The sequence below is a fragment of the Variovorax sp. 10L426 genome (genome assembly GCF_056395305.1).
Genome location: NZ_JBFTJF010000015.1, coordinates 53377 through 108118, shown reverse-complemented (window position 1 = coordinate 108118; position 54742 = coordinate 53377). Strand labels below are relative to the sequence as shown.

At 66.2% G+C, this 54742-nt stretch carries 54 protein-coding genes and 3 riboswitches (2 of these 57 running past the window's edge); of the genes, 30 read left to right on the top strand and 24 right to left on the bottom strand.

The window, feature by feature from the left end:
• Window positions 1-620 carry the 5' portion of a WS/DGAT/MGAT family O-acyltransferase gene (locus tag AC1DHL_RS21630; protein ID WP_478163316.1) on the bottom strand. Its footprint begins 883 nt before the window's first position, so the window shows 620 of its 1503 coding nt (coding positions 1-620); its start codon is at window positions 618-620; its stop codon lies beyond the left edge, outside the window.
• A gap of 268 nt (window positions 621-888) precedes the next feature.
• On the opposite strand from AC1DHL_RS21630, the gene AC1DHL_RS21625 reads away from it, so the two are divergent.
• The 4 genes from AC1DHL_RS21625 to AC1DHL_RS21610 are packed head-to-tail and all read left to right on the top strand — an operon-like array spanning window position 889 to window position 3446.
• Window positions 889-1437, top strand: a complete 549-nt coding sequence (locus tag AC1DHL_RS21625) for a hypothetical protein (protein ID WP_478163315.1) — start codon at window positions 889-891, stop codon at window positions 1435-1437.
• A 51-nt stretch (window positions 1438-1488) separates the two neighbouring features.
• Window positions 1489-1965, top strand: coding sequence for a phasin family protein (locus AC1DHL_RS21620; protein WP_478163314.1), 477 nt, complete (start codon window positions 1489-1491; stop codon window positions 1963-1965).
• A gap of 29 nt (window positions 1966-1994) precedes the next feature.
• Complete coding sequence (locus tag AC1DHL_RS21615) at window positions 1995-2627, top strand: TetR/AcrR family transcriptional regulator (protein WP_478098990.1); 633 nt, start codon at window positions 1995-1997, stop codon at window positions 2625-2627.
• Window positions 2628-2672: 45 nt separating this feature from the next.
• Window positions 2673-3446, top strand: a complete 774-nt coding sequence (locus AC1DHL_RS21610; protein WP_478098989.1) for an esterase/lipase family protein — start codon at window positions 2673-2675, stop codon at window positions 3444-3446.
• Between the two features lies 1 nt (window position 3447).
• On the opposite strand, the gene AC1DHL_RS21605 is transcribed toward AC1DHL_RS21610, so the two are convergent.
• From AC1DHL_RS21605 to AC1DHL_RS21585, 5 genes are read right to left on the bottom strand one after another with little or no spacing between them, the layout of a single operon-like run.
• Window positions 3448-4470, bottom strand: coding sequence for a 2Fe-2S iron-sulfur cluster-binding protein (locus tag AC1DHL_RS21605; protein WP_478163313.1), 1023 nt, complete (start codon window positions 4468-4470; stop codon window positions 3448-3450).
• 4 nt (window positions 4471-4474) lie between these two features.
• A complete protein-coding gene (locus AC1DHL_RS21600; protein ID WP_478163312.1) occupies window positions 4475-5461 on the bottom strand; it encodes a PdxA family dehydrogenase in 987 nt (328 codons plus the stop codon).
• Window positions 5458-5922, bottom strand: coding sequence for an aromatic-ring-hydroxylating dioxygenase subunit beta (locus AC1DHL_RS21595; RefSeq protein WP_478098984.1), 465 nt, complete (start codon window positions 5920-5922; stop codon window positions 5458-5460). The genes AC1DHL_RS21600 and AC1DHL_RS21595 overlap by 4 nt, the downstream gene beginning before the upstream one ends.
• 15 nt (window positions 5923-5937) lie before the next feature.
• Window positions 5938-7182, bottom strand: a complete 1245-nt coding sequence (locus AC1DHL_RS21590; protein WP_478163311.1) for a Rieske 2Fe-2S domain-containing protein — start codon at window positions 7180-7182, stop codon at window positions 5938-5940.
• A gap of 4 nt (window positions 7183-7186) precedes the next feature.
• Window positions 7187-8155 carry a Bug family tripartite tricarboxylate transporter substrate binding protein gene (locus AC1DHL_RS21585; RefSeq protein ID WP_478163310.1) on the bottom strand — a complete coding sequence of 323 codons (969 nt, stop codon included), beginning with the start codon at window positions 8153-8155 and terminating at the stop codon, window positions 7187-7189.
• 84 nt (window positions 8156-8239) lie between these two features.
• On the opposite strand from AC1DHL_RS21585, the gene AC1DHL_RS21580 reads away from it, so the two are divergent.
• Entirely contained in the window at window positions 8240-9052 is an 813-nt protein-coding gene (locus AC1DHL_RS21580) for an IclR family transcriptional regulator domain-containing protein (RefSeq protein ID WP_478163309.1), read from the top strand.
• Between the two features lie 13 nt (window positions 9053-9065).
• Here AC1DHL_RS21580 and AC1DHL_RS21575 read toward each other — a convergent pair whose 3' ends face one another.
• Window positions 9066-9770 (bottom strand): TetR/AcrR family transcriptional regulator, encoded by a 705-nt coding sequence (locus AC1DHL_RS21575; protein WP_478163308.1) that lies wholly within the window; start codon window positions 9768-9770, stop codon window positions 9066-9068.
• Window positions 9771-9845: 75 nt separating this feature from the next.
• On the opposite strand from AC1DHL_RS21575, the gene AC1DHL_RS21570 reads away from it, so the two are divergent.
• From AC1DHL_RS21570 to AC1DHL_RS21550, 5 genes are all read left to right on the top strand, one after another.
• On the top strand, window positions 9846-11459 hold the full coding sequence (locus AC1DHL_RS21570; protein WP_478163307.1) for an AMP-binding protein: 1614 nt from the start codon (window positions 9846-9848) through the stop codon (window positions 11457-11459).
• 3 nt (window positions 11460-11462) lie between these two features.
• Entirely contained in the window at window positions 11463-14762 is a 3300-nt protein-coding gene (locus tag AC1DHL_RS21565) for a carboxyl transferase domain-containing protein (protein WP_478163306.1), read from the top strand.
• A 31-nt stretch (window positions 14763-14793) separates the two neighbouring features.
• Window positions 14794-16056, top strand: a complete 1263-nt coding sequence (locus AC1DHL_RS21560; protein WP_478163305.1) for an SGNH/GDSL hydrolase family protein — start codon at window positions 14794-14796, stop codon at window positions 16054-16056.
• A gap of 114 nt (window positions 16057-16170) precedes the next feature.
• On the top strand, window positions 16171-16548 hold the full coding sequence (locus AC1DHL_RS21555) for a YXWGXW repeat-containing protein (RefSeq protein ID WP_478163304.1): 378 nt from the start codon (window positions 16171-16173) through the stop codon (window positions 16546-16548).
• Between the two features lie 275 nt (window positions 16549-16823).
• Entirely contained in the window at window positions 16824-17201 is a 378-nt protein-coding gene (locus AC1DHL_RS21550; RefSeq protein WP_478163303.1) for a helicase SNF2, read from the top strand.
• Between the two features lie 72 nt (window positions 17202-17273).
• Here the strand turns inward: AC1DHL_RS21550 and AC1DHL_RS21545 are convergent, their stop codons facing one another.
• From AC1DHL_RS21545 to AC1DHL_RS21530, 4 genes are read right to left on the bottom strand one after another with little or no spacing between them, the layout of a single operon-like run.
• The gene (locus AC1DHL_RS21545) at window positions 17274-17999 is read right to left on the bottom strand and encodes an LrgB family protein (RefSeq protein ID WP_478163302.1); all 726 of its coding nucleotides are present in this window, start codon (window positions 17997-17999) and stop codon (window positions 17274-17276) included.
• A gap of 13 nt (window positions 18000-18012) precedes the next feature.
• Window positions 18013-18360 carry a CidA/LrgA family protein gene (locus AC1DHL_RS21540; protein ID WP_478098967.1) on the bottom strand — a complete coding sequence of 116 codons (348 nt, stop codon included), beginning with the start codon at window positions 18358-18360 and terminating at the stop codon, window positions 18013-18015.
• 1 nt (window position 18361) lies between these two features.
• Window positions 18362-19867, bottom strand: coding sequence for an FAD-linked oxidase C-terminal domain-containing protein (locus AC1DHL_RS21535; protein ID WP_478163301.1), 1506 nt, complete (start codon window positions 19865-19867; stop codon window positions 18362-18364).
• Window positions 19864-20802: a LysR family transcriptional regulator gene (locus AC1DHL_RS21530; RefSeq protein ID WP_478163300.1), complete on the bottom strand. Its 939-nt coding sequence runs from the start codon at window positions 20800-20802 to the stop codon at window positions 19864-19866. Before AC1DHL_RS21530 ends, AC1DHL_RS21535 begins: the two co-directional genes overlap by 4 nt.
• Before the next feature lie 99 nt (window positions 20803-20901).
• Here AC1DHL_RS21530 and AC1DHL_RS21525 point away from each other — a divergent pair, with 99 nt between their 5' ends.
• Both AC1DHL_RS21525 and AC1DHL_RS21520 read left to right on the top strand, forming a co-directional pair.
• Window positions 20902-21966 (top strand): Ldh family oxidoreductase, encoded by a 1065-nt coding sequence (locus AC1DHL_RS21525; protein ID WP_478163299.1) that lies wholly within the window; start codon window positions 20902-20904, stop codon window positions 21964-21966.
• Window positions 21967-22008: 42 nt separating this feature from the next.
• The gene (locus AC1DHL_RS21520; RefSeq protein ID WP_478163298.1) at window positions 22009-22980 is read left to right on the top strand and encodes a Bug family tripartite tricarboxylate transporter substrate binding protein; all 972 of its coding nucleotides are present in this window, start codon (window positions 22009-22011) and stop codon (window positions 22978-22980) included.
• A 1-nt stretch (window position 22981) separates the two neighbouring features.
• On the opposite strand, the gene purU is transcribed toward AC1DHL_RS21520, so the two are convergent.
• Window positions 22982-23827 (bottom strand): formyltetrahydrofolate deformylase, encoded by an 846-nt coding sequence (gene purU, locus AC1DHL_RS21515; RefSeq protein ID WP_478163297.1) that lies wholly within the window; start codon window positions 23825-23827, stop codon window positions 22982-22984.
• Between the two features lie 91 nt (window positions 23828-23918).
• On the opposite strand from purU, the gene aptA reads away from it, so the two are divergent.
• Complete coding sequence (aptA, locus tag AC1DHL_RS21510; protein WP_478163296.1) at window positions 23919-25253, top strand: omega-aminotransferase AptA; 1335 nt, start codon at window positions 23919-23921, stop codon at window positions 25251-25253.
• A 10-nt stretch (window positions 25254-25263) separates the two neighbouring features.
• On the opposite strand, the gene AC1DHL_RS21505 is transcribed toward aptA, so the two are convergent.
• The 4 genes from AC1DHL_RS21505 to AC1DHL_RS21490 all read right to left on the bottom strand — a co-directional run bounded on the left by AC1DHL_RS21505 (window position 25264) and on the right by AC1DHL_RS21490 (window position 28826).
• A complete protein-coding gene (locus tag AC1DHL_RS21505) occupies window positions 25264-26094 on the bottom strand; it encodes a ChaN family lipoprotein (protein WP_478098956.1) in 831 nt (276 codons plus the stop codon).
• Window positions 26095-26152: 58 nt separating this feature from the next.
• A complete protein-coding gene (locus AC1DHL_RS21500) occupies window positions 26153-26464 on the bottom strand; it encodes a BTH_I0359 family protein (RefSeq protein WP_478098954.1) in 312 nt (103 codons plus the stop codon).
• Window positions 26465-26547: 83 nt separating this feature from the next.
• Window positions 26548-27621, bottom strand: coding sequence for an AI-2E family transporter YdiK (gene ydiK / locus AC1DHL_RS21495; protein WP_478098953.1), 1074 nt, complete (start codon window positions 27619-27621; stop codon window positions 26548-26550).
• 77 nt (window positions 27622-27698) lie between these two features.
• Entirely contained in the window at window positions 27699-28826 is a 1128-nt protein-coding gene (locus AC1DHL_RS21490; RefSeq protein WP_478163295.1) for a DUF3108 domain-containing protein, read from the bottom strand.
• Window positions 28827-28931: 105 nt separating this feature from the next.
• Between AC1DHL_RS21490 and AC1DHL_RS21485 the strand changes: the two genes are divergently transcribed.
• Window positions 28932-29948, top strand: coding sequence for a fumarylacetoacetate hydrolase family protein (locus tag AC1DHL_RS21485; RefSeq protein WP_478163294.1), 1017 nt, complete (start codon window positions 28932-28934; stop codon window positions 29946-29948).
• A gap of 154 nt (window positions 29949-30102) precedes the next feature.
• On the opposite strand, the gene AC1DHL_RS21480 is transcribed toward AC1DHL_RS21485, so the two are convergent.
• Window positions 30103-30879: a LuxR C-terminal-related transcriptional regulator gene (locus AC1DHL_RS21480; protein ID WP_478163293.1), complete on the bottom strand. Its 777-nt coding sequence runs from the start codon at window positions 30877-30879 to the stop codon at window positions 30103-30105.
• A 74-nt stretch (window positions 30880-30953) separates the two neighbouring features.
• Between AC1DHL_RS21480 and AC1DHL_RS21475 the strand changes: the two genes are divergently transcribed.
• Genes AC1DHL_RS21475 through AC1DHL_RS21465 form a run of 3 tightly spaced genes read left to right on the top strand, consistent with a single transcriptional unit; the run spans window position 30954 to window position 33923 of the window.
• A complete protein-coding gene (locus AC1DHL_RS21475; protein ID WP_478163292.1) occupies window positions 30954-32699 on the top strand; it encodes an FAD-dependent monooxygenase in 1746 nt (581 codons plus the stop codon).
• Window positions 32696-32908, top strand: a complete 213-nt coding sequence (locus tag AC1DHL_RS21470) for a hypothetical protein (protein ID WP_478163291.1) — start codon at window positions 32696-32698, stop codon at window positions 32906-32908. The genes AC1DHL_RS21475 and AC1DHL_RS21470 overlap by 4 nt, the downstream gene beginning before the upstream one ends.
• 40 nt (window positions 32909-32948) lie before the next feature.
• Window positions 32949-33923 carry a Bug family tripartite tricarboxylate transporter substrate binding protein gene (locus AC1DHL_RS21465; protein WP_478163290.1) on the top strand — a complete coding sequence of 325 codons (975 nt, stop codon included), beginning with the start codon at window positions 32949-32951 and terminating at the stop codon, window positions 33921-33923.
• Window positions 33924-33929: 6 nt separating this feature from the next.
• Here AC1DHL_RS21465 and AC1DHL_RS21460 read toward each other — a convergent pair whose 3' ends face one another.
• Together AC1DHL_RS21460 and AC1DHL_RS21455 are read right to left on the bottom strand one after the other, a co-directional pair.
• Window positions 33930-35123, bottom strand: a complete 1194-nt coding sequence (locus tag AC1DHL_RS21460; RefSeq protein ID WP_478163289.1) for a toxin-antitoxin system YwqK family antitoxin — start codon at window positions 35121-35123, stop codon at window positions 33930-33932.
• Window positions 35120-35524 (bottom strand): VOC family protein, encoded by a 405-nt coding sequence (locus AC1DHL_RS21455; RefSeq protein ID WP_478163288.1) that lies wholly within the window; start codon window positions 35522-35524, stop codon window positions 35120-35122. The genes AC1DHL_RS21460 and AC1DHL_RS21455 overlap by 4 nt, the downstream gene beginning before the upstream one ends.
• A gap of 77 nt (window positions 35525-35601) precedes the next feature.
• On the opposite strand from AC1DHL_RS21455, the gene AC1DHL_RS21450 reads away from it, so the two are divergent.
• The 5 genes from AC1DHL_RS21450 (at window position 35602) to AC1DHL_RS21430 (ending at window position 41445) form a co-directional block, all read left to right on the top strand.
• On the top strand, window positions 35602-35958 hold the full coding sequence (locus tag AC1DHL_RS21450) for a DUF2946 family protein (RefSeq protein ID WP_478098930.1): 357 nt from the start codon (window positions 35602-35604) through the stop codon (window positions 35956-35958).
• Between the two features lie 101 nt (window positions 35959-36059).
• Window positions 36060-38375, top strand: coding sequence for a TonB-dependent receptor (locus tag AC1DHL_RS21445; RefSeq protein WP_478163287.1), 2316 nt, complete (start codon window positions 36060-36062; stop codon window positions 38373-38375).
• A 25-nt stretch (window positions 38376-38400) separates the two neighbouring features.
• Complete coding sequence (locus AC1DHL_RS21440; RefSeq protein WP_478163286.1) at window positions 38401-39300, top strand: copper chaperone PCu(A)C domain-containing protein; 900 nt, start codon at window positions 38401-38403, stop codon at window positions 39298-39300.
• Between the two features lie 65 nt (window positions 39301-39365).
• The gene (locus AC1DHL_RS21435) at window positions 39366-40133 is read left to right on the top strand and encodes a PhaM family polyhydroxyalkanoate granule multifunctional regulatory protein (protein ID WP_478163285.1); all 768 of its coding nucleotides are present in this window, start codon (window positions 39366-39368) and stop codon (window positions 40131-40133) included.
• Window positions 40134-40176: 43 nt separating this feature from the next.
• The gene (locus AC1DHL_RS21430; RefSeq protein ID WP_478098922.1) at window positions 40177-41445 is read left to right on the top strand and encodes an FIST signal transduction protein; all 1269 of its coding nucleotides are present in this window, start codon (window positions 40177-40179) and stop codon (window positions 41443-41445) included.
• Here AC1DHL_RS21430 and AC1DHL_RS21425 read toward each other — a convergent pair.
• The 3 genes from AC1DHL_RS21425 to AC1DHL_RS21415 all read right to left on the bottom strand — a co-directional run bounded on the left by AC1DHL_RS21425 (window position 41406) and on the right by AC1DHL_RS21415 (window position 45359).
• The gene (locus tag AC1DHL_RS21425) at window positions 41406-42728 is read right to left on the bottom strand and encodes a D-amino acid dehydrogenase (RefSeq protein WP_478163284.1); all 1323 of its coding nucleotides are present in this window, start codon (window positions 42726-42728) and stop codon (window positions 41406-41408) included. The genes AC1DHL_RS21430 and AC1DHL_RS21425 overlap by 40 nt on opposite strands.
• 88 nt (window positions 42729-42816) lie before the next feature.
• Window positions 42817-42922, bottom strand: a riboswitch (glycine riboswitch).
• Between the two features lie 4 nt (window positions 42923-42926).
• Window positions 42927-43027, bottom strand: a riboswitch (glycine riboswitch).
• 26 nt (window positions 43028-43053) lie between these two features.
• Window positions 43054-44301: an FAD-dependent oxidoreductase gene (locus AC1DHL_RS21420; RefSeq protein WP_478163283.1), complete on the bottom strand. Its 1248-nt coding sequence runs from the start codon at window positions 44299-44301 to the stop codon at window positions 43054-43056.
• A gap of 79 nt (window positions 44302-44380) precedes the next feature.
• A riboswitch (glycine riboswitch) is annotated at window positions 44381-44487 on the bottom strand.
• Between the two features lie 137 nt (window positions 44488-44624).
• The gene (locus AC1DHL_RS21415; RefSeq protein ID WP_478163282.1) at window positions 44625-45359 is read right to left on the bottom strand and encodes a helix-turn-helix domain-containing protein; all 735 of its coding nucleotides are present in this window, start codon (window positions 45357-45359) and stop codon (window positions 44625-44627) included.
• Between the two features lie 123 nt (window positions 45360-45482).
• Here AC1DHL_RS21415 and AC1DHL_RS21410 point away from each other — a divergent pair, with 123 nt between their 5' ends.
• The 7 genes from AC1DHL_RS21410 (at window position 45483) to AC1DHL_RS21380 (ending at window position 52082) form a co-directional block, all read left to right on the top strand.
• Complete coding sequence (locus AC1DHL_RS21410; RefSeq protein WP_478163281.1) at window positions 45483-46325, top strand: hypothetical protein; 843 nt, start codon at window positions 45483-45485, stop codon at window positions 46323-46325.
• A gap of 25 nt (window positions 46326-46350) precedes the next feature.
• Entirely contained in the window at window positions 46351-48303 is a 1953-nt protein-coding gene (locus AC1DHL_RS21405) for an MFS transporter (protein WP_478163280.1), read from the top strand.
• 10 nt (window positions 48304-48313) lie between these two features.
• Window positions 48314-48976, top strand: a complete 663-nt coding sequence (locus AC1DHL_RS21400; protein WP_478163279.1) for a phosphatase PAP2 family protein — start codon at window positions 48314-48316, stop codon at window positions 48974-48976.
• A 103-nt stretch (window positions 48977-49079) separates the two neighbouring features.
• Window positions 49080-49565: a YiaA/YiaB family inner membrane protein gene (locus tag AC1DHL_RS21395; RefSeq protein ID WP_478098911.1), complete on the top strand. Its 486-nt coding sequence runs from the start codon at window positions 49080-49082 to the stop codon at window positions 49563-49565.
• A gap of 59 nt (window positions 49566-49624) precedes the next feature.
• Entirely contained in the window at window positions 49625-50062 is a 438-nt protein-coding gene (locus AC1DHL_RS21390; RefSeq protein WP_478163364.1) for a hypothetical protein, read from the top strand.
• 92 nt (window positions 50063-50154) lie between these two features.
• Window positions 50155-50943: a DUF2145 domain-containing protein gene (locus tag AC1DHL_RS21385; RefSeq protein ID WP_478099164.1), complete on the top strand. Its 789-nt coding sequence runs from the start codon at window positions 50155-50157 to the stop codon at window positions 50941-50943.
• A gap of 50 nt (window positions 50944-50993) precedes the next feature.
• Window positions 50994-52082 (top strand): serine endopeptidase, encoded by a 1089-nt coding sequence (locus tag AC1DHL_RS21380; RefSeq protein ID WP_478163278.1) that lies wholly within the window; start codon window positions 50994-50996, stop codon window positions 52080-52082.
• On the opposite strand, the gene AC1DHL_RS21375 is transcribed toward AC1DHL_RS21380, so the two are convergent.
• Window positions 52055-52834 (bottom strand): SDR family NAD(P)-dependent oxidoreductase, encoded by a 780-nt coding sequence (locus AC1DHL_RS21375; protein ID WP_478163277.1) that lies wholly within the window; start codon window positions 52832-52834, stop codon window positions 52055-52057. The two genes, AC1DHL_RS21380 and AC1DHL_RS21375, sit on opposite strands and share 28 nt — an antisense overlap.
• Window positions 52835-52920: 86 nt before the next feature.
• Between AC1DHL_RS21375 and AC1DHL_RS21370 the strand changes: the two genes are divergently transcribed.
• Entirely contained in the window at window positions 52921-53859 is a 939-nt protein-coding gene (locus tag AC1DHL_RS21370) for an aldose 1-epimerase (RefSeq protein WP_478163276.1), read from the top strand.
• Here the strand turns inward: AC1DHL_RS21370 and tgt are convergent.
• Window positions 53856-54742, bottom strand: partial view of a tRNA guanosine(34) transglycosylase Tgt gene (tgt, locus tag AC1DHL_RS21365; RefSeq protein WP_478098905.1) — the 3' portion only. The gene runs 286 nt beyond the window's last position; only the last 887 of its 1173 coding nucleotides appear in the window; its start codon lies beyond the right edge, outside the window; its stop codon occupies window positions 53856-53858. The genes AC1DHL_RS21370 and tgt overlap by 4 nt on opposite strands.

Here is a 54742-nt window from a genome sequence, read left to right as displayed (position 1 = left end):
CGCGCCATGTCGGGGAAGGTCTTCACCAGCTTCAGGTACTGCTGCAGCGTGTTGGTCAGCGCGGCGCCTGCGAGTTCGGCCACGCCCAGCTGGTAGCGGTTGCGTCGCGCGATGCTGCGGGGCGCCTTGACGGGGCGCGGCGTCGGCGTCAGGTCCATGATCGCTTCCGCGAAGGCGGCACCGGCCTGGCCATCGATGCCGGCGTGGTGGAGCTTCGAATAGAGCGCGACGCCGCCGCCCTGCAGCCCATCGATCACGAAGAACTCCCACAGCGGCCGGCTGCGGTCCAGCAGCGTCGAATGCAGGCGTGCCACGTACTGCTCGAGCTGCTTCATCGTCCCCGGTCGAGGCAAGGTCACGCGTCGCACGTGGTAGTCGAGGTCGACGTCGTCATCGTCCACCCACACCGGATTGGACAGCTCGAAGGGCATGAGCGCGAGCTTGCGCGTGAATACCTCCGACAGATGCATCCGGCTTGCCACATGCGCCTTCACGTCTTCGTAGAAGTCGCCCTTGTAGCCGGCCGGAAGCTCCAGCAGATGCAGTCCGCCGACGTGCATCGGCGTCTCGGGCGTTTCGGTGTGCAGGAAGGTCGCGTCGAGGCCGCTGAGGTGTTTCATCGGGCATTCCGGTTGGATTCGAGGCGGCGACAGGCGCAGCGCGAGGGAAAATGATCCGCAATGTCCAGAGGGCCGGATAGCGGGTAAGCCCGCACATGCCAGGGGCCTGCAGGGCCAGCCGCCCGTCGTAGCATCGTGCTGGCGCGAAATTGGGGCAAATGGACTAACTATCGAACCGTTCTAGTTTTTCAGGCCTAGGGCTTTACGGAGAAGATGACCCCATCGCGTCGGATCCATGGCGCGTTCATCAACCTCAAAGGAAACCACCATGTCCACGCAAAACATCTCCACCGCCGCCATCCACGTCGTCGGCCAGTACAACGACGCAGGCAAGACCCTCGTCAGCGCCTACCGTGCCGGTGCGCATCGCCTGCTGGGCGGCGCCGCTTCGCGCTACAGCGCGTTCCTGGACGCTCGCGAACTGCCGATGGTGAGCGACGACGTCAAGGCCCGCCTGCTGAGCGCGCAAGAAAAGGTGACCGGCTTCCTCGCGAGCCGTCTCGACATCGACACCAGCCGCGTCGTCTCGCTGATGGACCGCGTTGCCACCGGCGCGACCAGCGGCATCGAATCGATCGCCAACATCGCCGCCCGCGTCGAAGCGCCCCTGGGTGCCTCGGTCGTGAACGCCTTCAACCGCGTTCACCAGCCGATCGCCGACGTTTCGGTGAAGATCGCCGACACGATCGCCGCTGGCGCCAAGAAGATCGAAAGCCGCGTGGCCGGCGAAGCAGCTATTGCGGAAGAAACCGTGAAGGCCGCCAAGCCCGCAACCCGTCGTGCAACCCGCACGAGCCGCGCCGTCAGCAAGGTCTGATTCCGGAGGCGGGCGGCCGCCTCACTTCCGTAACGTTCCCTGGAGCAACGCATGGCGACTCGCCGCGATGAAACTGACAGCGTGAAGAAGAAGGCGGCATCGCCGGCCAGGAAGACGGTGTCCGCCAAGAAGGCGGCACCGCGCAAGACACCCGCGGCGAAGAAAGCCGCAGGCACTGATTCCACAGCGGCCCAACCCAAGGAAGAAGCCGGTCAAGCAGGCCCCAAAGGCCTGCTGCGAGCCGGCCTCAAGGCGTTGGGCACGGTGCGCGACGATGTCGTCAAGCACCAGACCAATGTGATCGAAAGCCTCCTCGGCATCGGCAAGACCGACCCGGCGGGCGGCAAGTTTCCCGGCCTCGATACCTTCGGCATCCGCAAGTTCGAGGACGTGTTCGACCAGCGCGTCGCGACGTCGCTGCAACGCCTCGGCATGCCGAGCGCCCAGGAATTCCAGGAACTGCGCGAGCAGATACGACTGCTGCTCGAACACGTCGAGCGGATCGAATCCGGTCGACGCAAGCGCTGAGGTCCGGCGGACAGAGCTATCTTCAGCCCGTGGCCAGTTCCAACACGCGAGAACGCATCCTGCAGACCAGCCTTGCGCTGTTCAATGCGCAGGGGCTCGCGGCGGTGTCGACGCACCGCATTGCAGCCGAGCTCGAAATCAGCCCCGGCAACCTCCATTACCACTTCAAGGCCAAGCAGCTCATCGTCGAGCGGCTTTTCCGGCGTTTCGAGGAGAGCCTCGCGCTGCTCAATGCGTCGGTCGACAACGTGCGCGCAATCGATGACCTCTGGCTGTCGCTGCATCTGCGTTTCGAGGCGATCGACGCCTATCGATTCGTCTATCGCGACATGGCCTTTCTTTCCAGCGAATATCCGGCGCTGGGCCAGCGCGCCCAGGCACTGACGGCGCAGAACCTTCTGGCGGCCAAGTCGCTGTGCGAGACGCTGGTCGCCGCAGGTGTCATCGAGGCGACAGCGGAAGAGGCCCAGATGCTGGCACTTCAGATGGTCTTCACCACGACCTGCTGGCTTTCGTTCGAGCGCCTCGTGCCGGGCCGCGACGCCTTGCAGCAGGCCGATCCGGGGCTTGCGGCTTTCTACACGCTGACGCTGATTTCTCCGTATGTCTCGCGCGAATCGAGGGCTTACCTCGATTACCTGCGAGGCAAATACCTCGGATAAATAGCGCTGTCGGCCGATTGGCTAGAAAGACAAATGGAGCTATCGATGATGACTGCCGCTCATGAACCCATCGCGCCGCCTTCGCGGCTGCTGCTCCTTGCTGAAGGACGTGCCCTCTGGGAGGCCGGTGCCGCCGTGGCGCTATGGCCGCTGCTGCAACTCGCGCCGCGCGGCGACGGCCATTCGGTCCTCGTGCTGCCGGGGCTGATCGCGAGCGATCTTTCCACCAAGCTGCTGCGGCGCTACCTGCGAAGCCGCGGCTACGACGCGCACGGCTGGGGCCTGGGCCGCAACCTCGGGCCGCGCGATGGCGTGGAAGACGGCATGACGCGCAAGCTCGAATCGCTGCATGCCGAGAGCGGCCGCAAGGTCAGCCTCGTCGGGTGGAGCCTGGGCGGTGTCTATGCGCGCCTGCTCGCGTCGAGCAGGCCGGACCTCGTGCGCAGCGTGGTCACGCTGGGCAGCCCATTCACCGGCAGCGCTCGCGCGACGAACGCATGGCGGGTCTATGAAGGCGTGAGCGGCCAGAGTTCGGAAGATCCGCGCCGCATGAAGCGCGTTCAGCCGACGCCTTCGGTGCCGACCACGTCGATCTTCAGTCGCAGCGACGGTGTCGTTGCCTGGCGTTGCAGCATCGAGGAAACCGGGCCGCAATCGGAGAACATCGAGGTGGTGGCCAGCCACCTGGGTCTCGGCGCGCATCCGGCGGTGCTCTACGCGCTGGCCGATCGCCTGGCCCAGCCCGAAGGGAGCTGGAAGCCGTTCGATCGCGGAACGTTCGGTCCGCTGGTCTATCCCGATCCCGCGCGCCCACACTGAACTACGGCTCGGGCGTCGCCGCGGCGGGTCCGTCGACGAAGACATCCGCATGGAAGTCGGCCGCGTCGTGGCCGCAGCGTTGCGCCGTCTCGCGCACCGCCTGGACCATGCCCGGCGAACCGCAGGCGTAGACCTCGTGCCCGGCCAGATCGGGGCAGTGCACGGCAAGCGCCTGGTCGACGCGGCCCGCGAAGGCGCCGTCAGGCGCTTGCGTCGTGTCCTCGCTCAGCGCGGCGACGAAACGGAAGTCCGGCCACTGGCGCCGCCACTTCGACACCGCCGCGCTCAGATAGATGCCGTCGGCTTGGCGCGCGCCCCAGATCAAGGTGATCGGCCGCGTGATGCGACGTTTGGCCATGTCATCGATGAGTGACTTGACCGGCGCAAAGCCCGTCCCGCCGGCCACGAAGATGATGGGCCGGGCCGATGCGCCATCGAGCGTGACGGCGCCGAAGGGCAGTTCGATCTCCAGCAGATCGCCCTGCTGCAAGCTGGGCACGCGCGCGCTGAATGCGCCCCCGGGCACGTGCCGGATGTGCAGCGTCAGCGCATCGCTCTCGTGCGGCGCATTGGCCATCGAATAGCAGCGTCTTGTGCCGTTGCCCACGTCGATCTGCAGGTACTGGCCGGCGTGGAATTTCGCGCGCTGCCCGGCCGGCAGGCGCAGTTGCAGCACCGAGACATCCGGCGCCGCGAGCTGGTTTCGAAACACCTTGGCCTGAAAGCGTTTGCGCGCTGTCGGGTCCACGCGGTGCCACGAGGCGGGGGTGACCGTCACGTCCGTGCGCGGCGCGCACATGCAGAAGAGCACCTGGTCCGGCAGGCAAGTCTCGTTGCGCATCGATGCGCCGCCGAGGCCCGCCACATCGCCGGATTCGACCCGCCCGGCGCAGTTGCCGCACACGCCCTTGCGGCAGGAATAGGGCAGCTCGATGCCGGCGCGCAGCGCGGCATCGAGAACGGATTCGGAATCGGCGCAGTCGAACGCGACGTCGCTGCCCGCAATGGCCACGCGATGAGTCATGGGGTCACTTTTCTGAGAGAGATGGATCCGGCGTGCCCGAGAGCAGCGCGATGGTTCGCAGCAGCGCGGTGCAGTCGGCAATGCCTTGGCCGGCGATATCCATCGCGCTGCCGTGGCCCACGCTCGAGAGCAGCACGTCGGCGCCGATGCTGAGGGCGCTTGCCGCGTTGGGTGCGAGCAGCTTGATGGGGATGTGGCCCTGGTCGTGCAGCATCGCGACATAGAGATCGTGGCGGCGTTGCGCCAGCAGCATGTCCGCGCCCGAGGGGCCTTCCACGCGCAAGCCCTCGGCTTGGAGCGTCCGCACGGCAGGCTCGACGACGGATGCATCTTCCGGCCCGAACAATCCGCCCTCGGATGCGTGCGGATTGATGCCGAAAATGCCGATCGACGGTGAGGGGTCGCCCAACAAGGCGCAGGCGCGGGCGCCGGCGCGCGCGGCCGCGACGACCAGCGCGGGCGTGAGCCGGTCGAGCGCGGTGCGCACGCTCTCGTGCAGCGTCGCGTGCACGATGCGAAGACCGCCGCCGACCAGCATCAGGAACACCGTGTCTTCCGGTACTTCGCAGACCCGTGCGACCAGCGAGGGATAGCCGCTGAAGCGGATGCCGGCCTGGTGGATCGCGGTTTCGTGATGAGGGCACGCAATCACGGCGTCGACCTCACCACGCCGGCACGCCTCGATCGCCGCAGTCGCCGACGCCACGGCAGACGCGCCTGCAGCCGCTTCGATGCGACCGGGCCGGGCAACAGCCGCCGGCAGTTCGCCCACATCGTTGACGCGCAGTTCGCGAAGCAGCGCGGAATGGCCCAGAACAGCAGCGGTGCGCTCGAGCACGCTGCCCGGTCCGTACAAGGTGATGCCGGCCCGCGCTTCGGCCGGCAGCGCCGCCATGGCCTTGAGCGCGATCTCCGGGCCGATGCCGTTGGGATCGCCGGCCGCGAGCGCAAGCCGGCGGCGCGTCGATGTGGGCGGAGCGGTCGCGTTCACAGCGGCAATGCGAGCAATGTGTCCGTCACCGTGCTGTCGCACACGGCCACGCGAGACTGCAGCCGCAGCCGTCCGTCCTGTTGCACGAAGCGGTCCTGGTAATACCCAGTAGCAAATACATCCGTCTGGCCAGTCGCCATGATGCGCGCCACCATGAATGGCGTACGCGCCTCGGCGTGGTCGTCTTCGGCTTTCAGCAGCAAGGGAATGCCCAGCAGGTGCCGGTAGCGCTGGCGCTCGTAGATGTTGGCTTCGCGCAGGGCCGCAATGCGGTCTTCCAGCATCGCGCGCGAGTCGGCGTAGACGATGCCGGCCGGCAGGCCCTCGCGCTCGTTTTCGATGTGCGTGATGCGGTACTGGCCGTCGTCGGCGAAGAAGTCGGGCCATCGTTCGAGCGCATCGCTGTCGATGGCGTCGGCGTAGGCGGCGTTGAAGGCGCAGAGCGCCAGAAGGTCGATCATGAAGGTGCTCCGCTTTCAGGTGCCCATGTGGTGGCGGTAGGCCTTCCAGAAGCCGCGCACGGAGGCTTCGGTGGCGCGACCTTCGCTGGATGCGGCGCTGTCGCCGCCCATTTCGACGACCGCGTCATGGTCGTGCGCGCCGGCGATGCCGCGCTGCACGAAGCCGCCGACCGCGCCGTCTTCCATCGAGATGAAGCCGGCCGGGCCGATCAGATTCGACTGCTTGAGCCGGACCGTTCTCTGCTCGGGCGTGTCGTCGGCATAGCCCAGGTAGGTCCAGTTGAGCTCGGTGCGCTCCACGCCCTTGGGCAGTACCTGGCGCACCGCCAGGCAGTTCTGGATCTGCTGCAGCACGAAACCGGGGAAGACGGAGAGGATCTGCAGCGTCACGCCGTCGCTGTACTCGGTGAATCCGGCGAGCAGCGTCGGATCCTTGAGCCGGTAGCGGTCGGTGTCAGAGCGAAGTCCTTGCTCCTTGTAGGAGGCATCTTTTTCCGCGGCCGGATCGATCATCGAATAGCTCACGTGATGTCCGCCGCTTTCGTCGACGATCACGCCACCCTTCTGCGACAGGCGATTGAGCTCGAAGGTGGTGAAGAACAAGTGCAGCAAGCTGGCGTGGTAGCTGTCCTTGACGTTCTCCACGTAGAGCTTCCAGTTGTTCGGCAGCGCCTGCGTGAAGCGGCCGATCACCTCGACCGGCTTGTGCAGCACGCGCTCGATGCGCGCGCAGATCTCGTCGCCGAGGTATTCCTCGATGCCGGGAACGTCTTCGCTGAAGCTGCCGAAGACCAGGCCGCAGAAGGTTGCGATGCGCAGTTTGCGCGGGCCGTGTTCTTCCTTGCAGAAGCCTGCCGGCATGCCGCCCTGGCCCTTGACGCCCTTCTCGAAGGCGATGCCTGTGAGGTCGCCCTGGCGGTTGTAGCTCCAGGCGTGATAGACGCACTGGAAGTTCTCGGCGCGGCCGGACTTTTCGAGCGCAATCAATGCACCGCGGTGCGCGCAGCGATTCTCGAAGGCATAGATTTCGCCGTCGTCGTCGCGCACGACCACCACGGGCGTCTCGCCGGCGAAGGTCGTGCGGTAGCTGCCGCTGTCGGGCAGTTCAGCTTCCAGGCACAGGTAGTTCCAGACCTCGCCGCGGAAGATGCGCGCCTGCTCATCTGCCGCCGTCTGCGCATCGCTGTAGAGCGCGAAGGGAATGCGCGTGAGACCGGGGCCGGCCCACTGGATCGGTTGGGATTGAAGTGCGTCTGTCATGGTGTCAGTCGATGGTCACGTTGGCGTTCTTGATGACCTTGGCCCACTTGGCCGATTCGGCCTGGATGAACTGGCCGGTTCGCGCGCTGTCCCAACCGCGCGGCTCGGCGCCCTGTTCGGCGAACTGCCGCTTGACGTCCGGCAGTGCGAGCGCATCGGCGAAGGCCTTCTGCGTGGCTTGCACCTTGGCCGCTGGGGTGCCCGGCGGAGCGACCAGGGCGAACCAGGTCACGGCATTCATGGCCGGCAACTTCTGTTCGGCAAAGGTGGGCACGTTGGGCAGCGCGGGCGAGCGTTGCTCGTCGGCAATCGCGAGGATGCGCAACTTGCCGCTCTGGTGGAACGGCAGCGACGAACTCAGGTTGTCGAAGAACACGTCGATCTGTCCTCCAATGAGATCGACAAGTGCGGGCGCGGTGCCCTTGTAGGGCACGTGCACCATCTCGGTCCCGGTCAGCTGCATGAACATGCTGGCCGTCAGGTGCGACGTGGTGCCGTTGCCCTGCGAGCCGTAGCTGAGCTTGCCGGGATTGGCCTTCAGGTAGGCGATGAGTTCGGGCACGCTGTGCACCGGCAGCTTGGGGTTGATCACCAGCACGTTCGGCACCGTCGCGATCATGGTGACGGGCACCCACTTCGTGGGATCGAAGCTCAGCTTGCGGTAGAGATGCTGGTTGATCGCGATCGGCGCTGGCGGCGAAGCCAGCAGCGTCTCGCCGTCCGGCGGGGCGTTGTAGACCACCTCGGCGCCGATGTTGCCGCCGGCGCCGGTGCGGTTCTCGATCATGACGCCGTCGGGAAAGCTGCCGCGCAGCTTGGCTGCGACCACGCGGGGAAGGATGTCGGCCGTGCCGCCGGCCGGAAAGGGAACCACGATCCTCAGGGGTTTGCCGTTCTGGGCCGCGGCGGCGCCCGCCAGGAAGGCGCTGGCCAAGCAAGCCGCGCCAAGGCGCCGGGCGAAGTGTTTGAACATGTGTGTCTGTCTCCGTGTCAGTCGTTCATCGGGGTGGGGGAAGTGTCTTGACGCAGCGCAGGACAAACAAGCTAGATTTGCGCTATGCGCAAAAATCACCTCGCCGACGCCACTCCTGCCGCTCCTGCCTTGGACTTCGCGGACAAGAACTTCGTGGCGTCGCTGCAAAAGGGATTGGACGTGCTGACCTGTTTCGGCCGCCAGCACAGCCGCCTCACGGTGTCGGAGGTGGCGCGGCTCACCGGCGGGTCGCCGGCTTCGGCCCGGCGCTCGCTGCTGACCTTGCGCGCCCTGGGCTACCTGGACAGCGACGGCAAGCGCTTCTGGCTGATGCCGAAGGTCCTCCTCGTTGCCCACGCCTACCTCGCATCGCGGCCGACGCCCTCGATGGCGCAGCCGCTGCTGGATGCGCTGTCGGAGCGCACGCGCGAATCGGCCTCGCTCGGGACGCTGCTGGAGGACGACGCCATCATCATCGCGCGCTCGACCGCGCGGCGCAGCCTCAGCACGGGGCTGGGCATCGGCTCCAGGCTGCCGGCCTATTGCTCGGCGCTCGGGCGCGTGCTGCTGGCGAGCCTGCCGCCCGACGAAGCAGCGCAGCGCGTGCATGCAATGCCGCGTCGCCGTCTCACGCCGCGCACGGTGTTCGAGACCGACGAGGTGTTGGCCCTGATCGCGCGCTGCCGCGAGGAAGGCTATGCCGGCAATGACGGCGAACTGGAGTTGGGCGTGCGTTCGATGGCGGTACCGGTACTCGACCGCAGCGGCGTGACGGTGGCCGCGATGAGCATCGCCGTGCGCGCCGAGCGGATGGAACTGCTCGAGCTTCGCGATGCCTTCCTGCCGGCGCTGCGCAAGGCGAGCGCCACGCTCACTGGCCGGCTCTATCCCGAATGAGGCGGCGCTTCGGTCAGCCGTCGCGCTCGCGCAGCCCGAGCACTCGCCATGCGAGCCTCGACAGCTCCGCCACCACTTCGTCGGGCGACAGGCGGCCGTCGGGCCGGTACCAGCTGTAGAGAAAGCCCGGCAGGCTGAGCGCGGCGAAAGCGGTGATCTTGGTCTCGCCGAAATCGAGGTCGCCATCGGCGCGCGCCTGCTCCAGCAGCGGGAACAACTGGTCGTAGAAGTGATGGGCCAGCTTCTTCTGCGCAGCGATGTACTCGGGGCGATAGACCTGCGGCTCTTTGTAGGCGAAGAAGGCGCAGGGATGGTGCGACACCGTCGCGCGGATCAGGCGCTCGATGCCTTCCTTGACCTTCTCGACGGCGCGGCGCTTGTCGTCCTGCGCGAAATCCATCGAGGTGAAACAATCGACCGCAGGCCGCCACGACAGCGTCTCGAAGATCTCCTGCTTGTCGCGGAAGTAGTAGTAGACGAAAGGCTTGGTGGCGTCCAGCGCGCGCACGATCTGCGCCATCGTCGTGTTCGCATAGCCCTGCGCCGCGAAGAGTTGCGCCGCTGCCTGCAGGATTCGTTCGCGCTGCACGTCGGTGCCGGCGGTGGCGGTGCGCTGCCGTCCCGTGCCCTGCGGCAGGTCGGTTCTCCCGGAAGGCGCATTGCCGCGCTCAGGGGGTTGGTGAGAGGGTTTTTGCCGTGTCGCCGAAGTTATACCCATGGGTAGGATTGTTGGTGCACCATGGGGCCATGGCAAGCGACCAAGCCCTATCGATAACCCTGTGAGAGTGACGCCATGGAGACAACCCAGCTTCCCGATCGCCCGCAGCAGCCGCTGCACGAGTACCTCCGCACGCACGCGCGCGAGCGTGGCGATCACCCGGCCTGCATCTGGTACGGCCACGCGACGAGCTACGCCGAGCTGGACGCCGCGAGCGATGCTTTCGCGGCGCGGCTCCAGGCGATCGGCGTTCGCAAGGGCGATCCGGTCGTGCTCTTCCTCAACAACTGCCCGCAGTACCTCGTGGCGCACTTCGGCATTCAGAAGATCGGCGCGATCGTGTGCCCGAGCGGCCCGCTCAACAAGGAGCACGAACTGGCCTATCAGGTCAACGACCTGAAGGCGCGCGTGATCGTTGCCGCGTCGTCGCTCCTGCCGGTGGTTGACAAGGTGCGCGCGGCGAGTGCACTCGAACATGTGTTCGTCGTGCACTACGCCGATCTGTTGCCCGTCACGCCGACGCTCGACGTGCCCGCCGATCTCGTTGCGGCACAGTGCGAGCCGCGCAGTGTGCCCGCCGGCTGCGAGGACTTCCTTGCCGTGACGAAGAGCGGCAAGCATCCCGCACCGGTCGAGATCACGCTCGATGACGTGGCGCTCATGACCTACACGTCCGGCACCACCGGGCTGCCGAAGGGCGCGATGCTGACCTACGGCAACGCGCTTTTCAAGACCCGCGCCGCCGCGGACTGCAACGGCGTCACCGCCAGCGATGTGCTGCTCTCGATCGCGCCGCTCTATCACATCGCGGGCATGCTGATGGGCGTCAATGTGCCGGTGTTCACCGGCGCGACGTCCGTGCTGCTGCATCGCTTCGAGCCGCGCGCCGCGCTGCGGGCGATCGAACGCTACAAGGTGAGCTGGTGGTACAGCATCGCGCCGATGAACGTCGCTTGCATGCAGGTCGAAGGCATCGCGAACATCGACCTCTCGAGCCTGCGCATGAATCCGGTGACCAGCTTCGGCATCGCCTTCACCCAGCCGCTGGCGCAGCAATGGCGCGGCTTTGCGAAGAACTGCAGTTCCTTCGAGGCCGCCTACGGCCTGAGCGAGACCCACACCTGCGACACCTACACGCCGCACGACGCACCGCGCTGGGGTACGCAGGGCATTCCGGTGCCGGGCGTCACGATCCGCATCATCGACGCCGACACGGGCGAGGACAAGCCGGTGGGTGAGGTCGGGGAGATCGTGCTCGCCAGCGCGGGCTCCTTCAAGGGCTATTGGAACAAGCCGGAGGCCACGGCCGCAACGCTGCGCAACGGCTGGGTTCACACCGGCGACATGGGCAAGCTCGATGCCGACGGCTACCTCACCTTCATCGGCCGCTTCAAGGAAATGATCAAGGTCTCGGGCTACAGCGTGTTCCCCGAAGAGGTGGAAACCATCCTGATGAAGCATCCGGCCGTCGCGCAGGCCGCGGTCATCGCGCAGCCCGATGCGGACAAGGGCGAGGTGGTGAAGGCCTTCATCGTGAAGAAGCCCGGCGCGGAACTCGATGCCGATGCGCTGATCGCCTGGTCGCGCGAGAACATGGCCACTTACAAGGCGCCGCGAGCGGTGAAGTTCATCGACGCGCTGCCAACCACCGGCGCCGGAAAAGTACTGCGCCGCCTCCTCAAAGACTGACAGATGATGAAGAAAGTCCTGATTGCCAATCGCGGCGAAATAGCGGTGCGGCTGGTGCGCGCGCTGCGCGACCTCGGCATCGAGAGTGTTGCCGTCCACGCGAAGGACGACGCATCGGCACTCCACGTGCAGTTGGCCGACGTCGCGGTGCCATTGCCTGCGACCGGTCCTTCGGCGTACCTCGACATGGCGGCCCTGATCGCGGTTGCACGCGACCACGGCTGCGATGCGGTGCATCCCGGCTACGGCTTCCTGAGCGAGCGCGCGGACTTCGCCAAGGCCTGCGCCGAAGCCGGCCTGCGCTTCATCGGCCCGACGCCGGACCAGCTCGCGCTGTTCGGCGACAAGGCACGTGCGCGTGCGCTGGCCGAGCAATGCGATGTGCCGGTGATGCCCGGCAGCGTCGGTGCGGTGACACTTGCCGAGGCGCAGGCTTTCTTCGCTGCGCAGCAGGCCGAAGGCGCGGGCGTGATGGTGAAGGCCATCGGCGGAGGCGGCGGACGCGGCATGCGCGCAGTGCTGAATGCCGACGAACTGCCCGAGGCGCACGCACGCTGCATGTCGGAGGCCAAGGCGGCTTTCGGCGTCGAGGGCGTCTACGTCGAGCGCTTGATGCGCAACGCGCGCCACATCGAAGTGCAGGTGATCGGCGACGGACAGTCCGTCGCCAGCCTGGGTGAGCGCGAATGCACGCTGCAACGGCGCTTCCAGAAACTGGTCGAGATCGCGCCGAGTCCTTCGCTGCCGGAGGCGCTTCGCGAGCAGGTCACGCAGGCGGCGCTTCGCATGGCCAAGGCGGTGGGCTACCAAAGCCTGGGCACTTTCGAATTCCTCGTCGACGAGCATTCGTCGACGCTGCCCTATGTCTTCATCGAAGCCAATCCGAGATTGCAGGTCGAGCACACCGTGACCGAAGCGGTGACGGGCCTGGACCTCGTGCAATTGCAGATCGGTGTCGCGATGGGGCAAACCATTGCCAATCTTGTGGTCGAGACGGGCCGCACAGCGCCGCAGCGAGGGTTCGCGGTGCAGTGGCGCGTCAACGCCGAAACGCTCGATGCGCAAGGCAACGCGCGGCCATCCGGCGGCACGCTGACGCGCTTCGATCTTCAGGCCGGTCCTGGCGTGCGTGTCGACACGCATGGCTATGCCGGCCTCGCGCCTTCGCCGCACTACGACACGCTGCTTGCCAAGCTGATCGTTCACTCGTCGTCCGCGCGCTTTGCCGACGTGGTGCGGCGCTCGCTGCGCGCGCTGGAGGAGTGCCACATCGACGGCATCGCGACCAACCTCTCGCTGCTGCAGGCCATCGCGATGCGGCCGGAATTCGCAACGCAGGCGGTGCACACGCGATTCGTCGAGGCGCACCTGGCCGATCTGCTCGCCGCTGCCGCGCAAGTGGACGCGGCCGCCGCGAAGCACGCGCGTCCTGCGGCGATCCAGGCTGCGCAGGCCGTGTTGCGGGATGAGGACGACGGCCTCATGGTCAAGGCGCCGATGCCGGCCAAGCTCGTGCAATTCGAAGTCGATGTCGGCGACGTCGTGCCGGCTGGCGCGCAGATCGGCGTGCTCGAAGCCATGAAGATGGAGCATCTCCTGCACGCGCCGGCCGCGGGGCGCGTGGTCACGCTCCTGGCGGAGCCGGGCGACTACCTCGTCGAAGGCCAGTCGCTGGTGAAGCTGGAGGCCGTGGATGCGCATGCCATCGAAGCCGAAGCGCGCACGGAGCGCGACCTCGACGAGATCCGCCCCGACCTGCAGAAGGTGATCGACCGCCACGCGTTCACGCTCGACGAGAATCGCGCCGCCACGGTGGCGAAGCGTCATGCGCAGGGCGGGCGCACCGCTCGCGCCAACATCGCGGACCTTTGCGACCTGGCCGACGAGCCGGGAAACTTCAGCGAATACGGTGCACTGGCGATCGCCGCGCAGACGCGCCGCCGCTCGCTCGAAGACCTGATCGCCAACACACCCGCCGACGGCATGGTGACCGGCATCGGCAGCATCAACGCGAAGCAGTTCGGGCCAGAGAAATCGCGCTGCGTGGTCATGTCCTACGACTACACCGTGCTCGCGGGCACGCAGGGCATGCGCAACCATCACAAGACCGACCGCATGCTGGGCATCGCACACCAACTCGGACTGCCGGTGGTGCTGTTCGCCGAAGGTGGCGGCGGAAGGCCCGGCGATACCGACATGCCCATCGTCGCGGGCCTGAACAACCACACCTTCAGCCAGTTCGCGGCGCTTTCAGGCAAGGTGCCGGTGGTCGGTATCGTTCACGGGCGTTGCTTCGCGGGCAATGCGGCGCTGTTGGGCTGCGCGGATGTGATCATCGCCACCGAAGCCAGCAACATCGGCATGAGCGGCCCCGCGATGATCGAGGGCGGCGGCCTCGGTACCTTCGCGCCGGAGCAGATCGGGCCGAGCAGCGTGCAGTCGCGCAACGGCGTGATCGACATCCTCGTGAAGAACGAGGCCGATGCGGTAGCCGCCGCGAAGCAGTATCTTTCGTATTTCCAAGGTCCGACGAGCGAGTGGGAATGCGCCGACCAGCGTGCGCTGCGTCATGCCATTCCCGAGAACCGCCTGCGTGTCTATGACGTGCGTGCCGCGATGCGTGGCGTGGTCGACATCGGCTCGCTGCTGGAACTGCGCGCCGGCTTCGGCGCCGGCATCGTGACGGCGCTGGCGCGCATCGAAGGCAAGTCGGTCGGGCTGCTCGCGAACAACCCGCACCACCTCGGCGGTGCGATCGACGTCGATGCCGCAGACAAGGCCGCGCGATTCATGCAGCTTTGCAACGCGCATGGCCTGCCGCTGGTGGCGCTGTGCGACACGCCCGGCTTCATGGTCGGCCCGGAGGTCGAGGCGCAGGCCCAGGTGCGGCACGTGTGCCGCATGTTCATGGTGGCTTCGCATCTGCGCGTGCCGTATTTCGCGGTCGTGTTGCGCAAGGGTTATGGACTCGGCGCGCAGGCGATGACGGCAGGCGGCTTCGATGCACCGGTGTTCACCGTGGCATGGCCCACCGGGGAGTTCGGTGCCATGGGGCTCGAAGGTGCGGTGCGGCTGGGCTTCCGCAAGGAACTCGAAGCCGCTGCCGAAGGGCCGGAGCGCGATGCGCTGTTCAAGAAGCTGGTTGCGCAGCAGTATGCGAACGGCGAGGCGATCCACATGGCGCAGACGCTGGAGATCGACGCCGTCATCGATCCGGCCGACACCCGGGGCTGGCTGGTGCGTGGATTGGCCTCGTCCGCGGCGTCGCGCCGTCCGGCCGCGGCGTACGTCGACACCTGGTGAAAGGGATTCCGTAAACTGCGCTGCTTTGCGCATGAACCTTGTTGCACGACTCCTTGGTGCGCTGCTGCTGAGCGTGCTGCTGGCGAATCCGCCGGCACTCGCGCAGGTGCGCCAGGCGCGCGATGAGGTGCGCTGGACCGGGAGTTGGGCCGCTGCGCCGCAGGACTACGCACAGGCGCTCCCGTGGAGCGGTGCGCCGTCATCGCCCCCACCTTTGCTCGACAACCTGACATTGCGCCAGGGTCTGCAGCCCACCTTGGGCGGACAGCGCGTCAGGGTGCGGTTTTCCAATCGCTTCGGCAACATGCCTCTGCATATCGCGTCGGCGAGCGTGGCGCGCAGTACCGGCGGAAATGCCGTTTCCCCCGGCACGCTGCAAAGTTTGCGATTCGGCGGGCGCGCCGACGTCACGATCGCGCCGGGCAGGGAGGTGTGGAGCGATGCGACCTCATTCGCCGTGGCGCCGGACCAGGCCGTCTCGGTCAGTTTTCACGTCGATGCGCCGGTGTCGTTCGCGACCGTTCATCACCTGACACCCGGCGCGACCTGGATCACGCCGGGCGATGCCGTCCGGCAGGCCAACTGGACCGATGCCACGCGTTCCGGGTGGAACCACATCGTGACCGGTCTGGATGTGGTTGGCCCCCGGGCCTCGCGCGTCGTGGTCGCATTCGGCGATTCGATCACCGAGGGCGCAGGGATCGTGGGCGATGGGCATGCCGTGCGCTATCCCGAGCGGCTGGCATTGCGCTTGCGCGGAAAGCCGGGCAGCGCAGGGCTGTTCGCGGTGCTCAACGAGGGCATTTCGGGTAATCGCCTGCTCAGCGATGGTGCCGGGGCCAAGGGCGTCGAGCGCTTCGAGCGCGACGTGCTGGGACAGAGCGGCGTGACGCACGTCATCATCCTCATCGGCATCAACGACATCGGCTTGACCTTGCAGGATTCAGGCGGGCGACTCGGCGCTCCGACTGTTGATCAGATCACCGCTGGCCTGCAGCAGTTGATCGACCAGTCGCGTGCCTGGGGCGTCAAGGTGCTGTTGGGCACGTTGCTGCCCTTCAAGGGCTCGGCCTACTGGAATGAGGAGAAGGAGATTCGGCGACAGTCAGTGAATCGCTGGATCCGCGGCCAGCAGGGCATCGACGGCGTCATCGATTTCGATGCTGCGTTGCGAGATCCCGCCGACCCGCAGTCGCTGAAGCCGGTCTACGACCTGGGTGATCACTTGCATCCGAGCGCTGCGGGCCATGCCGCGATGGCCGACGCGATCGACCTGCGCGCACTCCAGAAATAGCCATCCCATCGCAAATTCGGTCGACACAGGTTTACACAAGACTTCGTCGGCGGCTTACGAACGGTACACATGAGGCAGGGAGGATGAAGTCTCCAGCAACTCAAAGGAGTCCTCATGAAAAAACTGGCTGTCACTTTTGCGATGGGCGCTGCGTCTCTTCTGTCCGTTGGCGCCATGGTCGTGCCGACCGCCGCCCAGGCGCAGGCCGTGATCTCGGTGCGGGTGGGGCCGCCGCCGGCGCCGCGCTATGAGCGCGTGCCGCCGCCCCGCCCCGGCTACGCGTGGGCGCCTGGCCACTATGAGTGGAACCATGGGCGATACGTCTGGCAAGGCGGCAACTGGATGCGCGCGAGGCCGGGCTACGCCTACCGCGCGCCCCAATGGCACGAGCGCGGCGGCCGCTGGGAATATCAGGCCGGCGGATGGGACAACGATCACGACGGCGTGCCGAACCGGTATGACCATCGGCCGAACAATCCGTCCCGAAGCTGATCTCCGCAAGGGCGCCGCCTGAGGCGCGGCGCCCTCAGCGAGAAGTGAGTTCTCGCTCCTGTTTTTTTGACTGTTTCAATTTCGTCAACACGGCAGTTCGGATTCATTAGGGTTTCTACTAAGAATTCAGGCGCACAATTCATCCCACAGAGCAGCAAGCAAGCAGTTCTGGGTGAACAGGGCCCCCGAGCGAGGTGGCTGCCCTTCAAGGGCGGCCCCCACCCAAGACCGGTTCGAAATCATCCTAAGCAGTCAAGCAGTCAAAGGACATTGAAATGAAGACCTCGAAGATCATCGCCGCAGCCGCACTCACTCTCCTGGCCGCAGCCGGCGCCCAAGCAGAAACCTACGAAGGCGTGCACCCGCTCGTGTCGGCAAACAGCCGCGCAACGGTCCGCGCCGATGCCGTGACCGCGGCACACCAGGTCAACCCCTATGCCGACGGCGCCGAGTCGGGCGTCCCGGCGGTTGTCGTGAGCGCCAGCACCCGCGCCGCCGTGCGCAACCAGGGCGTTGCCGCTGCGCACAGCGCCGACCCGTATGCGGAAGGCGCCTCGGCCGGTGTGGCACCGATTCTGGCCAGCACCGTCAACCGCGATGCCGTGCGCGCCGAAGCGCGTGCTGCGGCACGCGGCAACCCGCTCGCGCTGTAATTCACGCGCCTCGGGCGCAATACCAAGAAGCCGGCCATGCGAAATGCATGGGCCGGCTTTTTTCTGCTTCGCTCAAAAGAGGCGAAACACCAGTGGCATCAGCAGCGCCGCAAGGACCACCTGCATGCCCAGTGCGAGACCGGCGTAGGCGCCGGCATCCGCATTGACGTGCAGCGCCCTGGCCGCGCCGATGCCGTGCGCGGCGGTGCCCAGGCCGAAACCGCGCGCGGCATAGCCTTGACTGCTGGTGCTGATTCGCAGCGCGTCGAAGAGGTACTTGCCGGACAGCGCGCCGATCATGCCGGTCAGCACTGCGAACACAGCCGAAAGTGCCGGAATACCGCCGATCTTTTCGGCGATCCCCATCGCAACGGGCGCCGTCACCGACTTGGGTGCGAGCGACAGCACCACGTCGTGCGGCAACCCCATCGCCCAACCCAATGCCACGGCAGAACCGCCAGCGGCCGCGCCCCCCAGCAGCGATGCGAGCACCAGCCGACCGAAGCGCGCACGCAGCTCGGCGCGCCGCTGCCACAGCGGCCATGCGAGCGCGACCACGGCCGGCCCGAGCAGGAAGTGAATGAACTGCGCGCCTGCGAAGTAGGTCTGGTAGTCCACATGCGTGAGCAGCAGTCCGCTCGCCAGCACGATCACCGACCAGAGCACCGGATTGGCCCAAGGCGCCGCACCGAGCCGTGTGTACGCCGCATTCGCGAGCAGATACACGACCAGCGTCGCGGTGAGGCCGAAGAGCGGCGTGGCCGATAGATAGATCCAGAGTTCGACGAAACGCGGCATGCTCAGGCTTCCCTTACGCTTTTTGTTTGCGGTCTGGCCAGTAGAGCACCAGCGCCGTGACGGCCAGCCCGATCCACGTCGACAGCGCGATGATCACGAGCATCCGCCCGCCGAACTGGCTGAGCAGCGCGAGGTGCGTCATCACGCCCACGCCGACCGGAACGAAGAGCAGCGAAAGGTGACCGAGCAGAAATGTCGCGCATTCGGCCACCGGCTCGCGCACAACGGAAAAACGCAAGCCTGCGAGCATCAGCATCATGCCGAGCACGGGCCCCGGAAGAGGCAAGGACAAGCCTCGCGAAAGAACCTCGCCGGCAGACTGGAACACCAGCAGCCAAGCCATGCCGCGCAATCCGTTCATCTCAAAAGCGCGGAAGATCGGCGAACGGCTGCGGCTTGCTGCTGCGGAACACCTGCTTGCCGTATTCGGCGCAGCGCTGCAGCGTCGGAATCACCTTGCCGGGGTTCAAGAGACCCGCCGGGTCGAAGGCGCGCTTCACCCCGAACATCTGCTCGTTCTCGGCCGCCGTGAACTGCACGCACATGCTGTTGAGCTTCTCGACGCCGACGCCATGCTCGCCCGACACCGTGCCGCCCATCGCAACACTGGTCTCGAGGATGTCGGCGCCGAACAACTCGCAGCGGTGAAGCTCGTCGGGATCATTCGCGTCGAACAGCACCAGCGGATGCAGGTTGCCATCGCCCGCGTGGAACACGTTGCAGCAGCGCAGGTTGTATTTCTTTTCCATCTCCTGGATGGCCAACAGGATGTCGGCGAGCCGCTTGCGCGGGATGGTCGAGTCCAGGCACATGTAGTCCGGGCTGATTCGGCCCGATGCGGGGAACGCGTTCTTGCGGCCGCTCCAGAACCGGAGGCGCTCCTCTTCGTTCTCGCTGCAGGCGATCGCGGTGGCGCCGCAGCCGCGCAGCACGTCGGTCATGCGGCCGATTTCCTCCTCGACCTCCTCGGGCGTGCCGTCGGATTCGCACAGAAGGATCGCCGCGGCATCGAGGTCGTAGCCCGCGCGCACGAAGTCTTCGACTGCGGCAGTCATGGGTTTGTCCATCATCTCCAGCCCCGCCGGGATGATGCCGGCCGCGATCACTGCGGCGACCGCATCGCCGGCTTTGCGCACATCGTCGAAGCTGGCCATGATGCAGCGCGCCAACTGCGGCTTCGGCACGAGCTTGACGGTCACTTCGGTGGTCACGGCCAGCATGCCTTCGCTGCCGATCACGAGCGCCAGCAGGTCGAGTCCGGCGCAGTCGAGCGCCTCGCTGCCGAACTCGATCGGGTCGCCCTCGGCCGTGAAGCCGCGCACGCGCAACACGTTGTGCAGCGTCAGGCCGTACTTGAGGCAGTGCACGCCGCCCGAGTTCTCCGCCACGTTGCCGCCGATGGTGCAGGCGATCTGGCTCGAAGGATCGGGCGCGTAGTAGAGGCCGAAGGGCGCCGCCGCCTCGCTGATCGCGAGATTTCGCACGCCGCACTGCACGACGGCCGTGCGGCTCACTGGATCGATCTTGAGGATGCGGTTGAACTTGGCGAGCGATAACGTGACGCCGAGCGCGTTCGGCATCGCGCCGCCGGAGAGACCCGTGCCCGCGCCGCGCGCCACGATGGGCACGCCCAGCGCATGACAGGTCTTGAGCACGGCCTGCACCTGCGCTTCGTTTTCGGGCAGCGCGACGACCAGCGGGCGCTGGCGGTAGGCCGTGAGGCCATCGCATTCATAAGGGACGGTGTCCTCGTCGTTCGACAGGACGGCGTGCGATGGGAGCTTCGCCTGCAAGGCGCTCACCACCCTGGCCTGAAGTTCTCTACGGGAGACGGAGGCGTTCCCGGTTTCGACCGACGCTGTGTTCATGCCGCCATTGTCTCCGTCTTGGCTGCCACGGGCGCCGATCCGAAGCTGAAAACGCCAGCCGCCGCGAGCTTGCCGGCCTCGGCCCGCACCACGTCGGCCACCACGGCGATGGCCGCGTTCTGCGCGCGCTCGATGCGCGTGGCCAGCATCAGCATGCGATGCAACTGCACGCCGGAGACTTCCGACAGGCGCACCGTGCCTTGGCGCTGTTCCTTGAAGACCGACACCGGCATGACCGTCGCCCATCGGCCTTGAAGCACGAGTTCGCGGATGGCATCGACCGAGTCGATCTCTGCTTGGATATTGAGCCGTGTGCCGAGCGGCGCGAGGGTTCGTTCCACGATGCCGCGATGCAGCCGCGTCATCAGCAGCGGAACCTTGGCGAGCGCGGCCAGCGGCACCACCGGCGGCGTGTTGGCTTGCATTGGCGTGATGAGCGCGAAGGGCTCGGCCAGCAGTGGTTGATGGGCGAGGGCGCGGTTGGGCTCGGGGTTGGTCACCACCGCCAGGTCGATCCTGCCCCGTTCGAGGCTCTCCAGCAATTGCGGCGTGAAGGCCTCGCGCACGACCAGCCGAATGCCGGCCAGGCCGTGATGACAGCGCTCGAACACGCCGGGCAGGAGCACCCGCGTGAGCGTCGGCGACACGCCGAGCACCACCGTGGACGCCGAATTGGCATCGCCGTTCGTCAACAACTGCCTCACGCGCGCCGACTCGGCCAGCATGCGCTGCGCCGATTCGTAGAGGGTTGCGCCTTCCTGGGTCAGCCGAACGCCGCGCGGACCGCGCTGCAGGAGTTGGACGCCCAGTTCAGTCTCCAGATCGCGCAATTGCCGCGTCAACGCGGATTGGGCGATCGAAAGCGCCGTCGCCGCGGCGGTGAAACTGCCGGCATCGGCAATGGCAACGAAATAGCGCAGGGTGCGAAGGTTCATGGCGGCTGCCTGTCGATGGGAGCAATCGCAAAATGATATGGCTCCGAACCGATTCGGCATTGGACGACGGTGTAGCGCTTACCTAGACTGCCGCGACATATGACAACCGATAGCAAAACCATATGGATTCCCGGTGAGCGCCTGCGGCGTTTCACCGCCGAGGCGCTGGAGCGGGTGGGCCTTTCCCGCGACGATGCGGATTGCGTCGCTGGCCTGATGGCCGAGGCCGACCTGCAGGGTTCGGACGGCCACGGGATCATCCGTCTGCCGCAGTACGTCCAGCGCATCGAGGCCGGCGGCATCAACGTTCGGCCCCATATTCGCGTGGTCGAGGAGCGTGCCGCCATGGCGGTGGTGGATGGCGACAACGGCATGGGCCATCTGGTGGTGTCGCACGCGGTGCGAATCGCCATCGAGAAAGCGCGCAGTGCGGGTGTCGCCTGGGTGGGCACGCGCGCCAGCAACCACGCGGGACCCGCTTCGCTCTACGCGCGCATGCCGGTGGCGCACGACATGATCGGGCTGTACTTCGCGGTCGGCAACGCCAACCACATGGCGCCCTGGGGCGGCATGGAGATGCTGCTGTCGACCAACCCCATTGCCGCGGGGATTCCCGCCGGGGATGAGCCTGCTGTCGTGCTCGACATGGCAACGACCGTCGCGGCCTACGGCAAGGTCAAGGCCAAGGCCAAGCGCGGCGAGCCGATGCCCGAGGGCTGGATGATCGATCGCCAGGGGCGTCCGCTCACCGACCCCAAGCGGTCGAACGAGGGGTTTCTGTTGCCGATCGGCGGCCACAAGGGTTACGGTCTCGCGCTCATCGTCGGCCTGCTGGCCGGTACGCTGCAAGGCGCCGCGATGGGGCGCGACCTGATCGATTTCAACGCCGATCACGTCACGCCCACCAATACCGGACAGGCCATCCTCGTGATCGATCTCGCAGCTTTCGGCGGGGCGGGGCCGTTCAAGGCGGCCGTCGACGCGCTGGTGCGCGACATCCGCAACAGCGAGCGCCTGCCGGGCGTGGAGCGCATCTGGCTGCCCGGCGAACAAAGCCACGGCCGACGCGCGGCGTACGAGAAGAGCGGCGTGCCGGTCGCGGCCGCGCTGGTCGATGATCTCGATCAGCTGGCCGCCCGGCTCGGCATCGCCGCGCTGCGCTGAAGCGCGCGGCCGTTCAAAGAAATAAGAACTACGGAGACTCCCATGACATTCCTGCAACGCCTTCTGGCCGGCCTATGGATCTGCAGCGCCGCGATGCTTGCATCCGCTCAGTCGGCGTATCCAACCAAGCCGATCCGCATGGTGATTCCGCTGGCGGCAGGCAGTGCCGTGGACAACGGTGCACGCGTCCTCACGCAGAAGATGGGTTCCGACCTCGGGCAGCCCTTCGTGCTGGAGAACATTCCCGGCTCGTCAGGCCTGATCGGTGCGGATCGTGTCGCGCACGCGGCACCGGACGGCTACACCCTGGGCGGGTTCAACGACAGCGTGCTGACGATGATTCCGCACATCTATCCCAAGGCGGGTTGGGATGCACTGACCGACTTCGCACCCATCTCGCTGGTCGGCACGATCGAATGGGGCCTGGTGGTCAAGCCCGATTCGCCCTTCCACACCGTGGACGATTTCATCAAGGCGGCGAAGGCGTCGCCCGGCAAGCTCAACTACGGCTCAGGCGGGAGCGGCAGCCCGCAGCACATCGCGATGGCGATGTTCGCCTCGCGCGCCGGAATCAACGTGACGCACGTGCCATACAAAGGAGCGACGCCGGCGGCGGTCGCGGTGGCCGGCGGAGAAGTCGATGCCGCGTTCCAGGGGCTGGGGACGGTCACATCGCTGATACAGGGCGGCAAGCTGCGCCTGCTCGCAGTGTCGACGCAGAAGCGACTGCCTCAGTATCCGGACGTGCCGACAGTGGCCGAGTCGGGCTTGCCGGACTTCTTCTTCAACTCGTGGTTCGCGCTGGTTGCGCCCAAGGGGACGCCGAAGGAGATCATCGATCGGCAATACACGGCGGTGCGCCATGCGTTGGATGACCCGGACACCAACGCCAAGCTGGTCGCCCAGGGCATCACGGTGCGGGGCATGCCGCCCGACGAGTTCGGCCGCGCGATCGCCGCGCAGTACGAGCTCTACCGCAAGGTGATCCAGGCGAACAACATCAAGGTCGACTGACTTAGCGGAAGACCACCGTGCGGTGGCCATTCAGCAGCACCCGGTGCTCGCTGTGCCACTTCACGGCGCGCGCGAGCACCTGACTTTCGGTGTCGCGACCGCGTGCGGTGAGGTCTTCGACCGTGTCGGTGTGGTCGGCGCGCTCCACGTCCTGCTCGATGATCGGGCCTTCGTCGAGGTCGGCCGTCACGTAGTGGGCGGTGGCGCCGATCAGCTTCACGCCGCGGTCATGTGCCTGGTAGTAGGGCTTGGCGCCCTTGAAGCTGGGCAGGAAGGAGTGGTGGATGTTGATGGCGCGGCCCGCGAGCCTGACGCACAGGTCGTTGCTCAGGATCTGCATGTAGCGCGCCAGCACCACGAGGTCGGCACCCTCGGCGTCGATGATCTCGAGTTGCCTGGCCTCTCCTTGCGCCTTGGTCGCGGCAGTCACCGGGATGTGGTGGAAGGGCACGTTGTAGCTCGCCGCCAGCTGATAGAAGTCGCGGTGGTTCGAGATGATGGCGCGCACGTCGATGGAGAGCAGGCCGCTCTTCCAGCGGAAGAGCAGGTCGTTGAGGCAGTGGCCTTCCTTGCTGACCATGATGACCGTCTTCATCGGTTCGGCGGCGGCGTAGAGCTTCCAGCGCATTCCGAATTTCGCCGCCAGTTCGCCGATCTGTTCGCGCAGCGCGGCTTCGCTTTGGTCGCACGCGAAGCGCACGCGCATGAAGAACAGGCCGGTACCGTGGTCGTTGTACTGGGCTGCTTCCTCGATGTTGCCGCCGCGATCGAGCAGGAAACCGGAAACAGCGTGGACGATGCCGGTGCGATCGGGGCAGGAAAGGGTAAGGATGTACGCGGGATTCATAAGGCCGGCCATTGTCGCAGGGCGCACGGTTGACGCGGCCGGTGCCAAAATCAACCTTTTCAAGCAAGAACGTACCTCTCAGGAGCGATTCATGGCCTACAACGACTTCAACATGGACAACCAGTGGTTGCCCTTCACCCCCAACCGCCACTTCAAGAAGGACCCGCGTGTTTTCGTGACGGCCGACGGGATGGAGTTCACCACGCACGACGGGCAAAAGGTGATCGACGGCATCTCCTCGCTCTGGTGCGTGGGCGCGGGCCACAACCGCAAGCCCATCAATGAGGCCATCAAGGCGCAACTCGACACGCTCGACTACGCGACGGCTTTCCAGGTCAGCAACGACAAGGCGTTCAAGGCTGCCGAGATGATCGCCGCCATGGCGCCGGGCGACCTCAACAAGGTGCTGTTCTGCAACTCGGGCAGCGAGGCGGCCGACACGTCGCTGAAGGTCGCTCTTGCCTATCACCGCGCCCGTGGCGAAGGCCACCGCAACGTCTTCATCGGCCGCGAGAAGGGCTACCACGGCGTCGGGTTCGGCGGCATGTCGGTGGGCGGCATTCCGGGCAACCGCAAGGTGTTCGGCTCGGCCTTCCTGCCGCGCGTGGACCATATGCGCTTCATCCACGATCCGGTCAACCATGCGTACATCCACAACCAGGAGCCGGTCTGGGCCGAGGATGCACTGGCCGACCTGGAACAGCGCATCCTGCCGCTGCACGATCCGAGCAACGTGGCCGCGATCATCGTGGAACCCATTGCCGGGTCCGCCGGCTGGTACGTGCCGCCCAAGGGCTACCTGCAGAAGCTGCGCGAGATCTGCGACAAGCACGGCATCCTGCTGATCTTCGACGAGGTCATCACGGGTTTCGGGCGCATGGGCACCAATTTCGCGTCGGACTATTACGGTGTCGTGCCCGACATGCTGAATTTCGCGAAGTGCGTGACCAACGGCGTGATTCCGCTGGGCGGCGTGATCTGCCGCGACAAGCTCTACGACGCGATGATGAACACGTCAGCGCCCGAGCACGTGGTGGAGTTCTTCCACGGCTACACCTACTCGGGCCATCCGGTTGCCTGCGCGGCCGCCATCGCGACGCTGGAACTGTTCCAGAAAGAGCAGCTGTTTGCGCGCGCGGGCGAAATGGGCAAGGTGCTGGGCGACGCCTTCCACAGCACTTTCAAGGGACTGCCGAACGTCATCGGCATTCGCAGCCTGGGGCTCGCAGCGGCGGTCGAACTCGCGCCGATCGCGGGCTTGCCCGGCAAGCGCGCCTATGACATCTTCCTCGAGTGCTTCCACAACGGCGCTCTGGTGCGGCCCGCGGGCGACGTGCTCGTGATCGCGCCGCCTTACATCGTCGAGAAGTCGCACATCGACGCCTTGGTCAATACGCTGGCCGACGCGATCAAGAAGCACGCCTGACGAAGCGGTATCAGCCCGGGCTGCGGCGCTCCGGCCGCAGCGCGGCGCAGTAGTCCTTTTCGGGCAGTGCGGGCGTTTGCCACGCGACGTCGAAGACGTCCGCCGTGGCGCGCGGCGCGCCGGCTTGCATCTGCACTACCTTCACCGAGATGTCGGTCGGCAGGTGTTGCGGAACCCCGAGCGCCTTGTCGGCGTGGCCGGCGCCGCTCACCAGCAGCACCGTCTTGCCGGGCACCCGCGCCTTGACGATCGCTAGCGCCATCGACCGGTCGCGCGCGATCTGGATGCGCGTCATCGGGACGATCTGCGACTCCGGAAGCAGGTTGCAGTGCCCGCTGCGCACAGCCTCACGCTGGGCCGCCCGGGCGTCGTCGGCGAGTTGGGCGTCGAGCGAAACGTCCTTCATCGCGTCCTTCATGTGCTCGCGCGGCAGGTTGGCACCAATCACGGGCACGCCAGCGCGCACGGCGGCCATCACGGCGGGCCCGTAGTCGGTCCAGGGCCAGGCGTTGTCGTTCCAGCTCAACGCCGTCTGTACTTGGGATTCGGTCGCGTCGGCGCCGAGATAGCCGGTGCTGTTGCCTGTGTCGGCCATTTCGAGGGCGAGCGCCGCAAGGTGGCCGTTGGCGGTGAGCGCCTCGACAGTCTGACGTTCGATCGCGTGGTGCTCGGGGGCGTCGTGCTGTTCGCCGAGCAGCAGGGCGTCAGTGGGCAACAATGTCGCCACGCGACGGGCGACAGGGGTGTCGGCAGCCGGCGTGCCGGCTGCGCAACCTGAAAGCACCGTTGCACCGATAAGCGACGCGAGGAATGTCAGTGCGAAAGGGTGTCGAAGGAGCATGGCCGCCACTATGCCCCGGCTGAAGAAAAAAAGAGCGCCGAAGCGCTCTTTTGTCGGGTCAATGGACGAGGACGGGTGTGTGCGCCAACTCGGCATACCCTTCGAGGGTGTCCTCGACTTCTTCCTGCGTGGGCGTGTTGATTTGCCAGGCGGCGATTTGCTGCTGGAAGAGTTCGGCCCAGGAACCGTCCAGATAAACCTCCTTGCCCGAGCGCTTGTCGACGATCTCGAAGCCGTGGCGCGCCAGCACCGGAACGTTGGGCGCCACCGGCGCGTCTCCTTCCGTCGGCTGCACGTGCACGACGACGAAAGAGTCGGAGTCGTAGAGCATTTGCATGTCGGGTCCTGTGAGGATGTCGATGGCATTCATGGTCGTTAGATAGCAATCAACGCGCCAGTTTCAATATCCGGCGTTGCGTTGTAGGAACGCGCCTGTATTTTTTTGTGTCCCTCTCAGGGTTTTGCCTCGACCGGCTGGGGTTCGGGGTCAGCGAGCCAGGCCTCCAGCAGCGTGTACGACACCGCCAGCATGACCGGACCGACAAAGATGCCGACCAGTCCGAATCCGAACAAGCCGCCGATGACACCGGCGAAGATCAGCAGCAGGGGGAGATCGGCGCCGCGTTTGATCAGCCATGGACGCAGGAAGTTGTCCATCGTGCCCACGATGAGGGTCCAGATCAGCAGAAAAACGCCCCAGCCGGTCGATCCGCTCCAGAACACCCAGATCACTGCGGGCGCCAGCACCAGCGTCGGCCCGATCTGGACGATGCAGAACATGAACATGACCGCCGTGAGCAGCGCCGAGAACGGCACGCCGGCGATCGCCAGGCCGATTCCGCCCATGACCGCCTGGACGATGGCCGTCACGCCCACCCCCAGGGCCACCCCGCGGATCGCCTGACCGGCCAGGATCACGGCGTCTTCGCCCCGTTGCCCGCCGAGCTTTCGGCCGAACTGGCGGACTGTCGCTGCCGCGGCCTCGCCCTGGGCGTACATGAGGCCCGCGATGACCACGGTCAGGAGGAACTGCAAGGTCAGTGCCCCCACCACGCCCGCCTGGGCGAACACCCATCCGGTGACCTGCTTGGCGTAGGGCGCGATCTCGGCTTCCAGTCCCGCCACGCCCGAAGCCACTTGCGCGTCCCAGGCGGCGGTCAATCGCGGTCCGACGAAGGGCAGCCGCCCCAGCCACTCGGGCACCTTGGGCGGCCCCTGGCTGATCAGCGACTTGACCCACGTGGTGACTTCGTTCGCGTTGGCGGCGATGGTCGAGATCGCCATCGTCAGCGGCAGCACGAACAGAAGCAGCAGGATCAGCACCATCACCAGCACCGCCAGGCTCCGGCGTCGCCAGAGCCGGGCCTCGAACCACAGCAGCGCCGGCCAAGTCGCCACCACCACCATGGCCGCCCAGATCGTCGCGCCCAGAAACGGCCGCAAGACCCAGAGCGAAGAACCGATGAGCAGGGCGATGCTCAGGACGTTGAGCGTGATCTTGGCCAGGTCGGTACGGGTTTCGGTCATGGTGCGGTGCATTCTTGCCTGAATGCCTCGCAGTGTCCCCGAAGTCGGCCGGCAGGCCATCGACAAGATGCGTGACGCTAGTTGGAAGTGCGCAACGGCACCTGTTCGCGCAGTTGGAGGTCGACGAAATCCTGGTTCGGCTGGGTCTGCCTGATGCGGACCGGCAAATAGCCCAGTTCCGGCGCCAGCCAGAGTTCGATCTTGTCGTCGAAGGGCTGCCGGGGGGCGCGTGTGAGCTTTCGCACCGTGAATTCGCCGGCGGGCACCGTCACTTGCTCTTCGCCCGAGATGGTGAAGGTCCAGATCTCGGCGTCGGAGGGCCCGACCGTCTGCACCGCGATGACCGACGCCGGGGGATAGCGCGCCGGATCGCCGGCCATGAGGGCGCCCAGTTGCATCACCACGCTGAGTCGGTCTTGCGCGCCTGCGAGCAGCGGCACGCTGGGCGAGTTGTTGCTGAAGATCACGGTCTTCTGGTCGCGCACGAAATGCGAGGCGACTTCGGTCTTGCGCTTGTCCGAGAAGCGCATCGGCTCGATCCCCGTCGAACCGATGACGCCGTTGCTGTGCAGGCTGCGGAAGGTCTTGAAGAGGAAGGTGAGAGACAGCTGGGCGTCGTAGCGGTCGCCGTCCTGCAGCCAGTCGAGATTCCCGAACACGCCCTGCATGGGCGTCGTTCCTTGCTGGGCGGTCGCGGCGAAGGCGAGGCGCACCGACCCTGGGATGTGCAGTGGCACCGAGCCGGGCATGTTGGCAGCCGCGGCCTCGTTGCCGGCTGCAACTGCCCCTTCGCCGTTTCCTGTCGCCGAACCCGCGCCGCCCGCGGGCGCGCTATCCGCTGTTCCCGTATCGGTGCTTGCCTGCGAAGCGAGGTCCTGCGACTGCGGCTCGGACTGGGCGGCTGTTGCGGGTTCGGGCGCCGGTCTGGGTGCGACCGGCCGCGGCCGGGCCGGCGGGCGCGGACGCACCGGCTTGATCTCGGCGGCAGGCGCGGGCCGTGCGAGTGCAGGTGCGGCGGCGGGCGGCGGCGCGACGACGATGGTTCGGGTGATGAACCTGTCGGCCAGCGGAGAAGGTGGTGTTCCCACGCCCGAAGGCGCAAGACCGAGCAGGACCAGATGCACGATCACAACCACCGCGGTCAGCAGCGCCAGCGCGCGCCACGGCGGGCGCGGTGCTTCGGGCAGGACGGGGGGATTGGTCATTCGCATCAGAGATCGACCCGGTGCAGGCCGCGAGGTTCATCTCGGTACACTGCCGCCCGGTCAATCAGTTTAGTAGCGATGCCGTGCCGGCATCGGCCGCCACCCATGAAACTCGCCACTCTCAAAGACGGTTCGCGCGACGGGCAACTCGTCGTCGTTTCGCGCGATCTCGCCACCGCGCACTACGCCACCGGCATCGCCAGCCGCATGCAGCAGGTGCTCGACGACTGGGGCTTCATGAGCCCGCAATTGCAGGATCTCTATGACGCGCTCAATGGCGGACGGGCGCGGCATGCCTTTCCATTCGATCCGGTCCAGTGCATGGCGCCGCTGCCGCGCGCCTACCAGTGGGCCGACGGCTCGGCCTACATCAACCACGTCGAGTTGGTGCGCAAGGCCCGCAATGCCGAAGTGCCCGAGAGCTTCTACACCGACCCGCTGATGTACCAGGGCGGCAGCGACGATTTCATCGGCCCCTGCGATCCGGTCGCGGTCGCCAGCGAGGCCTTCGGGATCGACTTCGAGGCCGAGATCGCCGTCATCACCGGCGACGTCAGGATGGGCGCCACCCCGGCGCAGGCGCTCGACGGCATCCGCCTCGTGATGCTTGCCAATGACGTCAGCCTCCGCAACCTGATTCCGGCCGAACTCGCCAAGGGATTCGGTTTTTTCCAGAGCAAGCCGTCGACGGCGTTCAGCCCCGTGGCAGTGACCCTCGACGAACTCGGCAACGCCTGGCAGGGAGGCCGCGTACACCTCGCACTGCAAAGCACATGGAACGGCCGAAAAGTCGGCATGTGCGACGCAGGCGAGGAGATGACCTTCCACTTCGGCCAACTCATTGCGCATATCGCCAAAACGCGCAACGTGCGCGCCGGCAGCATCGTCGGCAGCGGCACCGTGAGCAACAAGGGCGTCGAGAAGGGCGGCCGCATGGAGTGGCCGAAGGGCTACAGCTGCATCGCCGAGAAGCGGTGCATCGAGACCATCCAGGACGGCCAGCCGACGACCGAATTCATGAAGTACGGCGACACCATCCGTATCGAGATGAAGGGGCAGGACGGGCAGTCGATCTTCGGGGCGATCGAGCAGGAAGTGGTGGCGCCGGGTGGGGTCCTTTAGCGCCAAGGCGATATGTCGCTGCCATCGACACGTCAACAAAACGTGTCGATGTTTTTCGATTCCGTCGACACGTCAATAAAACGTGTCGCTGTTTTTCGATTTCGTCGACACGTTTTGCGGTCATGTCGCTGCCGGCGACATGATTGCCTGGGACTCAAACGCGAGTCCCGCGCAGCAAATCCTTCAAAGTTCCTATCCCCAACCGCCGAAAAGCCCGGTACTGATGCGTTCGAGCCGTTGTGAGCTCGATACCGATTTCTCGCGCCGCTTCCTTCGCCGTCTTGCCGGCCAGCAGATGCCCGATCACCTCACGCTCGCGCAGGCTCAGGCCGAGCAGGCGCGAGGCCAGGGTCGGCTCCGCGGTGTCCCTTGCCACCACGGCACTGCGACCGTGCGCCGCCGTTGCATCGGCCAGCAGCACTGCGTGCACCTCCAGCAGGTCGAAATCAGCCTGGCCGAAATCAGGCTGCGCAAGGCTTCGGTAAAAGCTGACGGCCGCACGCTGCCCGGATGGCAGGAGAAGCAGCACCGACGCCCGCTCGCGGATGCCGACATCTCCGTAGCAGGCCGCGCGGTAGGCCGGGTCGGCCACTTCATCGGCGTGCTGGTGTCCCAGCCACAACTGCGCACGCTTCGGCAGCTTGCGCGCCGCGAGCCATGCCATGTTGGGATCGAGAAGGTCGAAGCGCTGCGCCACGTAGCGCTCGGCCGTGCGCTCGGCGGTGCTGCCATAGGTGCTCGCGGCCGAGACGGTTTCGATTCGGCCTGTGGAGTCCACCGCGAACACGGTGCAGAAGGTCACGGGCAGCACGACATGCATCGCTGTCAGGTAGCTCGCCGCCAGGTGCGAGGTGCCGACGCCGGCGAGCACATTGCTCACGACTGACGCAGCAATGGGCTGATCGCCGCCGCGGACAGGCCAGCGTTTCATGGGGTATCGAGGGTTTTCACTTCGTACGAAGTTACGACAACGACTGTCCCGATGCATCGGGACAATCCCTCCGCATGACTACTGCTGTCGTACCCCACCCCTCCGCGCTTGCAGGCGACGCTGCGACCGGCCCGCTGCCTCCGGTGGCCTCGGATCTGCCGCCGTCGGTTGGCGCCTTCCACTACACGCGCCACGAGCCGCGTCTTCCGTCGCTCGTGGACGGGCATGAACCCGGTCGCCATCCTGTGGTGATTGCCGGCGGCGGCCCGGTCGGCATGTCGCTCGCACTCGGGCTGGCGAACCATGGGGTGCGCAGCGTGATCCTGGAGGCCGACGACACCGTTTGTGTCGGCAGCCGCGCGGCCTGCATTTCGCGCCGGAGCCTGGAGATCGTCGAACGTCTCGGCGCGCTCCCGGCCTTCATGGCCAAGGGCTTGCCCTGGATCGGCGGCCGCAGCTTCTACAAGACCGACGAGGTTTTTCGCTTCGAGATGCCGCACGACGCGACGCAGAAGCTGCCGCCGATGATCAATCTCGAGCAGTACTACATCGAGCAGTACCTGCTGGACGAGATCGTCCGCCGCAATCAATCGGCGCCCGGAGTCATCGACATCCGCTGGGGCAGCGAACTCACCGGCTTCACCGAGGACGCCGACGGCCTCACGCTGGAGGCGCGCAATCCGCTGGGCGCCTATGCACTGCGGGCGCAGTGGGTGGTCGGGTGCGACGGTGGTCAGAGCTTTGTGCGCAAGTCGCTCGGCCTCAACCTCGAAGGCACGGCCTATGAAGGCCGCTACGTGATCATCGACATCGAACTGCACAGCGACCATCCGACCGAACGGCGCGCGTGGTTCGATCCGCCGTGGAACCCGGGTTCGACCGTGCTGATGCATAAACAGCCCGACGACATCTGGCGCATCGACTACCAGTTGCGCGCGGGCCAGAGCACCGAGGAAGCGCTTCAGCCGGCCGCGCTGCAGGATTTCGTGCAGCGCCATCTCGACGCCATCGGCGAAGGCCACCTGCCGTGGAAGACGGTCTGGACTTCGGTCTACCGCGCCGGCGCGATGACGCTGGACAGCTACCGGCACAGCCGCGTGCTCTTCGCCGGCAATGCCGCGCACGCGATGCCGATCTTCGGCGTGCGCGGTTTGAATTCGGGCTTCGACGATGCCGACAACCTGGCCTGGAAGCTGGCGTTGGTTGCTCGCGGCGTGTCCGACGTGTCGCTGCTCGACAGTTATTCGCAGGAACGCATCGCGGCCTTCCGCATCAACGCCGAGAGCGCGATGCGCAGCACCGAGTTCATGTCGCCGCCCACACGGGGTTTCGATCTGCTGCGCGAGGCTGCGCTGTCGTTGTCCGGTGCCCACCGCGAGATCGCCAACCTGATCAATCCGCGTCAGACGCAGGCGGTGCAATACAAGGATTCGGCGTTGTCGAGCGATGACGACGCATCGATGCCCGGCCCGCGGCCCGGCGACGTGATGCCCGACCGGCCGCTGGCGCTGGACCTCCATCTCACCGACTGGCTGAGGCCGACGTTCACGGTGCTGGTGCTGAACATGGCGTGCGCGGATGCCGCACTTGCAGCCGACATCGCCGATGCGCAGGCAGGCCCGCTGCCGGTGGTGACTTGCGAACTTCCGCCGGGAAGCGCGGACGCGTCGGTGTTCGCGGCGCTCGGTGCGAACGAGGGCGCCGTCTATCTCTTGCGCCCGGATGGCCATGTGGCCGCGCGATGGCGTCGGGTGCCGTCGGGCGCGCTTCAGCGTGCGCTGGCACGGGCATCCGCCCTTCTGAAAACGGAGCACGCATGACTGTCTTGACCCTCGACGCGCGAGATCGCGTCTATGCCGAATGTGCTCGCGCCATCAGCGAGGCTGGCCCCGAGCGAGAATCGCTCTTCCTCGCGCGGCTCGCGCTGCTGCTGTTCGAGCAGGTCGGCGACGAGGCGCGTTGTCGGGCCGCGCTGGCCCATGCTCTGGACGACCTGCCCGTGCCCTCGCTGTCCGCGGGGCCGACTTGAATTTCACGTCAACGCTCATAAAAACCTGGAGACATATTTGATGGATCGCAGAACCCTGCTCACCACCCTCGCCGCCGGCGCAGCGGCCACAGCCGCACCATGGGCGCGCGCTCAAGCCTTTCCCGATCAGCTGATCAAGTGGGTGGTGCCGTATCCCGCCGGCGGCGGAACGGATGTGATCGCGCGCACGCTCGCCGAGGCGATGCGCCAGACGCTGGGCCAGCAGATCGTCATCGACAACCGTCCCGGCGCCTCGACCAACATCGGCGCGGACCTGGTCGCCAAGGCCAAGCCTGACGGCTACACCATCCTGTCGGCCGACAACGCCGTGCTGGCCTTCAACGAGCATCTCTTCACCAAGCTGCCCTTCAATCCGACCAAGGACTTCACGTACATCGGCGCGATCGGCAAGTTCCCATTGGCGCTCGTGGTGCATCCGGATTTCCCGGCGCAGGACTTCAAGGCCTTCCTCGCCTACGTCAAGGCCAATCCGGGCAAGGTCAACTACGCATCGCCGGGCAACGGCTCGCCGCATCATCTGGCGATGGAGTTGTTCAAGAACCGCACCGGCACCTTCATCACGCACATCCCGTATCGCGGCGCGGCGCCGGCCATGGCCGATGTGATGGGCGGACAGGTGCCGTGCATGTTCCTCGATCTCGCCTCGGGGCTCTCGATCATGCAGGGCAAGAAGGTGCGCGTGCTGGCCATCGGTTCCGGCGCTCGCTCGAAGCTGCTGCCCGACGTGCCGACGCTGGCCGAAGTCGGCGTGCCCAACGCCGAGGTCTTCGCGTTCCAGGGCGTGCTCGGCCCGGCGGGCTTGCCGCCGCCGGTCGTCACGCGGCTCAACGGCGATCTCAATCGCGCCTTCAGCGTACCCGCCGTGCAGAAGCGTTTCAACGACTTCGGCATGGAGGCGATGCCCGGCACGCCTCAGCAGTTCGCGGCGCTGTCGCGCGCGGAATCGCAACGCTGGGGGCCCATCATCAAGGCCGCCGGCATCAAGCTCGATTGAGATCGGTCAAGGCTTGACGAAGGCCTTGCGCGAGCCGTCCTCGAACACCTCGTCGTCGCGTTCGAGTTTGCCGCTGGTGTCCCACACCCGTTCGCGGGTGACGCGGCCCTTGTCGTCGTAGACCGATTCGGCGATGAGCGTGCCGTTCTCGCTGAAACGCCGATGGGTGCCGATGGGGATCTGCCGGAAGCGGTCGATCGCCGTGAAGCGCCCGTGGGCGGCGCGCTGTCCGTTGTCGTGGAATTCGGTGATGTCGATCAGGCGTGCATCGCCCTCCGCGCCGTACACCGCCTTGCTGCGCGGCTGGCCGTTCAGGTAGAAGCTTTCATCGCTCATCGGATCGCCGGCCGGGTTCCACCGCTGGTCGCGCACCAGCGCGCCCTTCTCTGAAAACTCCTGTTCGCGCTGCTTGACCGGGCCGCGCTCGCTCAGCAACGAGATCACCTCGCGGCGCTTGATGCCTTCGGATGAAAAACGCCGCTCGATGCGCTGGTTGGGCAGGAATTCGTCCGTCGCCGAGGGCTTGCCGTTGTCATAGAAGTCCTCGCTGAGGACCCGCTTGCCGGACAGGTACGACACCCGCGAACGCAGGATTCCCTTGCTGTCGAACAGATCGACGCGCGACGGTCCCTTTCCGAAGCCGCACAGCCGCGCGTCGTCCGCAGCGGGCGCGAGCACCGGCTTGTCGCCGCAGCGCAAGGCGGAGAGTTGGCCACGCTCCGTGAACTCGACCGATGCGCGCTCGCCCGCGGCGTCCGCGAAGTAGGTGACGCGGCGCGTCTGACCGGAAGGGTAGAAGCTGCGTACCAGTCCCGTTTCGTGGCCGTCGTCGTAGATCGCGTCGCGCACCACCTGGCCGTTCGGCGAGAACTCCCGCGCGCGGCCGTCCATGTTGCCGGCGGCGTTCACGGCGTATTCCTTCGCGAGCTTGCCGTTCTCGTAGGTGCGTACGCGGCCCATGAAGGTGCCGCCCTGGATCTCCTGTTCGCGGACCAATTCGTGGCTGTCTCGGTCCTTGCAGCGCATCAAGCCCGTCTTGCCGGACGTGCTGTTGCCGTCGGCCGGATTCACGCCGATGCCGTTGATCTCGCAGTCCTGCACCGCATAGGCGACGCGGGGGCCGAGGAAGAACAAGGCCGCCACCAGTCCCGCGACCCGCAACGAGGTCGACGCGGCAACCGGAGCAGAGCGCAGGCTCATGTGTCGTAGACGGTGTCCAGCGATCGGAAGCCCTTGGCCTCGATCGGATTGCCGAAGGGGTCGCAGAAGAACATCGTCCATTGCTCGCCGGGCTGGCCTTCGAAGCGGACCTGGGGCTTCAGCACGAAGTCCGTACCCGCGGCTTCCAGCCGGTCTGCCAGCGCGCGCCATGCGGGCAGTTCGAGGACGATGCCGAAGTGCGGCATCGGCACCATGACGTCGCCCACGCGTCCGGTGCGGGAGGTGGCGAAGGGTTCGCCAAGATGCAGCGAGATCTGGTGACCGTCGAAGTCCACCCAGGTGTCGGTGCTCCGGCCTTCGGCGCAGCCGAGCGCGCCGCCGTAGAAGCGCCGCGCCTCGTCGAGGTCGCGGACGTGGAAGGCGAGGTGGAAGATGGACATGTGACTTTCTGTGTCGAATCGTTCATTGTCCACAAGCCGGGGGCGGATGGCGAGGGGGTGATTGATAATCCCTGCCGATGTCTCCACTGCGCCGCGCCCACCGCCTGATCAGCTTCGTGCTGATGTGGTTCGTGTTGTCGCTGGGCGTGGCGATTGCATCTCCGGTGGTTCATCCCCAGGCCATGGAGCTCCTCTGCTCCAGCGCCGGTGCGGTCAAGGTGGTCGTGCAAACCGACGACGGCCTCCAGGAGATGGGCGGCGCCCACATGGACTGCCCGCTCTGCCTCTTGGTCGGCGCGCCGCCGCCGACGCCGATCGTCGCCCTGCCTTCGATCCAGCCGCTGGGCCATGCCGTCCAGCCGATACCGGCCGCACGCATCGCCGTGGCCACCGCCGCGCCGCTGCCGGCGCGCGGACCTCCAAGCCTCCTCTGACGTAATTCCGGCCTTGCCGCGCGTGGCGCCATTTCGGGTGCGCCCGCGCCGGCTTTCCGCAATTCGTCGGCGCCACGGACGGCGCCGAGGAGCACTTTTCGATGAACAACAAAGCGATGCTGTCGCTCGCCTTGAGTACGGCATTCCCATGGTTTTCGGGGCCGGCGCTCGCGCAGGCCGCCGACGATGCGCCCGAACGCGTCAAGTCGCTGGGCGTGGTGACTGTCACCGGCGGGCAGCCGACTTCGTTGCCGACGCAGATTCCGACGACGATCGAAGGCATCACGCGCGAGGAGATCGAGACGCGCATCAACGCCACCGACAGCGAGGACGCGCTCAAGTACTTCCCCAGCCTCCTGGTGCGCAAGCGCTACATCGGCGACTACAACCACGCCATCCTGTCGACCCGCGCCTCCGGCACCGGCAACAGCGCGCGCTCGGCGGTCTATGCCGACGACATCCTGCTGTCGAACTATCTCGGCAACGGCATCGCCAACGGCACCAACTTCGCGCCTCGCTGGGGCCTGGTCACGCCCGAGGAGATCGAGCGGGTGGATGTGATGTACGGGCCGTTCTCCGCGGCCTATCCGGGCAATTCCGCCGGCGCCGTGGTGGACTATGTGACGCGAATGCCGTCGCAACTCGAGGCCCACGTCAGCACGGGCTTCCAGTCGCAGCCCAACAGCCTGTACAACACCCACCAGACCTTCAACAGCTGGCAGGGCAGCGCGTCGCTGGGCAGCCGCAGCGGCGACTGGTCATGGTGGATCGACGTCAGCCGCGGCGACAGCGAAAGCCAGCCGCTCACCTTCACCACCGCCACGGTGGCATCGGGCACGCCCGGGCGCGCAGGGACGCCGGTCACAGGCTACGTGCTGGGGCTGAACACCACGAACACGCCCTGGTACATCCTGGGCACCGGCACGCAGTACCACACGATCCAGGATCACGCCAAGCTCAAGCTGGCCTACGACTTCTCGCCCACGGTAACCGCGACCTACACGCTCGGCTGGTGGCAGAACACTTCGGAAGGCCGCCCCGCGACCTACCTGAGCAATGCCGCCGGCCAGCCGGTCTACAGCGGGCTGATCAACATCCTGGGGCGCAGCTTCAATCTCGCGCCCACCGCCTTTCCGCTGACCAACGACGACCAGACCCACTACATGCAAGGCCTCTCGGTCAAGAGCAACACCAAGGGCGAATGGGACTGGGAGGTCGCTGCCAGCCTGTACGACTATTCGAAGGACCAGCAGCGCGCGCCGACGGTGGCGCCACCTCTCGCGAACTTCGGCGGCGCCGGAACCTTGCAGGACCAGGGCGGGGCCACGGGCTGGAACACGCTCGCGGCCAAGGGAACGTGGCGGCCACAGGGGATCGGTGGCGCCCACATCGTCGACTTCGGCCTCGAGCGCGATGCCTACAAGCTCGGCATTCTCAAGACCAATGTCATCGGCAGCTGGCTCGATGGCCCCTCCGGAACCCTGGTCAGCAACGTCGGCGGCAACACGCAGACCGTGGCCGGCTGGGCGCAGGACAGCTGGGCCTTCGCGCCGCGGTGGAAGACCGTCCTCGGGCTGCGCGTGGAGAACTGGCAGGCGGACAATGGATTCACATCGACCGCGACCAGCAACCTGGCCTACCCATCGCGCAACGAGACGGACGCTTCTCCCAAGGGCGCACTGGCCTACCAATGGAGCGACGACACCGTGCTGAAGGGGTCGGTGGGGCGTGCGGTGCGCTATCCCACGGTCGGCGAACTCTACGGTGCCACCACCGGCGGTGCGCTGTCCTTCATCAACGACCCTTTCCTCAAGCCCGAGAAGTCGTGGACCGAAGAGCTGTCCGCGGAAAAGGACCTCGGCAATGCGCTGGCGCGTGCGACTCTCTTCCATGAGATCACGGACGATGCGCTCTTCACCCAGGTGATTCCGGGCACGAACCCGGCGGTCTCGCGCGTGCAGAACGTCAAGCAGGTGCGCACCACCGGCCTGGAGCTCGCCTACTCGGGCCAGGACGTGTTCGTGCGCGGACTGGAACTCGGTGCGAGCCTCACCTACGCCAACTCCAGGATCGCCGAAAACCCGGCCAACCCGGCCAGCATCGGAAAGTGGCAGCCGCGCGTGCCGCGGTGGCGCTCGACGGTGTTCGCCACCTACAAGCCGGACGCCAACTGGTCCTATACCGCTGCGGTCCGCTACAGCGGCACTCAGTACTCCAACCTGGACAACAGCGACGTCAACGGCTTCGCCTATTTCGGCGCAAGCAGGTACATCACACTCGATCTGCGGGTTCGCTATCAGATCGACAAGCAATGGTCGATGGCCTTCGGCATCGACAACGCCAACAACTACCAATACTGGAATTTCCATCCGTACCCCCAGCGCACGTACACCGCTGAACTGCACTGGGATCTTTGACTCCACACTTCACGAAGGATCTGCCATGAACCCCACTCTCACCTACAAGCATCTCGCCGCCTGCATCCTGCTGACGGGCGCCGGCAGCGCCCTGGCCCATGTGACCCTGCCACCCGGCGGCGGTACCGCAGGCACCAACTACGAAGCCGCATTTCGCGTCGGCCACGCCTGCAAGGATGCGAAGAGCACGACCGGCATCGCCGTACGGCTGCCCAAGGGCTTCGCATTCACCGATGCACAGGCGCGCAAGGGCTGGAAGCTCGAAGCGCCGTCGGCCGGCGACAACGGCGGTGAAGTGCGCTGGACGGCGGAGAACCCGCAGTCGGCACTTCCCGGCAGCGAGCGGGCCGACTTCGTGCTGCACGGCAAGCTGCCGGCCACGCCCGGCGTCCTGTGGTTCAAGGTGCTGCAGACCTGCGACAACGGCAGCGCCGACTGGGCGCAGATTCCGGCCAGTGGCAACGACACCAAGGGTCTCGAGAGTCCCGCCGCCCGGCTCGACGTGCTGGCGCCCGGCGTGGCAGCGGTCGACGTGCGCGATGCCTGGATCCGCGCATCGGTGCCGGGCCAGAGCGGCACCGGTGCTTTCATGAAGCTCAGTGCGCCGTCGGGCGCGCGGCTGGTCGGCGCCTCGACGCCGGTGGCCGGCGTGGCGGAAGTCCACGAGATGAAGATGGAAGGCGACACCATGCGCATGCGCCCTGTCGAGGGTGGCGTCGAGTTGCCGGCGCGGCAGACCGTCGAGCTCAAGCCGGGTGGCTTTCACGTGATGCTGACCGACCTGAAGCAGCCCTTGCCGAGCGGAACCAATGTGCCGATGACGCTGCGCTTCGAAGATGCCAAGGGACAGAAGACTTCGCTGAATATCAACGTGCCCGTGCTCACCGGCGCCGCGGTACCCGCGGGCGGCGAACACAAGCATTGACCCGCCCAAAAGCCCGCGTCCTTGGAGTAAGCTGCCCGGACAACAATACTCTTCCGGAGACCCTCATGAGCGACGCAAGCAAGCCTTTCGCCTTCAGTCAGTTCGTTCCCGGCTTCGACTTCCTGAGGAACCTGGCGAGCGGAAGCGCTTCGGCCGGCGCCAGTGCGGTTCCGGGCATGCCAAGCCTTTCCAGCTGGGTGGCCCCGACGCTCAGCGTCGAGGAAGTCGACAAGCGCATCCAGGAGCTCAAGACGGTGCAGTTCTGGCTCGAACAGAACGGTCACGCCCTCAAGGCGACCATCCAGGCGCTCGAAGTGCAGAAGATGACGCTGTCGACGCTGCGCGGCATGAATGTGCAGATGGAAGATCTGGCGAGCGTCTTCACGCGGCAGGCCGCCGCGGCGACGCCCGCATTCCGCGACGAGGCGCCGGCGCAGGCCCCCGCACCTGTGGCCGAGCCGGAGCCGAAAGCGGCAGACAAGGCAGATTCCGAGGAAGCCGATGCGGCCGCCGCCAAGTCGAAGCGCGCAAAGGCCAAGGCTGACGGCCCGTCGGATGATGCGGCAGGCGTTGTGGACCCCCTTCAGTGGTGGGGCGCGCTGACGCAGCAATTCCAGCAGATCGCCAGCGCTGCCTTGCAGGAAGCATCCCAGCTGAAGATGCCGGCCGTGCCCCAACCGCTGTCCGATGCCATGGACCGGGCGATGGCGCCGGCATCCGGCAAGGCCGCGCGCAAGCCTGCCCCTGCCGCAACCAAGAAGAGGCCAGCCGCCGGCCGAAGCACCACCGCGGCCGGCAAGTCGTCGACTCCGGCGCGCAAGCGGGCGCGCTGACACTGACAACCGTCGTCCCCTTCCCGCACAGAAAGCCGAGCGCATGAAGCTCTTTCCTTCCGGCCACGCCACCCATCCGCAATGGCGCATGGCTGCCGGACTCGTGCTCGCTCAACTGCGGGCGCAAATGGCGTTGCCCGATTACGCACACACGCCCACGCTGGGCCTGCTCTACATCACCGACCACTACTCTGCCGACGCGCAGGAAATCCTCGACCATCTGAGCGCCGAACTGCCCGAGATCACCGACTGGTCCGGCACCGTGGGCGTCGGCGTGGCGGCCAACAACGCCGAGTATTTCGACGAGCCGGCACTCAGCCTGATGCTCTGCGAATTGCCGAGCGATCAATACCGCGTGTTCTCCGGCGTGGCGCCTCTGGCCAATTCGGAGATGAGCGGCTTCGCGGCGAACACGGCGCTCGTGCATGCGGACCCGCGCACGCCGGAACTCGGCGAACTGATCGCCGAGATGGCCGATCGCACCGACACCGGCTACCTGTTCGGCGGTCTCTCGTCCGGGCGCGCCGGCTCCTTGCAGTTCGCGGTCGGCGGCAACGGCAACATCCCGGGACATGGCGCCGTGGGCGGCGTTTTCTCGGGGGGCTTGTCGGGCGTGGTGTTCGGCGAAGGCGTGCGTCTGGTGTCGCGCGTCACGCAGGGCTGCCAACCCGTGTCGGAGGAGCGTGAAATCACCGAGGTCGACGGCAACCTGCTGCTGACGCTCGATGGCGAGCCTGCACTCGATGTGCTGCTGGACGATCTGAACGTATCCCTCGACGCGCCCGAGCATGCGGTGGACGCGGTGCGTGCCACGCTGGTGGGGCTGGCCGAGGCCGGCAGCGACGGCGTCCGTCGTACGCGCGACCTGGGTGCCGATGTCCGGGTGCGGCACATCATTGGCCTCGACCCGACGCGTCGCGGCGTGGCGATTGCCGACGTGGCCGAAGTCGGCATGCGCTTGAGCTTCTGCCGGCGCAACGCGCAGGCCGCGCGCTCCGACCTCATGCGTGTGTGCGCCGAAATCCGGGAGGAACTGGAGCCCGAGGAGCAAACCTTGGCCACCGCGCGCGCAGTGGCGGCCGGCGAGGCCGAAGCGGCGCCGCATCCGGCCCGCCGCATCGCCGGTGCCGTCTACGTGAGTTGCTCAGGCCGCGGCGGCCCGCACTTCGGCGCGCCGGGCGCCGAGTTGCAGATCGTGCGACACGCGCTGGGCGATGTGCCGCTGGTCGGCTTCTTCGCCGCCGGCGAGATTGCGCGGCACCACCTGTATGGCTACACCGGCGTCTTGACGGTCTTCACCAGCGACGACTGAGGCTTCGTTTCTGCGCGCGCGCCGGTGAAGCTGAAATCCACCTCGGGCGCGAGACCGCTGACGATGCGTGCGATCGACTTGCCCGAGCCGCAGGCATGGGTCCAGCCCAGCGTGCCGTGGCCGGTGTTGAGGAACAGGTTCGGCAGTTTCGTCGCGCCGATCAGGGGCACGTTGCTCGGCGTCGCTGGGCGCAGCCCGGCCCAGAACTGAGCTTGCGTGGCGTCGGCGGCACCCGGAAACAATTGTTCGACCCGTCGCACGATGGCTTCGCAGCGCACGCGGTTCAGGTCGCGGTCGTAGCCGTTGAACTCCGCCGTGCCTGCGATGCGCATCCGATCGCCGGTTTCGGAGGTGTAGCGCGAGAAGACGAGCTTGAATTCGTCATCGGTCAACGACACCTGGTAGGCCTTGGGCGCGTCCACGACCGGCATCGTGACCGAATAGCCTTTGGCCGGGTAGATCGGCAGGCGGATGCCCAGCGGCGCGGCAAGCAGCGGGCTCAGGGAACCCATGGCCAGCACGAAGGCATCGCCCCGGATGCGCTGGAACCGGCCCTCGCTATCGGTCGCTTCCACATGGTCGATCGTTCCGCCGGCCTCACGAAGAGCGGTCACGGTGTGGCTCATCAGGAAGCGAACACCTGCGGCCTTGGCCAACGCTGCGAGTTCGCGCGCGAAGTGGTTCGCATCGCCCGATTCGTCTTCGGCGGTGTAGGTGGCGCCGGCCAGTTGCGGGCGGACGTGCGCCAGCGCGGGCTCAAGTTTCACTGCTTCATCTGCCGAGATGACGCGGCGATCGCAGCCCAATGCGCGCATCTGTTCGGCTGGCGCCAGAGCGGCGTCGAATTCCTTCTGCGTCGTATAGAAGTGCAGGATGCCCTGGGTCCGCTGGTCGTAGGCGATGCCGGTGTCGCGGCGCAGTTGCTGCAGCGTTTCGCGGCTGTAGGTGCCCAGGCGAACGATCTGCTCGATGTTGTGGCGGGTGCGCGCCGGCGTGCATTCGCGCAGGAACTGCAGTCCCCAGAGCCACTGCCGCATGTCGGCGCGGAGGCGGAAGAGCAGGGGAGCGTCCTCCTTGCCGAGCCATTGCAGCACCTTCAGCGGTGCGCTCGGATTGGCCCAGGGCTCGGCATGGCTCACTGATATCTGGCCGCCGTTGGCGAAGCTGGTTTCGGCAGCAGGTGTGGCCTGCCGGTCGATCACGGTCACTTCATGGCCGAGTTGCTGGAGGAAGTAAGCCGAAGTCACGCCGAGCAAGCCGGCGCCAAGAACGATCACGCGCATTTCAAGAACCCTCGAAGGTTGCAGCTCTTGGCTCGAACGGAAACGGATGCTGTGAAAAAGAAAAGCAACCGGACCGTGCGTCCAAGTTGCCGCTCCCCCTGTCCTCGGTACCTGAGAGATTCACCCGTTGCGCCCGCAACAGGTTTGCTCCTTCGGTGCATCACGTGGTGTGATGGCTCTCCAGACGGCTCTGACAGTTGGTGCAGTACAGGCTCGTTTGTGCGAGCCGACCTGAGCGTTTATGGGAGTTTGCGCCTTCGGTGGGGCCGCCAAGCGGCCCGCTCTCCTGCAGTGCGGCGATTGTAGGGGCGCCGCGCCCGGCTGGCTACAGCCCTCTGAAGGCGAAGTCGAGTTCGGGCCGCAAGCCGCTGACGATACGGGCGATCGATTTGCTCGCGCCGCAGGCGTGCGTCCATGTCGCCGTGCCCGGGGCGGTATTGAGGAACAGGTTGGGGACTCGCGTCTTGCCGACCATTGGCAGCCGATTGCGGCTCACCGCGTGCATGGCGGTTTCGAACGAAGCCTGCGCGGTGTCAGTCATGCCGGGAAACAGCGCCTCGATGCGCCTGAGGATCGCTTCGAAGCGGTCCGAGTCTGGCTCGCTCTGCTCGTCATGGCTCACGCGCACGGTGGAAGAAACCCGGAGATAGACACCGTTGGCGTTCTCGACGCGTGCGATTCGAAGCTTGCCCTGTCGGTCGTGCAGCACGATGTGCGGTGCGTGCGCGGCGTCCCTGACCGGCATCGTGGCGATGTACTCGCGAACGAAATTCAGCGGCATGTCGATGCCAAGGTCTTCCGCATGCGGAACGCTCGATGCGCCCAGGGCGAGAACATAGGACTGCGCGCGCACGGTGGTGGGTTGTCCTTGTGCATCCAGCAGGTCGACATGACTGATGCGGCCGTCACGCGTCTTCAGCGAGACCACGGTGTGCTTCATCATGAAGCGCACACCGGCCGCGCGGCAAAGAAAGACGATGCTTGCCGCGAACTGGGCGGGATCGCGTGCCGGGTCCTCGAGCGAGAAAGTCGCTCCGGCGAGCTTGCTGCCGACGGCATGCAATGCAGGCTCCAGGCCCGTGGCCTCTTCGGCGGAGAGCAGACGTTCCTCGCAGCCGAGTTCGGACCAGTGGGGTGCGCGGGCCATGCGCCCATGGAAGGCTTGGGCGTCGGTGAAGAAGTTCATGAGCCCGTTCGAGCGCGGCCGTTGCGACATGCCGGCCTCGTCACGCAGCGCACGTGCGCTCTCGCGGCTGTAGGCGGCGAGACGCACCATGTGCTCAAGCGGGTCGCGTTTCGCCGGTTCGCCAATGGCTCGGTCGAGCAGCTTGGCGATGCGATGACGCACCTTTGCGCGCAGGCGGGACCAGCCGCCTTCTGTTCGTCGCGCATAGGCCGAATCCGCTTCGGAGCGTTGCAGCGCAATCGCAGATTCGCTGGGTTCGGCCCGGCCCCGGGCCTTGGCGGCGGGGGTCGCGTGGCGGTCCACCACGATCACCTCGTGACCGAGTTGCTGAAGGTAATAGGCCGTCGTTACACCGAGCAAACCGGCGCCGAGCACAACCACGCGCATGTCCGAATCCTTTTGGGATGGCATGAACGGCGGGTGTTGGTGCTTACTGTGCAAAGCGCCGAGACCCGGGGTTCAGACTGCCGCTCCCCCTGTCTCCTTTACCTGAGAGTTTCATCCGCTGCGCCATGCAGCGGACTTGCTCCGTCGGTGCACCACGTCGCGTGGCGTCTCTCCAGTCGGCGATTGATCAATGTGAGGCAGTCACCGAACCGCTGTTGCGGTTCACCTGAGCGTTCATGGGAGTTTGCGCCAACGGTGGGACGACGAATGCGTCCGCTTTTCTGCGGGGCGAATTTTATAGAGGAAACCGGTTTCTGTGTGTTTCAGGCCCTGCGCAGACGCGTGAACAATTCGAACTCCCAGTTGCGCATGCCCAGGAGCAGGGTGTAGCCCTCCCGCTCCTTGGGCGACAGCTTCTGGTCGGTCTGGTGCTGCTGGGCGAAGTCCTGTGCAACGCGCTGCAGGCGGTCCAGGAAGGCAGGCGCCAGCGATTTGCTGATCGATCCATGCACCAACAGGAGGCCTTCGGCCGGGCCGTCGAAGCCGCCGCGGTAGTAGTCGAGCACGACGTTCTCGCGAAAGAAATCCATCACCGGGCCGTGCGGGCGCCATCGGAAGGTCTTGGCGAGCTTCAGGCGGTAGCGGTTCAGCGGACGCAACTCGATGATGCCGATGCGGTCGAGTTGCGCCAGGTAACCGATGCATTCGGCCTCGGTGATGCGGTAGGCGCCGACGATCTGCTCCAGCGTCCATTGGCTCAGCACGCAGATGGCGAGCAGCAACAACTTCTTGTCCCTGACGACAGCTTTTTCTTGCTCGAGCGTCAGTTCCTTGAGCAAGGGCTGGGCGTCCGCCACGCGGCGGGCGAGTTCCGCGAAATCGATCTTGAGCGCCCGGCAGATCGCGTCGACCCGCGTCAGCGGCATGTCGCCCTTGGCGAGCATCCGCTTCACGCTGGATTCGGCCATGTCCAGCGACTTGGCGAGATCCGCGTAAGTCATGTGGGCGTTCTTGAGTTCGTTCTTGAGGGCGACGACCAGATCGACAGTGGTGCTCATGAGGTGGTGGTATTGCCGGCTGATACCGGGGGTGGTGAAAAAGTGCTCCGTATCGATTCTCGATGCCAGGGAGGGGGTCGGCAACCTAGATTGCGCCCATCGAGCTATTCATCGGAGTCCGTCATGCCGCTGTCGTCCTTCTCCAACCGTGAACGTTGCCTCGTTTCGCTGTTCGCGCTGCTCCTTTTGGCCGCAATCGCCGGGCCGGTCCTTCCGGCCTCTGGCCTCGCCGGGGCGCCGTTCGCCGATCGCCATGCCTGGCACGGCCTGCCAAATGCGATGGATGTGTTGAGCAACCTGCCCTTCGTCGCGATCGGCATCTGGGGCCTGCGCTGGCTGCATTGGCTCGATCGCGCGCACGAAGACGCGCTCGACGCCGCACCGCTGCCCCAAGCGGGCGCTCACCTTCCCGTGAATGCGCTCGATTGCGCCTGGGTGTTCTTTGCCGGCCTGATCCTGACCGCTGCCGGGTCCGCCTTCTATCACCTGCAGTCCGATGGCATGCGCCTGGCAGCCGAACGCGCAGGCATGGCGGTGGCTTTTTCGGGCCTGGTCGGCCTGGCGGTCTGCGAGCGAGTCAGCGCACGCGCCGGATGGCCGGCCGCATGGTTCACGATGGTCGGCGGCCTGCTGGCGGCGGCCGTCTGCCACAGGACCGGGAATGCGCTGCCCTGGGCGCTGGTGCAGTTCGGTGGCATGGCGCTGATCGTGATCCTCTCGCTGGCAAAGCCGTTGAACGGCGCCATCGGGCTGAAGTTGGGATGGGTGATCTTCTTCTACGCCATGGCCAAGTTGTTCGAGGTGTCGGATCAGGCCATCTATGACGTCACGCAGGACCTGATATCGGGTCATAGTCTCAAGCATTTGACCGCTGCATTGGCGGCGCTGCCGGTGTTGCACGGGCTCCAGGCGATGGGTCGTCAGACCCTGCGGCACAATCCGGGCGCAGCCGCAGTGACGGCTTGAGGAACCCGCCAGCCAGGCTTTGCGAATGACCACAACTGCCAACGCATCATCCTCCCCCATGCCTGATACGCATGCGCACGCCAACCAGTTCGCGCTTCTGGGCCAGCGGCGCTTTGCGCCGTTCTTCTGGACGCAGTTCGCCGGCGCGGCAAACGACAACCTCTTCAAGTTCGCCTTCACGGTCATGGTGACCTACCAGCTGCAGCTCAGCTGGATGCCGCCGGCCATGGCGGGGCTTGCGATCGGGGCGCTGTTCATCCTGCCGTTCCTGCTCTTCTCGGCGACGTCCGGGCAGCTCACGGACAAATTCGACAAGACGAAGATGATCCGATTCGTCAAGAACCTCGAGATCGTGATCATGCTGATCGCGGCATGGGGTTTCATGCGGGCGGACGCCGCGGTGCTGCTCGGCTGCGTCTTCCTGATGGGACTGCATTCCACCTTGTTCGGGCCGGTCAAGTTCGCGTATCTCCCGCAGGTGCTGGACGCGCGCGAGCTCACGGGCGGCAACGGCATGGTCGAGATGGGCACCTTCGTCGCCATCCTGCTCGGCCAGGTCGCCGGCGGTCTCCTGGTCGCTGTACCGCATATCGGCCACACCTCGGTGGCCCTGGCCTGCGTGCTGCTCGCGCTGGCAGGGCGCGGCGTGGCACAGGCGATTCCGCGCGCGCCCGCCACCGATCCGGAGCTTCGGATCAACTGGAATCCCGTGAGCGAGACCTGGCGCAACCTCAAGCTCGCGCACGGCAACATCGTGGTGTTCCGTTCGCTGCTGGGGATCTCGTGGATGTGGTTCTTCGGCGCCATCTTCCTGAGCCAGTTTCCGAGCTTTGCGAAGGAAGTGCTGCACGGCGACGAGCAGGTGGCCTCGCTGCTGCTGGTGGTCTTCTCCATCGGTATCGGCATCGGATCGCTCCTGTGCGAGACGCTGAGCCGCCGCCAGGTGGAGATCGGCCTGGTTCCGCTCGGAGCCATCGGCATGAGCGTGTTCGCGATCGACCTGTACTTCGCGTCGCGTGCGCTGCCTGCGCTCGGCGATCTAGGGCTGGGCGGCTTCCTGCGCGAGAGGGCGCACTGGCGCGTGATGGCCGACCTCGGGCTTCTGTCGCTGTTCGCGGGGCTCTACAGCGTGCCGATGTATGCGCTGATCCAGTTGCGCAGCCAGCCCACGCACCGGGCGCGGATCATTGCGGCCAACAACATCCTCAATGCGCTGTTCATGATCGCCAGCTCAATCATCGCGGGCGCACTGCTGAAGGCGGGCTTCACGATCCCGCAGATCTTCCTCTTCACCGGCATCGCCAACGCGATCGTCGCGTTCTACATCTTCATGCTGATGCCCGAGTACCTGCTGCGCTTCGTGGCCTGGGTGCTTTCGCGCTTCGTCTACCGCTTCGACGTCAAGGGCGATGAACACATTCCTGCCCAGGGTGCGGCGGTGCTGGTCTGCAATCATGTGAGCTTCATCGATGCGGTGCTGCTCATGGCGGCGAGCCCGCGTCCGATCCGCTTCATCATGGATCACCGCATCTTCCGCGTACCCGTGCTGGGCTGGCTGTTCCGGCTGGCCAAGGCCATTCCCATTGCGCCGCAGAAGGAAGACCCCGTCGCCTACGAGGACGCATTCGCACAGGCGGTGCAGGTGCTGCGCGAGGGCGATCTGCTCGCCATCTTTCCCGAAGGCGCGATCACCCGCGACGGCAAGCTGCAGCCCTTCAAGGGCGGCGTGATGAAGATCCTGGAGGCCGCGCATGCCGAAGGTATCGACGTGCCCGTGATTCCCATGGCGCTGACCAATCTCTGGGGGTCGTATTTCAGCCGCGTCGAAGTGCGGGACGGGGAAAACGTCGCCATGGTTCGGCCGTTCCGGCGCGGCGCATTCAGCCGCGTGGGGCTCAACGTGGGCGACGCGATGCGCCAGGCCGATGTCCAACCCGAAGTCTTGCAGCGGCGCGTGAGCGGACTCCTGAGCGCATGATGCCCGCCTGATGCCGCTGCCCTTCCCCCATTGGTTCTGGGCCACTGTCACCTGGTTCGGTGACAGTGGCTTTCTGCTGCCTGTGGCACTGTGGATTGCGGTATGGCTCGGCGTCCGTGATACAACCCGGCCGTCGGCCTGGCGCTGGGCGCTTCTGTTCGGCTTCGGGTGCTGCGTGATCGCTTTGTCCAAGATCGCGTTCCTGGGCTGGGGCATCGGCATTGCCCGGATCAACTTCACCGGCTTCAGCGGGCACACGGCGCTCTCGGCCAGCGTGTGGCCGGTCGCATGCTGGCTGGCCGCCTCGCAGCAGGCGCATCGCGTCCGCGTCGCTGCTGCGTCGTTCGGGCTGGTGTTTGCCGTGTTCATCGGAGCGTCGCGGCTGGCGCTGTACGCACATTCCAAATCGGAAGTGGCGGCCGGCTTCGCGCTCGGCATGGCGGTCAGCGGCGCCTTTCTCTTGTGGCAGCACCGACTGCCGCACCCGCGGTTGAGCTGGACGCTCGTGGTGCTCAGCCTGGTCACGCCGCTGGCGTTCCTGCATCCCGGCACACCGGCACCCGCGCAGGACGTGCTCGAGGTGATTGCGATGCGCCTCGCCCGAACCGACCGGATCTACACGCGCGACGATCTGCTCGCGCGCCGGTCAAAGCCGCAGGCCAGTATCGAGTAGCGATACCGGAAGCGCTGGAAGTCGCCACTGGTTCGTTAACTTGTTCCGCGAGGTTCAGGTGCGAACCATCATCCGCGCACTTTCACTTCGCCACGAGGCTTCCATGCAGACCACCTCTTCGAATGTTTCCATCCAACGCGATACGCGTGCCTGGCAGCTCCAGGTCTGGGTGTCGTTCGGGCTCGCCGTCTTCCTTTGTGCGACCGGCCTGGGCTGGCTGCCCGGGCAAGCGCTCGATCGCGCATTCATGGTGATGGGTTACGTGTTCTGCCTCTCGGCCGCCTTCGTGCTGGCCAAGTCGTTGCGCGACAACCAGCGCGGCGGCGTGCGGGCCGCCGGCGAAACGCCGATGTGGAAGCTGGTCGTCTGGGGCGGCTTCTTCACTGCGATGGGGCTGACCGGCTGGGGCCTCCTGCGGATGGAGGTCAGCGAAACCTACAAGGCGTTTCTCGGCGTGAGCTGGCTGTTCCTGATCAGTTCCGCCTTCACGCTCGCCAAGACGCTGCGCGATCGTCACGAGGCCGACCTTGCCGATGCGCGCATCCGGGGCCGTCGCGAGGCCCGCTCCGAGATTGCGGCGGCCGAATGAGCCGCCAACCTGTCCTCCACATGTCCAGGAGACCCATCATGAAGCAGTACTTCATCACGATGCTCTTTGCGCTCGGTGCGGCCTTCGCCAACGTGGCCATCCCTTTATCGGCGCATGCGCAGAGCGAAGCGTCTGCCGCCTTGTCGATGTTGCCGGTCGCCTCGGTCGTGGGCACCGCCTCGGTCGCCGGGGCCGCGGCGAGTGCCGCAGTGGCGGTACCGGCTGCGCTGTCGGTGGCCGGCGCAACGCTGACGGTGGTTGCGGTCGAGGCGTCGGTCGACGGCACCGTCTACCTCCTGGAGCGCGCATCGGACGGTGCGAGGGCCACCGTGAAAGTGCTGGGCCGCGCCGCCAATGGCTCCGCGGTCGCGATCGGAAGCACCGTCACTGTCAGCGTGATCGGCAGCGGTGTCGTGCTCTCGGCGGCGGGTGAGGTGCTGGCCTTCGTGCCCAACGCGCTCGGCCGCGCGCTGCTTTACAACGAGAAGTTGTCATGAGGCGGACCCCCACCAATTTCGGGCCGTATGAGCGCGAATACCAGGCCCGCGTTTCGCTCACCCGGCGCATCCTGAAAGCAGTGGTGCAGCTGATCCTGACGGCGGTTGTCGTCGCGCTGGCCGGGACGTTCCTGTTCCCGTTGAACGCCCATGCCGGTCGATCGTGCGAGCCGGCGAAGCCCACTGCGGCGGCGGTCATGAAGGGCATGCAACTCGCCGAACGGACGGTGCAGCAGCTCGACGCGAGCGGGGCAAAGGTCGTTTTCCTGGCGCGGGCCGGACAGGACTTGAGCAAGTACGGTCTGCGCTATTCGCACCTCGGTTTGGCCTACAAGACGAACGCCGGAACCTGGCGCGTGGTCCACAAGCTCAATCTGTGCGGTACCGCGGTCGCCGCCGTGTACCGGCAAGGTTTGGGCGAGTTCTTTCTCGATGATCTGTGGCGCTACGAGGCGGCCTGGATCGTGCCGACGCCGAGCGTGCAGGCGCAACTGCTGGCGGCGCTCAACGAGTCTCCAGCGCGCATCATCCGCTTGCACACCGCGCCCTACAGCGTCGTGAGCTATGCGTGGGGCTTGAAGTACCAGCAGTCGAACCAGTGGGCCATCGAGACGCTCGCTGGCGCCATGGAGCCAGCCGCCATCGCAAGCCGCGAGCAGGCGCAGGCCTGGCTGCACTTCAAGGGATACGAGCCGACGACGCTCCGGCTTGGGCCGCTCACGCGCCTCGGCGGTCGCGTCGGATCGGCCAACGTCGCCTTCGACGACCATCCCAACGAGAAGCGCTTTTCCGATCGCATCGAGACGGTAACCGTGGATTCGGTCTTCGCCTGGATGCCCCGCACCGGACTCGGTGCCGCGCCCGTGGTGCTGAAGCTTTAGACCAGAATCGCGACGTCCGGAACCTGAATCCCCAATCCAGAAGGAACTCGATGAGCAAGTCCCTGCGCCTGTCCGAAAAGTGGTTTCGCCGCGGCCTTTGGGTGGTGGCGCTGGTGTTCGCCAGCTTTCTCATCGGACTGGGCAGCACGATCGTCGGAGATCTGCCGCGCGTCGAGCACAGGCTCGACCTCGACGACTTCATCGACCACGCCGCGGCCGACCCGCTGCGCAACACCGTCCGCGAAGCCGAGCGCGTGGAGCAGGATGCGGCACGCGAACGGGAGCAGGCGGACCTCAAGCTCCTTACCGCACGGCAGGCGAGTCGCGCAGCGCGCGAGACCTTCTCGAACTGGATCGCAACGCGGCACGCCACCGCGCAACCCGACCAGGACACTGAACTTGTCTCCCGCACCAAGGCGCTGGATGCGCTGAAGCTCAAGGAGGATGAAGCGGAACGGGCTGTGGGTGCGCAACGGCAGGTTGCGCTCGACGCCCGACAGTCGCGCCAGCGCGCCCAACAGCGGCTCGCCGAGTTGGAGGACCAGGCGCGCACCCGGCTGGATGCGGAAAACCGTCGCGTCGAGCTGCGCGTGTTCAGCTATCGCCTGGCACTCACCCTGCCGCTGCTCGTGATCGCGGGCTGGCTGTTCGCGAAGAAGCGCAAGAGCACCTGGTGGCCATTTGTCTGGGGCTTCATCTTCTTTGCGCTGTTCGCGTTCTTCGTCGAACTCGTGCCGTACTTGCCGAGCTACGGTGGGTATGTGCGCTATGCAGTGGGCATCGTGGTGACGGTGCTCGTCGGGCGGTATGCGATCGTGGCGTTGAATAGGTACCTGGCGCGCCAGAAGCTCGCCGAGGCGCAGCCCGACACAGTGCGTCGCAACGAGCTGAGCTACGACACCGCGCTGGCCCGGCTCGCCAAGAGCGTGTGCCCGGGATGCGAGCGGCCCGTGGACTTGAAGAACACCGAGATCGACTTCTGCCCGCACTGCGGCATCGGGCTGTTCGATCACTGCCACGTATGCAAGGCGCGCAAGAGCGCCTTCTCGAGGTTCTGCCACGCCTGTGGCGCCGGCGCGATGGCGGCCGATGCGCTGCGCGATCTGCCCCCTCAGGTCCAGCCGGCGTCGACGACGTAGTCCTGCGCAGTACACATCTTCGAATCGTCCGCCGCGAGGAAGAGCGCCATGCTGGCAATGTCCTCGGCCATCACGCGACCGGGGAGGCACTGCGCGGCATCGATCTCGGCACCGGATTCGGGCTTGACCCAAAGGCGCAATTGCCGCTCGGTCATCACCCAGCCCGGAACGATCGAGTTGACGCGGATGTTCTGCTTGCCGAGGTCGCGCGCCAGCGATCGGGTCAGTCCGCGCGCCGCGGATTTGCAGGCCTGGTAGACCGGATAGCCGCGGCCCTTGATCATCCAGCTGATCGATCCGAAGTTGATGATCGAGCCGCCGCCAAGCGCGCGCATGTCGTCTGCCACCGCCTGCGCGGCAAAGAACTGGTGCTTGAAGTTGACGGCGACCAGCCGATCGAAGTCGTCGCTGGTGACGTCGGCCATCTCGTGGCGGCGGTCGTTGGCCGCGTTGTTGACGAGCACCTTGATCGGCCCGAAGCGCGCCCGCGCCGCGGCGATCGTGGCATGCAGTGCGGTCACATCCGTCACATCGCATTCGAGAAAGAGCGCTTCGTTTTCCGTGCCCAGCTGGCTCGCCAGTGCTCGGCCTGCTGTCACGTCGAAATCGCAGAAGGCGACGCGAGCGCCTTGCCCGTGGAAGGCGCGCACCAGCGCTTCCCCGATGCCGCTCGCGCCGCCGGAGATGAAGACCGTGCGGCCGACCAGCGATGGATAGCGCGCCGACGGGGAAGGGGAGGTCGATTCGGTCATGAAGGCATTTTGACCCTCGGCGGTTCAGCTTTGCCACCCGTGTGAACGAGAATGCCGCGATCACGACGATCCATGGTGCGAATCGCATGAAAGAGAACAAGACGAGCTTGGTGCAGCTTTCCGCGGGCTCCGTACGGCTGGTGCTGGTGCCGGAACTGGGTGGTGCCATCGGGGCGCTCTATGACGAACAGGCCGACGCGCGCTTCCATTGGCTTCGACCGGCGACCGACGACGCCTTGGCGCGACGAGATCCTTTCGCGATGGCGAGCTTTCCGCTCCTGCCCTGGTGCAACCGCATCAGGGACGGTCGCGCGCACTTCGGAGGCCGCGACATCGCGATCGCAACGGGGCACCCCGCCGGACCTTCGGGCAAGCACCCACTGCACGGCATCGGATGGATGCGGCCCTGGAAGGTCGCTCAGTCTTCGCCGACCCAAGCCAGACTCGAGCTCGCCGTCGAAGCTGACACGCAGTGGCCTTGGCGCTTCGAGGCTTCGCAATCGTTCGAGCTCGATCCCTCCGGGCTGCGCTGCACTGTCACGCTGACCAACCGCGACACGGCCCCCATGCCGGCCGGGATCGGCCATCACCCCTACTACCCCCATCGCGCTGGCACGCGTTTGCAGACGACGACCGCAGCCATGTGGCGCGGCGATGCAGAGGTGATGCCGGTGGCGCTCGAGCCGACGCCGGAGGCGGATCGCTTGCGCGACGGGGTGCTGCTGTCAGAACTCGACCTGGACAACAACTTCACCGGTTGGTCGCGCACGGCCCGCATCGATTGGCCCAATGAAGCGCGATCGCTGGTGATGTCGGCCGAGCCGCCGTTCGATTTCTTCGTGCTGTACTGCCCGCGCGGAGCAGATCACTTCTGCGCCGAGCCGGTGAGCCAGTGCACCGATGCGATCAACCTGTCGGGCCATCACGGGCCGGGCGAACTCGGCGGCGCGGTCCTCGCGCCGGGAGAGTCGCTGTCTGGGAGTTGGGCCCTTCGCGACCCCGGAAGTAGTGTGAACAGGCCCTAAATGCCGCGTGCGCGGTCGGCCTTGAACTGCGCGCGGAATTCGGTGAAGCGGCCGGCGTCGAGCGCTTCGCGAATCTCGCGCATCAGGCTCAGGTAGTAGTGCAGGTTGTGGATGGTCGTGAGCATCGGCCCGAGCATCTCTCCGCACCGGTCGAGGTGATGCAGGTAGGCGCGGCTGAAGCCGTCGCGGCCGCCCTCGTTCCACGGCACGCCCGACGTGCCGGCGCACGCATGACACGTGCAGCTTGCGTCGATCGGGTGCGGATCGCTCTTGTGGCGCGCATTGCGCATCTTGAGGTCGCCATAGCGCGAGAACAGCGTGCCATTGCGGGCGTTGCGCGTCGGCATCACGCAGTCGAACATGTCGACACCCTGTGCCACGCCTTCGACCAGATCCTCCGGCGTGCCGACGCCCATCAGATAGCGCGGCTTGTCGGCCGGCAATTTGTGCGGCGTGTGCGCCATGATGCGCAGCATTTCGTCCTTGGGCTCGCCCACGCTCACGCCACCGATCGCATAGCCCGGGAAATTCATGTCCACCAACTTCGCGAGCGATTCTTCGCGCAGGTTCTCGAACATGCCGCCCTGGACGATGCCGAAGAGCGCATTCGGGTTTTCGAGTCGCGCGAATTCGGTCTGGCAGCGATGGGCCCAGCGCAGGCTGAGCTCCATGGACTTGCGCGCCTCGGCTTCCGTCGTCATGTGGCCTTGTGTCTCATAGGGCGTGCATTCGTCGAACTGCATGACGATGTCGCTGTTGAGGATGGTCTGGATCTGCATCGAGACTTCGGGTGTGAGAAACAGCTTGTCGCCGTTGACCGGCGAGGCGAACTTCACGCCTTCCTCGCTGATCTTGCGCATGGCGCCCAGCGACCACACCTGGA

Bases quoted from the DNA above. Each gene is read 5' to 3' on its own strand.
- AC1DHL_RS21425 (WP_478163284.1), bottom strand. From the start codon at position 42,728: ATGCGCGTGATCGTTCTTGGCGCCGGCTTGCTCGGCGTGACTTCGGCT.
- AC1DHL_RS21380 (WP_478163278.1), top strand. From the start codon at position 50,994: ATGAGCAAGTCCCTGCGCCTGTCCGAAAAGTGGTTTCGCCGCGGCCTT.
- AC1DHL_RS21480 (WP_478163293.1), bottom strand. From the start codon at position 30,879: ATGAAACGCTGGCCTGTCCGCGGCGGCGATCAGCCCATTGCTGCGTCA.
- AC1DHL_RS21540 (WP_478098967.1), bottom strand. From the start codon at position 18,360: ATGAACGGATTGCGCGGCATGGCTTGGCTGCTGGTGTTCCAGTCTGCC.
- AC1DHL_RS21610 (WP_478098989.1), top strand. From the start codon at position 2,673: ATGATGACTGCCGCTCATGAACCCATCGCGCCGCCTTCGCGGCTGCTG.
- AC1DHL_RS21410 (WP_478163281.1), top strand. From the start codon at position 45,483: ATGCCGCTGTCGTCCTTCTCCAACCGTGAACGTTGCCTCGTTTCGCTG.
- ydiK (WP_478098953.1), bottom strand. From the start codon at position 27,621: ATGACCGAAACCCGTACCGACCTGGCCAAGATCACGCTCAACGTCCTG.
- AC1DHL_RS21475 (WP_478163292.1), top strand. From the start codon at position 30,954: ATGACTACTGCTGTCGTACCCCACCCCTCCGCGCTTGCAGGCGACGCT.
- AC1DHL_RS21525 (WP_478163299.1), top strand. From the start codon at position 20,902: ATGACAACCGATAGCAAAACCATATGGATTCCCGGTGAGCGCCTGCGG.
- AC1DHL_RS21520 (WP_478163298.1), top strand. From the start codon at position 22,009: ATGACATTCCTGCAACGCCTTCTGGCCGGCCTATGGATCTGCAGCGCC.
- AC1DHL_RS21460 (WP_478163289.1), bottom strand. From the start codon at position 35,123: ATGAGCCTGCGCTCTGCTCCGGTTGCCGCGTCGACCTCGTTGCGGGTC.
- AC1DHL_RS21530 (WP_478163300.1), bottom strand. From the start codon at position 20,802: ATGAACCTTCGCACCCTGCGCTATTTCGTTGCCATTGCCGATGCCGGC.
- AC1DHL_RS21570 (WP_478163307.1), top strand. From the start codon at position 9,846: ATGGAGACAACCCAGCTTCCCGATCGCCCGCAGCAGCCGCTGCACGAG.
- AC1DHL_RS21565 (WP_478163306.1), top strand. From the start codon at position 11,463: ATGATGAAGAAAGTCCTGATTGCCAATCGCGGCGAAATAGCGGTGCGG.
- AC1DHL_RS21605 (WP_478163313.1), bottom strand. From the start codon at position 4,470: ATGACTCATCGCGTGGCCATTGCGGGCAGCGACGTCGCGTTCGACTGC.
- AC1DHL_RS21455 (WP_478163288.1), bottom strand. From the start codon at position 35,524: ATGTCCATCTTCCACCTCGCCTTCCACGTCCGCGACCTCGACGAGGCG.
- AC1DHL_RS21575 (WP_478163308.1), bottom strand. From the start codon at position 9,770: ATGGGTATAACTTCGGCGACACGGCAAAAACCCTCTCACCAACCCCCT.
- purU (WP_478163297.1), bottom strand. From the start codon at position 23,827: ATGAATCCCGCGTACATCCTTACCCTTTCCTGCCCCGATCGCACCGGC.
- AC1DHL_RS21375 (WP_478163277.1), bottom strand. From the start codon at position 52,834: ATGACCGAATCGACCTCCCCTTCCCCGTCGGCGCGCTATCCATCGCTG.
- AC1DHL_RS21560 (WP_478163305.1), top strand. From the start codon at position 14,794: ATGAACCTTGTTGCACGACTCCTTGGTGCGCTGCTGCTGAGCGTGCTG.
- AC1DHL_RS21545 (WP_478163302.1), bottom strand. From the start codon at position 17,999: ATGCCGCGTTTCGTCGAACTCTGGATCTATCTATCGGCCACGCCGCTC.
- AC1DHL_RS21430 (WP_478098922.1), top strand. From the start codon at position 40,177: ATGAAGCTCTTTCCTTCCGGCCACGCCACCCATCCGCAATGGCGCATG.
- AC1DHL_RS21585 (WP_478163310.1), bottom strand. From the start codon at position 8,155: ATGTTCAAACACTTCGCCCGGCGCCTTGGCGCGGCTTGCTTGGCCAGC.
- AC1DHL_RS21420 (WP_478163283.1), bottom strand. From the start codon at position 44,301: ATGCGCGTGGTTGTGCTCGGCGCCGGTTTGCTCGGTGTAACGACGGCC.
- AC1DHL_RS21580 (WP_478163309.1), top strand. From the start codon at position 8,240: ATGCGCAAAAATCACCTCGCCGACGCCACTCCTGCCGCTCCTGCCTTG.
- AC1DHL_RS21435 (WP_478163285.1), top strand. From the start codon at position 39,366: ATGAGCGACGCAAGCAAGCCTTTCGCCTTCAGTCAGTTCGTTCCCGGC.
- AC1DHL_RS21500 (WP_478098954.1), bottom strand. From the start codon at position 26,464: ATGAATGCCATCGACATCCTCACAGGACCCGACATGCAAATGCTCTAC.
- AC1DHL_RS21535 (WP_478163301.1), bottom strand. From the start codon at position 19,867: ATGAACACAGCGTCGGTCGAAACCGGGAACGCCTCCGTCTCCCGTAGA.
- AC1DHL_RS21465 (WP_478163290.1), top strand. From the start codon at position 32,949: ATGGATCGCAGAACCCTGCTCACCACCCTCGCCGCCGGCGCAGCGGCC.
- AC1DHL_RS21415 (WP_478163282.1), bottom strand. From the start codon at position 45,359: ATGAGCACCACTGTCGATCTGGTCGTCGCCCTCAAGAACGAACTCAAG.
- AC1DHL_RS21445 (WP_478163287.1), top strand. From the start codon at position 36,060: ATGAACAACAAAGCGATGCTGTCGCTCGCCTTGAGTACGGCATTCCCA.
- AC1DHL_RS21625 (WP_478163315.1), top strand. From the start codon at position 889: ATGTCCACGCAAAACATCTCCACCGCCGCCATCCACGTCGTCGGCCAG.
- AC1DHL_RS21590 (WP_478163311.1), bottom strand. From the start codon at position 7,182: ATGACAGACGCACTTCAATCCCAACCGATCCAGTGGGCCGGCCCCGGT.
- AC1DHL_RS21450 (WP_478098930.1), top strand. From the start codon at position 35,602: ATGTCTCCACTGCGCCGCGCCCACCGCCTGATCAGCTTCGTGCTGATG.
- AC1DHL_RS21485 (WP_478163294.1), top strand. From the start codon at position 28,932: ATGAAACTCGCCACTCTCAAAGACGGTTCGCGCGACGGGCAACTCGTC.
- AC1DHL_RS21400 (WP_478163279.1), top strand. From the start codon at position 48,314: ATGCCGCTGCCCTTCCCCCATTGGTTCTGGGCCACTGTCACCTGGTTC.
- AC1DHL_RS21550 (WP_478163303.1), top strand. From the start codon at position 16,824: ATGAAGACCTCGAAGATCATCGCCGCAGCCGCACTCACTCTCCTGGCC.
- AC1DHL_RS21370 (WP_478163276.1), top strand. From the start codon at position 52,921: ATGAAAGAGAACAAGACGAGCTTGGTGCAGCTTTCCGCGGGCTCCGTA.
- AC1DHL_RS21555 (WP_478163304.1), top strand. From the start codon at position 16,171: ATGAAAAAACTGGCTGTCACTTTTGCGATGGGCGCTGCGTCTCTTCTG.
- AC1DHL_RS21390 (WP_478163364.1), top strand. From the start codon at position 49,625: ATGCTCTTTGCGCTCGGTGCGGCCTTCGCCAACGTGGCCATCCCTTTA.
- AC1DHL_RS21490 (WP_478163295.1), bottom strand. From the start codon at position 28,826: ATGACCAATCCCCCCGTCCTGCCCGAAGCACCGCGCCCGCCGTGGCGC.
- aptA (WP_478163296.1), top strand. From the start codon at position 23,919: ATGGCCTACAACGACTTCAACATGGACAACCAGTGGTTGCCCTTCACC.
- AC1DHL_RS21595 (WP_478098984.1), bottom strand. From the start codon at position 5,922: ATGATCGACCTTCTGGCGCTCTGCGCCTTCAACGCCGCCTACGCCGAC.
- AC1DHL_RS21620 (WP_478163314.1), top strand. From the start codon at position 1,489: ATGGCGACTCGCCGCGATGAAACTGACAGCGTGAAGAAGAAGGCGGCA.
- AC1DHL_RS21505 (WP_478098956.1), bottom strand. From the start codon at position 26,094: ATGCTCCTTCGACACCCTTTCGCACTGACATTCCTCGCGTCGCTTATC.
- AC1DHL_RS21405 (WP_478163280.1), top strand. From the start codon at position 46,351: ATGACCACAACTGCCAACGCATCATCCTCCCCCATGCCTGATACGCAT.
- AC1DHL_RS21440 (WP_478163286.1), top strand. From the start codon at position 38,401: ATGAACCCCACTCTCACCTACAAGCATCTCGCCGCCTGCATCCTGCTG.
- AC1DHL_RS21395 (WP_478098911.1), top strand. From the start codon at position 49,080: ATGCAGACCACCTCTTCGAATGTTTCCATCCAACGCGATACGCGTGCC.
- AC1DHL_RS21470 (WP_478163291.1), top strand. From the start codon at position 32,696: ATGACTGTCTTGACCCTCGACGCGCGAGATCGCGTCTATGCCGAATGT.